At 62.7% G+C, this 57,671-nt stretch carries 47 protein-coding genes (1 of these 47 running past the window's edge); 11 read left to right on the top strand and 36 right to left on the bottom strand.

Annotation, left to right across the window (positions count from 1 at the left end; translation table 11 throughout):
• The 11 genes from hemE to H6X51_RS06380 form a co-directional block, all read right to left on the bottom strand.
• On the bottom strand, positions 1–162 hold the beginning of the coding sequence (hemE, locus tag H6X51_RS06430; RefSeq protein ID WP_185266700.1) for a uroporphyrinogen decarboxylase. 927 nt of this gene lie to the left of the window's left edge; only the first 162 of its 1,089 coding nucleotides appear in the window; its start codon is at positions 160–162; its stop codon lies off the left edge, out of view.
• 302 nt (positions 163–464) lie between these two features.
• Positions 465–1,883 carry an FAD-dependent oxidoreductase gene (locus H6X51_RS06425; RefSeq protein ID WP_185266699.1) on the bottom strand — a complete coding sequence of 473 codons (1,419 nt, stop codon included), beginning with the start codon at positions 1,881–1,883 and terminating at the stop codon, positions 465–467.
• A 120-nt stretch (positions 1,884–2,003) separates the two neighbouring features.
• Positions 2,004–6,452: a glutamate synthase large subunit gene (gene gltB / locus H6X51_RS06420; RefSeq protein WP_185266698.1), complete on the bottom strand. Its 4,449-nt coding sequence runs from the start codon at positions 6,450–6,452 to the stop codon at positions 2,004–2,006.
• A 395-nt stretch (positions 6,453–6,847) separates the two neighbouring features.
• Positions 6,848–8,419 (bottom strand): AAA family ATPase, encoded by a 1,572-nt coding sequence (locus H6X51_RS06415; protein WP_185266697.1) that lies wholly within the window; start codon positions 8,417–8,419, stop codon positions 6,848–6,850.
• The gene (gene aroB, locus H6X51_RS06410) at positions 8,416–9,495 is read right to left on the bottom strand and encodes a 3-dehydroquinate synthase (protein ID WP_185266696.1); all 1,080 of its coding nucleotides are present in this window, start codon (positions 9,493–9,495) and stop codon (positions 8,416–8,418) included. The genes H6X51_RS06415 and aroB overlap by 4 nt, the downstream gene beginning before the upstream one ends.
• 55 nt (positions 9,496–9,550) lie before the next feature.
• Positions 9,551–10,066, bottom strand: coding sequence for a shikimate kinase AroK (gene aroK / locus H6X51_RS06405; protein WP_185266695.1), 516 nt, complete (start codon positions 10,064–10,066; stop codon positions 9,551–9,553).
• A gap of 5 nt (positions 10,067–10,071) precedes the next feature.
• Positions 10,072–12,258 carry a type IV pilus secretin PilQ gene (gene pilQ / locus H6X51_RS06400; RefSeq protein ID WP_185266694.1) on the bottom strand — a complete coding sequence of 729 codons (2,187 nt, stop codon included), beginning with the start codon at positions 12,256–12,258 and terminating at the stop codon, positions 10,072–10,074.
• A gap of 57 nt (positions 12,259–12,315) precedes the next feature.
• A complete protein-coding gene (gene pilP / locus H6X51_RS06395) occupies positions 12,316–12,813 on the bottom strand; it encodes a type 4a pilus biogenesis lipoprotein PilP (protein ID WP_407925953.1) in 498 nt (165 codons plus the stop codon).
• A gap of 32 nt (positions 12,814–12,845) precedes the next feature.
• Entirely contained in the window at positions 12,846–13,469 is a 624-nt protein-coding gene (locus tag H6X51_RS06390) for a type IV pilus inner membrane component PilO (RefSeq protein WP_185266692.1), read from the bottom strand.
• Positions 13,466–14,044: a PilN domain-containing protein gene (locus tag H6X51_RS06385; protein WP_185266691.1), complete on the bottom strand. Its 579-nt coding sequence runs from the start codon at positions 14,042–14,044 to the stop codon at positions 13,466–13,468. The genes H6X51_RS06390 and H6X51_RS06385 overlap by 4 nt, the downstream gene beginning before the upstream one ends.
• Complete coding sequence (locus tag H6X51_RS06380; protein ID WP_185266690.1) at positions 14,044–15,108, bottom strand: pilus assembly protein PilM; 1,065 nt, start codon at positions 15,106–15,108, stop codon at positions 14,044–14,046. The genes H6X51_RS06385 and H6X51_RS06380 overlap by 1 nt, the downstream gene beginning before the upstream one ends.
• Positions 15,109–15,293: 185 nt before the next feature.
• Between H6X51_RS06380 and H6X51_RS06375 the strand changes: the two genes are divergently transcribed.
• The 3 genes from H6X51_RS06375 to H6X51_RS06365 all read left to right on the top strand — a co-directional run bounded on the left by H6X51_RS06375 (position 15,294) and on the right by H6X51_RS06365 (position 23,147).
• Positions 15,294–17,693 (top strand): penicillin-binding protein 1A, encoded by a 2,400-nt coding sequence (locus tag H6X51_RS06375; protein WP_185266689.1) that lies wholly within the window; start codon positions 15,294–15,296, stop codon positions 17,691–17,693.
• A gap of 478 nt (positions 17,694–18,171) precedes the next feature.
• Positions 18,172–19,863 carry an AMP-binding protein gene (locus H6X51_RS06370; protein ID WP_185266688.1) on the top strand — a complete coding sequence of 564 codons (1,692 nt, stop codon included), beginning with the start codon at positions 18,172–18,174 and terminating at the stop codon, positions 19,861–19,863.
• Positions 19,863–23,147 carry a carboxyl transferase domain-containing protein gene (locus H6X51_RS06365; RefSeq protein WP_185266687.1) on the top strand — a complete coding sequence of 1,095 codons (3,285 nt, stop codon included), beginning with the start codon at positions 19,863–19,865 and terminating at the stop codon, positions 23,145–23,147. The genes H6X51_RS06370 and H6X51_RS06365 overlap by 1 nt, the downstream gene beginning before the upstream one ends.
• A 341-nt stretch (positions 23,148–23,488) precedes the next feature.
• On the opposite strand, the gene cydC is transcribed toward H6X51_RS06365, so the two are convergent.
• From cydC to H6X51_RS06335, 6 genes are all read right to left on the bottom strand, one after another.
• A complete protein-coding gene (gene cydC / locus H6X51_RS06360) occupies positions 23,489–25,141 on the bottom strand; it encodes a thiol reductant ABC exporter subunit CydC (protein WP_185266686.1) in 1,653 nt (550 codons plus the stop codon).
• Positions 25,134–26,747, bottom strand: a complete 1,614-nt coding sequence (cydD, locus tag H6X51_RS06355; RefSeq protein ID WP_221627252.1) for a thiol reductant ABC exporter subunit CydD — start codon at positions 26,745–26,747, stop codon at positions 25,134–25,136. Before cydD ends, cydC begins: the two co-directional genes overlap by 8 nt.
• 52 nt (positions 26,748–26,799) lie before the next feature.
• Entirely contained in the window at positions 26,800–27,801 is a 1,002-nt protein-coding gene (gene cydB / locus H6X51_RS06350; RefSeq protein WP_105645917.1) for a cytochrome d ubiquinol oxidase subunit II, read from the bottom strand.
• Between the two features lies 1 nt (position 27,802).
• Complete coding sequence (locus tag H6X51_RS06345) at positions 27,803–29,200, bottom strand: cytochrome ubiquinol oxidase subunit I (RefSeq protein ID WP_185266685.1); 1,398 nt, start codon at positions 29,198–29,200, stop codon at positions 27,803–27,805.
• A 176-nt stretch (positions 29,201–29,376) separates the two neighbouring features.
• Positions 29,377–30,099 carry an LrgB family protein gene (locus H6X51_RS06340; protein WP_185266684.1) on the bottom strand — a complete coding sequence of 241 codons (723 nt, stop codon included), beginning with the start codon at positions 30,097–30,099 and terminating at the stop codon, positions 29,377–29,379.
• Positions 30,096–30,455, bottom strand: a complete 360-nt coding sequence (locus H6X51_RS06335) for a CidA/LrgA family protein (RefSeq protein ID WP_185266683.1) — start codon at positions 30,453–30,455, stop codon at positions 30,096–30,098. Before H6X51_RS06335 ends, H6X51_RS06340 begins: the two co-directional genes overlap by 4 nt.
• Before the next feature lie 187 nt (positions 30,456–30,642).
• On the opposite strand from H6X51_RS06335, the gene H6X51_RS06330 reads away from it, so the two are divergent.
• Both H6X51_RS06330 and H6X51_RS06325 read left to right on the top strand, forming a co-directional pair.
• The gene (locus H6X51_RS06330) at positions 30,643–31,035 is read left to right on the top strand and encodes a globin (RefSeq protein ID WP_185266682.1); all 393 of its coding nucleotides are present in this window, start codon (positions 30,643–30,645) and stop codon (positions 31,033–31,035) included.
• 73 nt (positions 31,036–31,108) lie between these two features.
• Entirely contained in the window at positions 31,109–31,882 is a 774-nt protein-coding gene (locus tag H6X51_RS06325) for an outer membrane protein OmpK (RefSeq protein ID WP_185266681.1), read from the top strand.
• Positions 31,883–31,919: 37 nt separating this feature from the next.
• Here H6X51_RS06325 and H6X51_RS06320 read toward each other — a convergent pair whose 3' ends face one another.
• Positions 31,920–32,096 (bottom strand): hypothetical protein, encoded by a 177-nt coding sequence (locus H6X51_RS06320; RefSeq protein WP_185266801.1) that lies wholly within the window; start codon positions 32,094–32,096, stop codon positions 31,920–31,922.
• 109 nt (positions 32,097–32,205) lie between these two features.
• Complete coding sequence (locus H6X51_RS06315) at positions 32,206–33,621, bottom strand: YdgA family protein (protein WP_185266680.1); 1,416 nt, start codon at positions 33,619–33,621, stop codon at positions 32,206–32,208.
• A gap of 155 nt (positions 33,622–33,776) precedes the next feature.
• Here H6X51_RS06315 and H6X51_RS06310 point away from each other — a divergent pair, with 155 nt between their 5' ends.
• Complete coding sequence (locus H6X51_RS06310) at positions 33,777–34,667, top strand: carboxylate/amino acid/amine transporter (RefSeq protein ID WP_185266679.1); 891 nt, start codon at positions 33,777–33,779, stop codon at positions 34,665–34,667.
• On the opposite strand, the gene H6X51_RS20470 is transcribed toward H6X51_RS06310, so the two are convergent.
• Positions 34,639–34,725 (bottom strand): small membrane protein YohP, encoded by an 87-nt coding sequence (locus tag H6X51_RS20470; protein ID WP_105645923.1) that lies wholly within the window; start codon positions 34,723–34,725, stop codon positions 34,639–34,641. The genes H6X51_RS06310 and H6X51_RS20470 overlap by 29 nt on opposite strands.
• Positions 34,726–34,905: 180 nt before the next feature.
• Here H6X51_RS20470 and H6X51_RS06305 point away from each other — a divergent pair, with 180 nt between their 5' ends.
• The gene (locus tag H6X51_RS06305; RefSeq protein ID WP_185266678.1) at positions 34,906–35,760 is read left to right on the top strand and encodes an acyl-CoA thioesterase family protein; all 855 of its coding nucleotides are present in this window, start codon (positions 34,906–34,908) and stop codon (positions 35,758–35,760) included.
• Between the two features lie 38 nt (positions 35,761–35,798).
• On the opposite strand, the gene benD is transcribed toward H6X51_RS06305, so the two are convergent.
• The 7 genes from benD to H6X51_RS06270 all read right to left on the bottom strand — a co-directional run bounded on the left by benD (position 35,799) and on the right by H6X51_RS06270 (position 42,066).
• On the bottom strand, positions 35,799–36,578 hold the full coding sequence (gene benD, locus H6X51_RS06300; protein WP_185266677.1) for a benzoate diol dehydrogenase BenD: 780 nt from the start codon (positions 36,576–36,578) through the stop codon (positions 35,799–35,801).
• The gene (gene benC / locus H6X51_RS06295) at positions 36,575–37,597 is read right to left on the bottom strand and encodes a benzoate 1,2-dioxygenase electron transfer component BenC (RefSeq protein ID WP_185266676.1); all 1,023 of its coding nucleotides are present in this window, start codon (positions 37,595–37,597) and stop codon (positions 36,575–36,577) included. The genes benD and benC overlap by 4 nt, the downstream gene beginning before the upstream one ends.
• Before the next feature lie 19 nt (positions 37,598–37,616).
• A complete protein-coding gene (gene benB, locus H6X51_RS06290; protein ID WP_185266675.1) occupies positions 37,617–38,108 on the bottom strand; it encodes a benzoate 1,2-dioxygenase small subunit in 492 nt (163 codons plus the stop codon).
• Positions 38,105–39,481: a Rieske 2Fe-2S domain-containing protein gene (locus H6X51_RS06285; protein WP_185266674.1), complete on the bottom strand. Its 1,377-nt coding sequence runs from the start codon at positions 39,479–39,481 to the stop codon at positions 38,105–38,107. The genes benB and H6X51_RS06285 overlap by 4 nt, the downstream gene beginning before the upstream one ends.
• A 105-nt stretch (positions 39,482–39,586) precedes the next feature.
• Positions 39,587–40,531, bottom strand: a complete 945-nt coding sequence (gene catA / locus H6X51_RS06280) for a catechol 1,2-dioxygenase (protein ID WP_185266673.1) — start codon at positions 40,529–40,531, stop codon at positions 39,587–39,589.
• A gap of 111 nt (positions 40,532–40,642) precedes the next feature.
• On the bottom strand, positions 40,643–40,933 hold the full coding sequence (gene catC, locus H6X51_RS06275; protein ID WP_185266672.1) for a muconolactone Delta-isomerase: 291 nt from the start codon (positions 40,931–40,933) through the stop codon (positions 40,643–40,645).
• Positions 40,934–40,947: 14 nt separating this feature from the next.
• Positions 40,948–42,066 carry a muconate/chloromuconate family cycloisomerase gene (locus H6X51_RS06270; RefSeq protein ID WP_185266671.1) on the bottom strand — a complete coding sequence of 373 codons (1,119 nt, stop codon included), beginning with the start codon at positions 42,064–42,066 and terminating at the stop codon, positions 40,948–40,950.
• Positions 42,067–42,171: 105 nt separating this feature from the next.
• Here H6X51_RS06270 and H6X51_RS06265 point away from each other — a divergent pair, with 105 nt between their 5' ends.
• Both H6X51_RS06265 and H6X51_RS06260 read left to right on the top strand, forming a co-directional pair.
• Entirely contained in the window at positions 42,172–43,074 is a 903-nt protein-coding gene (locus H6X51_RS06265) for a LysR family transcriptional regulator (protein ID WP_185266670.1), read from the top strand.
• Between the two features lie 220 nt (positions 43,075–43,294).
• Complete coding sequence (locus H6X51_RS06260; protein ID WP_185266669.1) at positions 43,295–44,086, top strand: alpha/beta fold hydrolase; 792 nt, start codon at positions 43,295–43,297, stop codon at positions 44,084–44,086.
• Between the two features lie 166 nt (positions 44,087–44,252).
• On the opposite strand, the gene H6X51_RS06255 is transcribed toward H6X51_RS06260, so the two are convergent.
• From H6X51_RS06255 to H6X51_RS06215, 9 genes are all read right to left on the bottom strand, one after another.
• Positions 44,253–47,498, bottom strand: coding sequence for a DUF3427 domain-containing protein (locus H6X51_RS06255; RefSeq protein ID WP_185266668.1), 3,246 nt, complete (start codon positions 47,496–47,498; stop codon positions 44,253–44,255).
• Positions 47,495–48,079, bottom strand: a complete 585-nt coding sequence (locus tag H6X51_RS06250) for a class I SAM-dependent methyltransferase (RefSeq protein WP_185266667.1) — start codon at positions 48,077–48,079, stop codon at positions 47,495–47,497. Before H6X51_RS06250 ends, H6X51_RS06255 begins: the two co-directional genes overlap by 4 nt.
• A 585-nt stretch (positions 48,080–48,664) precedes the next feature.
• Positions 48,665–49,138, bottom strand: coding sequence for an RES family NAD+ phosphorylase (locus H6X51_RS06245; protein ID WP_185266666.1), 474 nt, complete (start codon positions 49,136–49,138; stop codon positions 48,665–48,667).
• Positions 49,138–49,605: a type II RES/Xre toxin-antitoxin system antitoxin gene (gene parS / locus H6X51_RS06240; RefSeq protein ID WP_185266665.1), complete on the bottom strand. Its 468-nt coding sequence runs from the start codon at positions 49,603–49,605 to the stop codon at positions 49,138–49,140. The genes H6X51_RS06245 and parS overlap by 1 nt, the downstream gene beginning before the upstream one ends.
• Before the next feature lie 41 nt (positions 49,606–49,646).
• Positions 49,647–50,828 (bottom strand): Fic family protein, encoded by a 1,182-nt coding sequence (locus H6X51_RS06235; protein ID WP_328795628.1) that lies wholly within the window; start codon positions 50,826–50,828, stop codon positions 49,647–49,649.
• A gap of 49 nt (positions 50,829–50,877) precedes the next feature.
• Positions 50,878–51,147, bottom strand: coding sequence for a helix-turn-helix domain-containing protein (locus H6X51_RS06230; RefSeq protein ID WP_185266664.1), 270 nt, complete (start codon positions 51,145–51,147; stop codon positions 50,878–50,880).
• 272 nt (positions 51,148–51,419) lie between these two features.
• Positions 51,420–52,622, bottom strand: coding sequence for a 3-oxoadipyl-CoA thiolase (pcaF, locus tag H6X51_RS06225; RefSeq protein WP_185266663.1), 1,203 nt, complete (start codon positions 52,620–52,622; stop codon positions 51,420–51,422).
• 9 nt (positions 52,623–52,631) lie between these two features.
• A complete protein-coding gene (locus tag H6X51_RS06220) occupies positions 52,632–53,405 on the bottom strand; it encodes a CoA-transferase subunit beta (protein WP_185266662.1) in 774 nt (257 codons plus the stop codon).
• A gap of 1 nt (position 53,406) precedes the next feature.
• A complete protein-coding gene (locus H6X51_RS06215) occupies positions 53,407–54,222 on the bottom strand; it encodes a CoA transferase subunit A (protein ID WP_185266661.1) in 816 nt (271 codons plus the stop codon).
• Between the two features lie 146 nt (positions 54,223–54,368).
• On the opposite strand from H6X51_RS06215, the gene H6X51_RS06210 reads away from it, so the two are divergent.
• Positions 54,369–55,196: an IclR family transcriptional regulator domain-containing protein gene (locus H6X51_RS06210; RefSeq protein ID WP_185266660.1), complete on the top strand. Its 828-nt coding sequence runs from the start codon at positions 54,369–54,371 to the stop codon at positions 55,194–55,196.
• Positions 55,197–55,352: 156 nt separating this feature from the next.
• Complete coding sequence (gene nhaA / locus H6X51_RS06205; RefSeq protein WP_185266659.1) at positions 55,353–56,741, top strand: Na+/H+ antiporter NhaA; 1,389 nt, start codon at positions 55,353–55,355, stop codon at positions 56,739–56,741.
• Positions 56,742–57,671 lie beyond the last annotated feature (930 nt).

The raw sequence follows: 57,671 nt of genomic DNA, 5'->3' as shown, positions 1-57,671 counted from the left end.
CTCCGGGTTCATGCACAACCCCATGAAGTCACCGGCACGAGCGCGGGAGGCGCGATATTCAGGCAGATAGCGGCCGGCTTGGCGCATCATCCATACCGGAGTGACATCAACAGGCTGGCGCAACAGCGCACGCAGAAAACGGTCATTCTTCAATTCAGACATGAAATCGGCATCCAGTGGCGTAAATGGCAACCATTGTAACCGTTATCGCCAGGAAGATAAGGGGCGGTGCGGCAAAGGGGCGCGGGCTATATTTGAGGATGGGAGAGAGTGCAAGGACTGTAGTTCCCGAGTCGGGTACGCTCGACACGCCGTGAACCCATCCCTGGGGGCTCGTTGATGCCATCCCTGGCATCAAACGGTCGAGCGTACCCGACTCGGGAACCACTGCCACCATCTCCGTGCAGGATCAGAGTCTGTAAGACCGAAAACCAGACGCCGGAACAACAAATCCAGCCAACAACTCACACTTCCAGATAATCCAGAATCCCCTCGGCCGCCTGCCGTCCTTCCCAGATCGCCGTCACCACCAGGTCCGAGCCGCGCACCATATCGCCGCCGGCAAATACCTTGGGGTTGCTGGTCTGGAACTTGTACTTCGCCTGTTCAGGAGCGACCACCCGGCCCTGGCCGTCGACCTCCACCTGCACATCGGCGAACCAGGGCGCCGGGCTGGGGCGGAAACCGAAGGCGATGATCACCGCATCTGCGGGCAGCACCTGCTCCGACCCCGGCACCGGCTCGGGACTGCGCCGACCCTTGGCATCCGGCTCGCCCAGGCGGGTCTCGATCACCTTCACGCCCTCCACCTTGCCGTCACCGACAATGGCGATTGGCTGGCGGTTGAACAGGAACTTCACACCCTCGTCCTTGGCGTTCTTCACTTCCTTGCGCGAGCCCGGCATGTTCTGCGCATCGCGGCGGTAGGCACAGGTGACCGCTTCGGCCCCCTGGCGGATCGAGGTGCGGTTGCAGTCCATGGCGGTGTCACCACCACCGAGCACCACCACTTTCTTGCCCTTCATGTCGACGAAGTCCTCGGGCGACTTCTCGAAGCCCAGGTTGCGGTTGACGTTGGCCACCAGGAAATCCAGCGCATCATGCACACCGGGCAGTTCCTCACCGGGGAAGCCACCTTTCATGTAGGTATAGGTGCCCATGCCCATGAACACAGCATCGTATTCGTCCAGCAATTGTTCGATGGTCACGTCGCGACCGATCTCGGTATTCAGGCGGAACTCCACGCCCATGCCGGTGAACACCTCGCGACGGCGCGACATCACGGTCTTTTCCAGCTTGAACTCGGGGATACCGAAGGTCAGCAGCCCGCCGATCTCGGGGTTGCGGTCGAACACCACCGGCGTGACCCCGGCGCGCACCAGCACATCGGCGCAGCCCAGGCCGGCAGGCCCGGCACCGATCACCGCCACGCGCTTGCCGGTCGGCACCACCTGCGACATGTCCGGGCGCCAGCCCATGGCGAAGGCGGTATCGGTGATGTACTTCTCCACCGAGCCGATGGTGACCGCACCGAAGTCGTCATTCAGCGTACATGCACCTTCACACAGGCGATCCTGCGGGCACACCCGGCCGCAGACCTCCGGCAGGGTATTGGTCTGGTGCGACAGTTCCGCCGCCTCGATGATGTTGCCCTCGGAGACCAGCTTCAGCCAGTTGGGAATGTAGTTGTGCACCGGGCACTTCCATTCGCAATAGGGGTTGCCGCACTCCAGGCAACGGTGCGCCTGCTCTGCCGCCTCCTGCGGTTTGAACAGTTCATTGATCTCGATAAAGCGGGTCTTGCGCTGACGCAGGGGCCGCTTCTTCGGTTCCTGACGACCCACTTCGACAAACTGGAAGTCGTTGTTCAGACGCTCTGCCATGTTCTACCTCTCAAATATATTCGTGTCCCTGCTCCGCGGCGTAGCGCCCCGGTCCGCATTCGGGCGCGACGCCCGCTGCGGCTGAAACCTGTCGTCGAGCAGGTGCTCGGCAACCCGGGTTTATTGCGGGTTCGCCAGCGTGGTCTTGAGCAGGGCGCGCAGGCTCGCGGCCTTGGGTTTGACCAGCCAGAAGCGGCGGATGTAATTGTCCAGATCCTCCAGCACCTCGGCGCCCCAGGCACTGCCGGTTTCCGCGACGTACTCGGTCAGCACCTGGATCAGGTGGCTGCGATAGGCTTCCATCGACTCGCCGCTGATGCGCTGCAGCTCCACCAGTTCGTGGTTGAGCTTGTCGAAGAAGCTGTTGTCCTGATCCAGCACATAGGCGAAGCCGCCAGTCATCCCGGCGCCGAAGTTGTAGCCGGTCTTGCCCAGCACGCAGACCATGCCGCCGGTCATGTACTCGCAGCAGTGGTCACCGGCACCCTCGATCACCGCATGGCAACCGGAGTTGCGCACCGCGAAACGCTCACCGGCCACCCCGGCGGCGAACAGCTTGCCGCCGGTGGCGCCATACAGGCAGGTATTGCCGATGATCGAGGTCCGCTCGGAGCGGAACGGGCTGCCCGCCGGCGGCACTATCACCAGTTTGCCGCCGGTCATGCCCTTGCCGACATAGTCGTTGGCATCACCCTGCAGATACATATTCAGGCCAGCCACGTTCCATACGCCGAAGCTCTGTCCGGCGGTACCGCTGAAGCGGAAGGTGATCGGCGCCTCGCTCATGCCCTGGTTGCCATGGCGACGGGCGATCTCACCGGATACCCGGGCACCGATCGAACGGTCGCAGTTGGTCAGCGGCATCTCGAACTCACCACCGGCCAGCCCTTCGATGGCCGGCAGCGCCAGGCTGACCATGCGCTCGGCGGTCAGGCCCTGGTCGAATGGCGGGTTGCGGTCGACCTGGCAGTACTGCGGCTTGTCCGCCGGTACCGCATCGCTGAACAGCAGTGGGCGCAAGTCCAGGCCCTGCTGCTTGCTGGTAGTGCCGGGCAGGATCTCCAGCAGGTCGGTGCGGCCGATCAGGTCCTCCAGGCGGCGCACGCCCAGTTTGGCCATCCACTCGCGGGTCTCGCTGGCGACATAGGTGAAGAAGTTCATCACCATCTGCACGGTGCCGATGTAGTGCTGGTCGCGCAACTGCCGGTTCTGCGTGGCTACGCCGGTGGCGCAGTTGTTCAGGTGGCAGATGCGCAGGTACTTGCAGCCCAACGCGATCATCGGCGCGGTACCGAAGCCGAAGCTCTCGGCGCCGAGGATCGCCGCCTTGATCACATCCAGGCCGGTCTTCAGGCCGCCATCGGTCTGCACCCGCACCTTGCCGCGCAGATCGTTGCCGCGCAGGGTCTGGTGCGCCTCGGACAGGCCCAGCTCCCAGGGTGAACCGGCATACTTGATCGAGGTCAGCGGCGAGGCGCCGGTGCCACCGTCATAGCCGGAGATGGTGATCAGGTCAGCATAGGCCTTGGCCACGCCGGCGGCGATGGTACCGACGCCCGGCTCGGCCACCAGCTTGACCGAGACCAGCGCCTGCGGATTGACCTGCTTGAGGTCGAAGATCAGCTGCGCCAGGTCCTCGATCGAATAGATGTCATGGTGCGGCGGCGGTGAAATCAGCGTCACCCCCGGCACCGCATAGCGCAGCCGGGCGATCAGCTCGTTGACCTTGCCACCGGGCAACTGCCCGCCTTCACCGGGCTTGGCGCCCTGGGCCAGCTTGATCTGCAGCACCTCGGCGTTGACCAGGTACTCCGCGGTGACACCGAAGCGGCCCGAGGCCACCTGCTTGATCTTCGAGGTGCGGATGCTGCCGTAGCGCGCCGGGTCCTCGCCGCCCTCCCCGGAGTTGGAGCGGGCACCCAGGCGGTTCATCGCCTCGGCGATGGCCTCGTGGGCTTCCGGTGACAGCGCACCCAGCGAAATCCCGGCCGAGTCGAAGCGCTTGAACAGCGACTCCAGCGGCTCCACTTCCTCCAGCGCGATAGGTGTCAGGTCCTGGCGCAGTTGCAGCAGATCGCGCAGGGTCGCCACCGGGCGCTGGTTGACCAGCGCCGCGTACTCCAGATACTTGTCGTAGCTGTCACCCTGCACCGCGTCCTGCAACGCGCGGACGATGTCCGGGTTGTAGGCGTGGTACTCACCGCCATGCACATACTTGAGCAGACCACCCTGCTGGATGGTCTTGCGCGGGCTCCAGGCCTCGGCGGCCAGCAGTGCCTGCTCGGCCTGCAGATCGGCAAAACCCGCACCCTGGATACGGCTGGGCACGCCGCGGAAACACCGCTCGACCACCTCGTCGGCCAGGCCGATGGCTTCGAACAGCTGAGCGCCGCGGTAGGAGGCCACGGTGGAGATTCCCATCTTCGACAGTATCTTCAGCAGGCCCTTGGATATGCCCTTGCGGTAGCTCTTGAATACCTCGTACAGGTCACCGATCACCTCGCCGGTACGCACCAGGTCGGCCAGCACTTCGTAGGCCAGGTAAGGGTATACCGCCGACGCACCGAAACCGATCAGCACCGCAAAGTGGTGGGGGTCGCGGGCGCTCGCGGTGTCCACCAGGATGTTGCAGTCGCAACGCAGACCGCAGGCAATCAGATGATGATGCACCGCCCCCACCGCCAGCGCCGCATGCACCGGCAGCTTGCCCTTGGCAATCGCCCGGTCGCTGAGTACCAGCAGGGTCTTGCCGGCGCGTACCGCGGTCTCGGCCTGCTCGACGATGCCAGCCACGGCCGCGGCCAGCGGCACCTGCTGGTCAACGTTGAGGTCGATCACCTGGTGCTCGAAGCCGGGACGCTGCAGGTTCATCAGCGTGCGCCACTTGGCCGGGGAAATGATCGGGCTGCTGAGGATCGCCCGGTTGGCGTGGTCCGGGGTTTCCTCGAAGACATTGCGCTCAGCGCCGAGGCAGGTTTCCAGCGACATGACCACCGCCTCGCGCAGCGGGTCGATCGCCGGGTTGGTCACCTGGGCGAACTGCTGGCGGAAGTAGTCGTAGACCGTGCGTACCCGGCTGGACAGCACCGCCATGGGGGTATCGTCACCCATGGAGCCGACCGCTTCCTGGCCGTTCTCGCCGAGCGGGCGCAGCACCTGGTCACGCTCCTCGAAGCTGACCTGGAACATCTTCATGTACTGCTGCAGTGCCTCGGGTGTGAGGAACTCGTCGCGCTGGTCGCGATCGTCCAGCGTGCCCTGGATACGCAGGGCATGCTGCTTGAGCCACTTGCGGTACGGATGGCGCGACTTCAGGCGGCCTTCCACCTCGTCGGTGTGCAATACCTCGCCGGTGCGGGTATCCACCGCCAGGATCTGGCCGGGCCCGACCCGGCCCTTGCTGATCACATCCTCGGGGCGGTAGTTCCACACACCGATTTCCGAGGCCAGGGTGATATAGCCGTTGGCGGTAATCACGTAGCGCGCCGGGCGCAGGCCATTGCGGTCCAGCAGGCAGACCGCATAGCGGCCTTCGGTCAGCACGATGCCGGCCGGACCATCCCAGGCCTCCATGTGCATGGAGTTGAATTCATAGAAGGCGCGCAGGTCGGCATCCATGGTTTCCATGTTCTGCCAGGCCGGCGGTACCACCATGCGCACCGCGCGGAACAGGTCCATGCCGCCGGCCAGCAGCAGTTCCAGCATGTTGTCCATGCTGGAGGAGTCCGAACCGGTGACATTCACCAGCGGTGCCAGGCTGTCCAGCTCCGGCAGCAGCTCGTTGACGAACTTGTTGCGCCGCGCATGCGCCCAGTTGCGGTTGGCGGTGATGGTATTGATCTCGCCGTTGTGCGCCAGCAGGCGGAACGGCTGGGCCAGCGGCCAGCGCGGCAGGGTATTGGTGGAGAAGCGCTGGTGGAACACGCTGATCGCGGTTTCCATGCGCGCATCTCCCAGCTCCGGGAAGAAGCTGTCCAGGTCCGCCGGCATCATCAGGCCCTTGTAGGAAATCACCTTGGCCGACAGGCTGCAGACATAGAAGTCCGCATCGGCCTGCATGGCCAGTTCCACCTTGCGCCGAACGTAGAACAGCTTGATGGCGAACTGCTGCTCATCCAGGCCCTGCCCGGAAATGAACAGCTGCTCGATGTTCGGTTGGCAACTCAGGGCCAATGGTCCCAGCACACTGCTGTCCACCGGTACCTTGCGCCATCCCAGCAGGCCCAGCTGCTGATCGGCCAGCGCTGTTTCGAACGCCTGGCGAGCGCGGGCCTGCGCTGCCGGCTCAACCCCGGTGAAAACCATCCCCACCGCATATTGCTCCGGCAGATCGAGGGCCAGTTCCTCCTTGCCGACCGCCCGCATGAAACGATCGGGCATCTGCAGCAACAAGCCGCAACCATCGCCGGTCTTGCCATCGGCATTGATGCCGCCACGATGGGTCATGCAGGTCAGCGCCTCGATGGCGGTTTTCAGCAGATGATGACTGGCCTCGCCCTGCATATGGGCAATCAAACCGAAGCCACAGTTATCCCTGAACTGATCAGGCTGATACAGACCTGCTTTCATAGGCACGCTCTCAATTTATTTCCATGTATTTCAGTTACTTACAGTCAATAAACGGACCAGATCGGACCAGGTATCAGCTGCGGAAGAGGACCTGATTGTACACAGCACGCCATGCAGCCACAATTATTTTTGCCGCAAAAACATATATAAATGTCGTAACAAGGAAAGCATTTTTTTAAAATGACTATATTTTTTGAACCAAAGCAGTGCACTAAAGAAAATCATGCACCATGAAAGTGCAGAAATAACTATAGAACAGTGACAGTGCCGTAGCGGCGGACAGGACACGCTGCAGCCACGGCCAAAGGACATGGCCGCTCAGGGGAAGGGGTTGGAGAAGGAAGCTGCGGCTCCGCATTCCCGGGGAATATCGGAGCCGCAGAAGAGCGACAGGATCAGCGCAACGACTGCTGGATGCTGCCCATGCTGCGCGGCCAGGGTTGCAGCTTGCGCAGCGATTCAGGCAACTGGCCAGCGCCTTGCTGGGCCTGGGCACGCCCGGCATAACGCCCCTGGGTGACGACGAACCAGGGCTGGCCTTCATGCTGGGTTTCGAAATACCCCAGGTCCGCCACTCCGGACTGGGCATTGATGAAGTCCAGTGCCGCCTGGCGTGAGCGGGTACCCAGCAATTGCAGGGCATACTCGCTGGCAGCCCGCTGGCGGTACCAGTCGGCCTGCCGATACGCGGCATTCGCGCCGGATGCGGCGGGTCGAGCGCTTGCCGTGCTCGGTGTCGCAGGCGCGGCCTGCGGCGCTGCCGTCGGCGGCTGCGGTACCGCCGACGGTGCAGGGGTGTCCGCCACTATCGGCTCCGGCGCGGCAACCACTGGCGGCGCCTCGATCCGAACCGGTTCGGGCATGGCGACAGGCTCGGGCAACTGACCATTATCACCATCCGCTGCGGGCGCCCGGCGCTCACGCGCGACCTCGGTCGCCACCAGCGGCTCGGCGTCCGGCTCCTCGGCAATACGCTCCAGGGTACCGCTCGTCTCGCTGGGCATCTGCAGCATGGGGCCATCCGTCGCGTCCCCTGTCACATCCACGCTGGCGACCTGATCAGGCAGGCTGATGACCGTCCGCGTCGGCTCCGGCTCATCGCCTCCCATCATCCAGGCAATGGTCACGCCGATCCCCACCAGCACCAGTGCCACCAGCGAGCGCATCGGCAAGGCCACCGCCTGCCGCTGACGTACCGGACGCACCGGTTCCTCGATTTCCTCCATCATTACCTGCCTGGCTACCCGATTGATCGCACCGGGCCAACCACCACTGTCCTGGTGAATCCGACCGACCTGCGCATCGTCCAGCAACTCGATGCCCTGCCCCGCCGCTTCCAGACGCTGGGCCAGGTAGTCGCGGGTTTCCTCCAGGTTGAAGGGAGCCAGCTCCAGCAGTTGCAGCCACACCCGGGCGGCCGGCATGTCCACCGCCTCCAGGGCTTCGCCGATGGACTCTTCGGCAAACAGGAAGACCCGTGGCGCCGCCCGGCTGTCGGCCTGGCTGAGATCGGCCAGCAACTGGATGGCCTCGGGCTCCAGACAGTGGGCGTCGTCCACCACCAGGTACAGCTGCATGCCGGTGGCATGCAGCTGCTCGGCACGCTCCAGCAGGGCCCGGGTATCGGCAACATTCAATGCCTGGCACAGCAGCCTGGTCAGCGCGCCGACATCCGCCTGCTCGCGCCCCGAGGTGACGACGCACTGCACCTTGTCCTTGTTGCAGCTGGCAACCATCGCCTGGCGCAGCAGGGTCTTGCCGGCACCCGGGGGGCCGACCACTACCTGCAACTGCTCGGAAAAGTGCGCCATGTGATGCAACTGCGCCAGCACCGGCTTGCGCTTTGGCGTGAAGAAACGAAAGCCCGGCGCACGCGCCATGAATGGATCATGGCGCAGCTGATAGTGTATGAGATAGTCCTCGGTGCTGCTCAAGTCGCCCATATCCACTTCCCGTTGCTCGCTCATCGCCCGGCCACCGCCAACATCGAATGCAGCGCCTGGCCGTCAAAATCAGCCGTCACCACCGCCTCCCCCATCTGCTTGAGCAGCACCAGACGCAACTGGCCGTCGAGTACCTTCTTGTCCACCGCCATCAGGCGCTTGAAGTCCTCGCCCAACATGCCGCGTGGCGGTGTCACCGGTAAGCCGGCAGCGGCGATCAGCGTCACGCCGCGCTGTTGCTCGGCCTCGCTCAGCCAGCCCAGGCGCTGCGACAACTCCAGGGCCATGGCCATCCCCGCGCCCACTGCCTCGCCATGCAGCCAGTTGCCATAGCCCTGGTGCGCCTCGATCGCATGGCCGAAGGTATGTCCCAGGTTGAGGATGGCGCGCACGCCCCCCTCGCGCTCGTCTGCTGCCACCACCTCGGCCTTGATCGCGCAGGAGCGGGCGATCGCCTCGGTGATCAGCGCCGGCTCCAGTTCACGCAGGGCTGGCATGTGCTGCTCCAGCCAGTCGAGGAACTGGCGATCACGGATCAGCCCGTACTTGATGATTTCCGCCAGCCCGGCGCTGACCTCCCGCGCGGGCAGGGTGCGCAGACTGTCGGTATCGATCAGTACCGCCTTGGGTTGGTAGAAGGCACCGATCATGTTCTTGCCGGCCGGATGGTTGATGCCGGTCTTGCCGCCCACCGAGGAGTCGACCTGGGACAGCAGGGTGGTGGGAATCTGGATGAAGTCGACGCCCCGCTGATAGCAGGCGGCGGCAAAGCCGGTCATGTCACCGATGACGCCCCCACCCAGCGCGATCAGCGTGGTACGGCGATCATGCCGTGCCGCGAGCAGGGCATCGAAGATCTGCTGCAGGGTCGACCAGTTCTTGAAGGCTTCCCCGGTAGGCAACACCACCGGTACTACCGCGTAATCCGCCAGGGTCTGGCACAGCCGCTGCAGATACAGCGGAGCGACGGTATCATCGGTCACGATGCATACCTGCCGGCCGGCAATATGCGGCGCCAGCAGTTCTACCTGCCCGAGCAGGCCGCTGCCAATGTGGATGGGGTAACTGCGATCATCGAGATTAACGGTCAATTGCTGCATGGAACTCTCCCTGGGAACCCGGCAAGGATACATCAGTCCCGCGCTTTCCGGGTCTTCAGTTCGGCTCTTGCGTCAGCTGGGCGACGATGGTGCTGACCACCACCTTGGGCCCGCGCTGGTCGGTATCGATGATCAGGTGGGCGATCTCCCGATACAGCGGGTCACGCCGCGCCATCAACTCGCGCAAGACCTTTTCCGGGTCCGCGGTCTGCAGCAGTGGCCGCTGGCGATCCTTGGCGGTACGCTGCAACTGCTGCTCGACGCTGGTCCGCAGGTAGACCACCAGGCCGTTATCGGCCAGCGCCCGACGGTTGGCCTCGCGCATCACCACGCCGCCACCGGTGGCAAGCACTATGCCCTGCTCCTGCACCAGTTCGGCAATCATGGCTTCTTCGCGCTGACGAAAGCCTTCCTCCCCCTCCACATCGAAGATCCAGGGGATATCGGCTCCGGTTCTGGCTTCGATTTCCCGGTCTGAATCCTTGAATGGGTATCTGAGCTCTTTTGCCAGCAGGCGCCCGATGGTACTTTTCCCTGCCCCCATCGGGCCTACCAGAAAGACATTACGCAACGCGATTACCTGGCAAGACTGATAGCTCCATTATTGATGATGCGAGGAGTCAGGAACACCAGCAGCTCGGTCTTGCTCTCGAAACTGATGTCACGCCGGAAGGCTCTGCCGACCACCGGCAGGTCACCCAGGAAGGGCACCTTTTCCTGACTCTTCTGCGATTCACTGGAGAATACACCACCAATCACGATGGTTTCACCATCAGCTACCAGAATCTTCGCGGTAACTTCGTTTTTACGGATCATTGGCACGCCGTTGACCTCACGGCTGAAGTCCGGCTCGTCCTTGGTGACGACCACTTCCATGATTACCTGGCTGTCGGGGGTGATCTGCGGTGTCACTTCCAGCGACAGCACCGCCTCGGCGAAGGCCGTGGTGGTGGCACCGCTGGAGCTGGCTTCCTGATAGGGAATTTCCGCGCCCTTGAGGATACGAGCCGTTTCCTTGTCCGAGGTCACCACCTTGGGCTGGGAGATGATCTCGCCATTGCCGGTGCTTTCCATCGCCGACAGCTGCAGGTCGAGGATGGTGTTGTCGGTGATGAAGCCGATGCCGATGCCCGAGGTGGCGCCCAGTACACCCATGTCGACGAACGGAGTGTTGAACGGAATGGTCGGGTTGCCGAAGATGCCGCCGGGATTACGGTAGTTCTCCACATCGTATTCGCCGGTGACCGGGTTCTGGCTCATGATCGGGTCATCGGTGATGCCGATGTTGTCGTCCTTGCCATAGGCATTGAAGCGTCTGCCCAGGTTGACGTTACCACCCCAGCGCACGCCCAGCGCCTTGTCGAAACCGACGTTGGCCTCGACGATACGCGCCTCGATCATCACCTGGCGCACCGGGATGTCCAGCTGGGTGACGATGCGTCGCAATTCGTCGAGCTTGGCCTGGGTTTCCAGGGCGATAATGCTGTTGGTGCGGTCATCCACGGTGATCGAGCCGCGCTGCTCGCCATCGCCGGAGGTAACCGAAGCGAACAGGGTGGCGATGTCCGATGCCTTGGCGTAGTTGACCTGGATCAGCTCGCGGCGCAGCGGGGCCAGTTCGGCGATCTGCTTCTGCGATTCCAGCTCCTGGCGTTCACGGGCGGCGATCTCGTCAGCCGGCGCCACCAGCAGCACGTTGCCGATCTGGCGCTTGTCCAGCCCCTTGGTCTTGAGCACCAGGTCCAGCGCCTGGTCCCAGGGCACGTTCTGCAGACGCAGGGTGATGCTGCCCTGTACGGTATCGCTGGCCACCAGGTTGAGGTCGGTGAAGTCGGCGATCAGCTGCAGTACCGAGCGCACCTCGATGTCCTGGAAATTCAGCGACAATTTCTCGCCGGAGTAGGAGAACTCGTCAGCCCGCCGCTGCTCGATCTCGGTACGGGTCATGGGCTTGAAGCTGACGGTCAGGCGGCTGTCGGCCTGGTAGACCAGGTGCTCGTAGAAACCGGTCGGCTCGATGCTGATGCTGGCGTCCTGGCCGGAGCTGCTGGCACTGATGAAGTTGACCGGGGTGGCGAAATCCTTGACGTCCAGACGCACGCGCAACTCATCGGGCAGGCTGGTGCCGGGGAAGGTCAGGCGTACCCGCCCTCCCTGCTCCTGCACATCCACCCGAATGGTCGGATCGGACAGGTCGATGATGACATTGCCTTCACCCTGTTCGCCGCGCTGGAAGTCCAGGCTGCGAATGGCACGTCCCCCACCTGCGGCCATCGGGCTGCTGGCGGCGGGCTGGGTGTTGCTGCGCCCGTCGCTGCCGCTGGCCTGGACCGGGGTGTTGGCCGCAGCGGCAGGCGCCGGAGCCGTTGCATAGCCTGGCGCACTGTTGGCACCGACCATGATGAACAGGTTGTTGCCCTCCACACGCGTGGTGTACGGAGCCAGGTCAGCCAGGTTGATGATCAGGCGAGTACGATCGTTGGCCTCGACCACGGTCAGGCTGCGCGCATTGCCCAGCCCCAGTTCGCGGGAACGCTCACCCAGGCGGTTCTTGACGCCCGGCAGATCGATGGCGATACGCGCTGGCTGATCGATGGTATAGCCTTTCGGCGTTGCGGCCACCGGCTCGTCGAAGGTCAGTTTGAGTTCCACCCGCTCACCGGGCAGCGACGCCACATCGAGGCGCTGGAGATCGGCGGCAAAGGCCAGCGGGCTGAGCAGCGCAAGCATGGCTGCGAATGAAAACTTCCTGGTTAGAGGCATTTGATTGCGTTCCACGCGCGACTGTTTACAGTTCATGTTATCTCTCCCTGGTTGACCTTATCCGCGCTCAGGCAAGCTGAGGGTACGCGGTCGCTCCAACCAACCACCTTCACCGTCCGGGACTATCTCGACCACATCGATACGGCCTTCCTCGATGCTGGTGATCCGGCCGTGATTGCGGCCCAGGTAGTCGCCGATCTTGACTCTATGCACGCTGCCGGCGCCACGGATGAGCGCCTGCATGCCCTGCTGGTTGCTGAGGATACCGACCATATCGAAGCCTTCGATGTTGAAGCCTTCGAGGAACTGCCGGACGCGGTTCTCATCCGGCCGGATATCCTGCGAGCCTTTCTGCCGCTGCGTCAGGTCGATACGAATCGGCGGCTGGAAGGGGCTGCGCAGGGAGGTCGCGCTGTAGGTGAAAGCCTCGTATGGCTTGAACCGGGGCAATGGCTCGATCTTCCCCGCCGGGCGTGCCCGGGTTTCTTCCATGAATACCTGCAGGTCGCTGAAGTCACTGCCGCCACAACCGCTCAGCACCAGTGCAGCCAGCATCACCAGGCCACCGGCAACGGGTCTGTACATGTTCATTGCTGGCCTCCCGCATCATGATAACGGTAGGTCTTGGCCAGGATGTTCATCTTCAGCAGGTTGGGATTGCCCTCGCTGATCGGCACGATATCGAAGTCGTGCAAGGTCACGATACGCGGCAGGCTGGCCACGCTGCTGACGAAGGTGGCGATGTCGTGATAGTTGCCCTGCACCACGATGCGGATCGGCAACTCGATGTAGAACTGCTGCGCCACTTCCGGCTGCAGGGTGATGGACTCGAACTCCAGGCCGCTGTTCAGGCCCATCTGGGTGATGTCCTCGAGCAGACCGGGTACCTCGGTATCGCTGGGCAGTTGCTTGAGCAGCGTGCCGAAGCGATCTTCGATCTCGACCAGTTGCTCCTTGTAGGCCTCCAGGTTGGCGGCCTTGAAGGACTTGTCGGCAAACTCCTTGCGCAGGGTCACTTCCTGGCCTTCTGTGCGCTCGAGCTGGCTCTGCAGATCCTTGAGATGGAAGTGGTAGCCCAGGAACAGCAGGACGGCGAACACCAGGATGCCGACGATGACCTTGAGCGCCCCTGGCCAGGAACCGATGTTGTTGAAGTCGAGGTCGTTGAGATCGACCTTCTTCAGACTCTCCATGGATTGAGCAAAACTCATTGCTGCTGTTCTCCCTCAGCGGCTGGCGTACCCGGCTCGGTCTGGCGGACCGACATCTCGAATACGTTGGCCTGATCCAATGCTCCCTGGGTAACGGCCTTGACGGCGGTCAGGTTCGGCGTGGTGAGCCAGTCGGAAGCGTCCATCTGGCGCATCAGGTTGGATACCCGGCTGTTCGATTCGGCGCCGCCCTTGATGGCGATCACCGGCCCCTTCATGCCGACCGAGGTGAAATACACACCGTCGGGCAGGGTGCGGGCCAGCTCGTCGAACACCCGCACGATGATCGGCCGGTTGCCCTGCAGGTCCTGGATGATCTTCATCCGCTCGAGCAGCTGCGTGCGCTGCGCCTGCAACTGTTCGATTTCCTTGATGCGCCCATCCAGCAGGCGGATTTCCTTGCGCAGGAATTCATTACGGGCATTCTGATGATCGATCTTGCCGTTCAGGTTGCGGTCGCCGAGAAAGACCAGCAGACCGGCAGCCAGCACGATCAGTACCAGGATGGTGAGAAACTGCTTCTTGCGCTCTTCCCTGAGCTGCTCGCGCCAGGGCAACAGGTTAATGCGAGCCATCAGTCGAAACTCCTCATTGCCAGACCACAGGCGATCATCAGCGCCGGTGCGTCATTGCTGAGCGCCACCGCATTCACCTTGTTCGACAGGGTCATGTTTGCAAAGGGGTTGGCCACCAGCGTGGCGGTCCCGAGCTTCTGCTGAATCAGTTGATCCAGTCCCGGGATCGATGCCGTTCCGCCAGCCAGCAGGATGTAGTCGACATCATTGTACTGGCCCCCGGCGAAGAAGAACTGCAGCGACCGGGACACCTGCTGTACCACGGCGTCCTTGAACGGGCCCAGCACTTCGCTTTCGTAATCGTCAGGCAGCCCGCCCTGCTTCTTCGCCAGGCCGGCCTCATCCTGGGCCAGGCCATAGCGACGCTGGATCTCGTCGGTCAGCTGCTTGCCGCCGAACAGCTGCTCGCGGGTATAGATGGTGCGCCCCTGGCTCAATACGCTGAGCGTCATCATGGTGGCGCCGATGTCGATCACCGCGATGGTCAGGTCGCCGTGGTCACCGCTGAGCTGGTCGACCACCAGTTCGCAGGCACGCTCCATGGCGTAGGCTTCCACCTCGACCACCTTGGTGTCGATCCCGGCCAGCGCCAGTGCGGCCTCGCGGATATCGACGTTCTCCCGGCGACAGGCGGCCAGCAGCACCTCGACCCGATCCGGATTGCGCGGCGACACACCCTGCACCTCGAAGTCGATGGAGACTTCGTCGAGCGGATAGGGAATGTACTGGTCGGCTTCGAGCTTGATCTGCTCTTCCATCTCGTCGTCATCGAGGCCGCCGTCCATCTCGATGATCTTGGTGATCACCGCAGACCCGGCCACCGCCACCGCCGCCTGTTTCAGCGAGGTACGCGAACGCGCCAGAACCTTTTCCAGGGTCTGGCCCACACCTTCGAGTTCGACGATATTCTTTTCCGCCACGGCACCGGCGGGTAGTGGTTCAACCGCGTAGGCTTCAACCTTGTAGCGGTTCCCTGATCGGCTGAGTTCCAGCAGTTTCACCGTGGTGGAACTGATATCGATACCCAGCAGCGTGTTCGTTTTTTTCCTGAGGAGCCCTAGCACAGCCAATTTCCTATCAGCATCCACCACTTACGGGTGGTTTATATTTGACCACATTAAATAACAGTCCTTGTTCCAGCGCAAATGGCTAAAGGGAAAAAAATACGCTTATAATGCGGACTGTTAACCCGTTCTCAACACCATCTCCCATCAACTGCTTTATTCAACCGGGAAATGATCAATCCCTCATGCGTTTTCTAATCGTTCTGTTCTGGTTGCTGGTCGCCGCAGCAAGTGGTCCGCTGCTCATCCTCAGTGGCGTAGCCCTGTATCTCAGCCCGGCGCTACCCGATGTAGATACACTGCGTGATGTCAAATTGCAAACTCCTTTGCGCGTTTACAGCAAAGATCACAAGCTGATCGCCGAGTTCGGCGAAATGCGGCGCCTGCCGATCGCTTTCGAACAGATCCCGCAGGGCTTCATCGATGCCATTCTCGCGGCTGAGGATGACAACTTCCTGCATCATCACGGCGTGGACCCCAAGAGCCTGTTGCGCGCCACCAGCGAGCTGCTCAGTACCGGGCAGATCCAGACCGGCGGCAGCACCATCACCATGCAGGTGGCAAAAAACTACTTCCTGACCAGCGACCGGGTGTTCTCGCGCAAGCTCAACGAAATCCTGCTGGCGCTGCAGATCGAGCGCAACCTCAGCAAGCGGGAAATCTTCGAGCTGTATGTCAACAAGATCTACCTCGGCAACCGCGCCTATGGCATCGAGGCCGCGGCGCACGTGTACTATGGCAAGCCGATCGCCGAACTGCCGCTGGCCGAGCTGGCGATGATCGCCGGCCTGCCCAAGGCCCCGTCCGCCTATAACCCGGTCGCCAACCCCGAGCGTGCGCGCATCCGCCGGGACTGGATCCTGCAGCGCATGCTGTACCTGGGCAGCATCGACCAGGCCGCCTACGACGAGGCCGTCGCCAGTCCGGTGACCGCCCGCAACCATGGCGCCAACCCCGAACTGGAAGCACCCTACGTGGCCGAGATGGCGCGCCTGGAAATGCTCGAGCGCTTCGGCACCGCCGCCTATACCGACGGGTACCACGTGTACACCACGGTGGACAGTCGCCTGCAGGCACTGGCTAACCAGGCTCTGCGCGACGGCCTGATGGCATACGACCAGCGCCACGGCTACCGCGGCCCCGAGGCGCGGCATGCCGATGCCGACCCCGCGCGGCTGGCCGAACTGCTTGGCAGCTACCGCAGCATGGGCGGACTGCGCCCGGCGATTGTCAGCCAGGTGGACGCCGACGGCGTCAGCATCCTGCTACGCAATGGTGACAGCGGCAGCATTGCCTGGGAGGCCATGCGCTGGGCACGTCCCTACCTGAGCGCCAACAGCATGGGCCCGAACCCGCGCAGGCCGGCGGACGTACTGCAGCGTGGCGACATCATCCGCGTCCAGCCGCTGGAGCAGCCGGGCACCTATAAACTGTCGCAGTTGCCCCAGGCGCAGAGCGCGCTGGTCAGCCTGTCGCCCCAGGATGGCAGCATCCAGGCGCTGACCGGCGGCTTCTCCTTCGTCCAGAGCAACTACAACCGCGTCACCCAGGCCCGTCGCCAGCCCGGCTCGGCATTCAAGCCGTTCCTCTACAGCGCCGCACTGGATCACGGCTATACCCCGGCCAGCCTGACCAACGACGCCCCGCTGGTGTTCAATGATGGCCATCAGAGCGAGGACTGGCGTCCACGCAACTCCGGTGGCGACTTCCTCGGCCCGATTCGCCTGCGCGAAGCGCTGTACCGTTCGCGCAACCTGGTCTCGATTCGCCTGATGATGGATATCGGTGTGGATGAGGCCCTGACCTACATCGAGCGGTTCGGTTTCAGTCGCAGTGACCTGCCACGCCACCTGTCCGCCTCGCTGGGTACCCCGGAGCTGACACCACTGCAGATGGCCACCGCCTATGCGGTCATTGCCAATGGCGGGCATGCGGTCAAGCCCTGGCTGATCGAGCGTATCGAAAACAGCGAACACCAGGTGATCGACTTCAACCGCCCGGCAGTCACCCCCGAGGCCCTGGCCGACCAGCAGCAGCGTATCGACGCCTACGCCGGCCTGAAGCCCGGCCAGCCCACGCCTCAGGTCGAAACCGCCGAACAGATCATAGATCCGCGCACCACCTATCAATTGAACAGCATGCTGCAGGATGTCATCACCCGCGGCACCGCATCGCGCGCCCGCGAACTCGGGCGCAAGGACCTGGCCGGCAAGACCGGCACCACCAACGACCAGAAGGATGGCTGGTTCGCCGGCTACAATGGCGATTACGTCACCACCGTGTGGGTCGGCTTCGACCAGCCGGCGCCACTGGGACGGCGTGAGTATGGCAGCACCACGGCGCTGCCGATCTGGACCCAATTCATGGCCGCCGCGCTGGAAGGCCACCCCGATCACAGCCAGCCGCAGCCCGAAGGACTGGTAACCACCCGCATCGATCCCCAGACCGGACGCAGCGCCCGACCAGGTACACCCGGCGCCTTCCTGGAAATATTCAAGGAAGAAGATATGCCGCCGCCCTACAGCGAGTTGGAGTCCGGTGGCTACAGCAGCGATGATGCGTTGACACCGCTGGAGTTGTTCTAGCGGCTATCGCGTTTTTTGGCTGTTGTCAGAGTCTGCAAGGAGCAGGTTGGCCGGCAGGGCCGTGCCGACACGCCGTAAATACGTCCCTGTAGGCTCGCTGCCGCCATCCCTGGCGGCAGACGGTCGGCCCAACCCTGCCGGCCAACCTGCTCCGGGGCGCTCCATACTGCTGATGGTTTTAAACCCTCAGCATCACCAATGCTTGCACCTTTGCGCCGGGAGCGGTCAACCTGCGACCGTTTGATGCCAGGGATGGCATCAACGAGCCCCCAGGGATGGGTTCACGGCGTGTCGCAGGTTGACCGCTCCCGGTGCAAAGGTAACTTCGACCCCGAAGCGAACAACACGCGCCTCCAAAGTAACCGCCCCCATAAGCACCGGTACTGCCCAGCCATTCGCCGCGGCAAGCTTGCTGCTTTTCCTGGCGAACCGCTCTACCCTGACCCTGCTACCGACAATAACAATGCAGGTGCCAATCATGTACGAGCGTGACTATCTCGAGCAGCTCCGCGAGTTACAGCGTCAGGCCTGGCCTACCGGCCATGCCAGCGAACCGCAGTATCCGCTGGGCCAGCGCCCACTGACCAGTTATCTGCAGCACTGGGCGCAGGTATCACCGGACAAACCGGCAGTGCGCTATTACGGCCACGACCTGAGCTACGCCGAGCTGGATGAGCTGAGTGACCGCTGCGCCGCGCTGCTGCTGGACCAGGGCGTGCAAACCGGCGACCGGGTCGCGGTGTTCATGCCCAATTGTCCGCAACTGCATATCGTCTTCTATGGCATTCTCAAGGCCGGCGCTGTACATGCCCCGGTCAGCCCGATGGCCATGCCCATGGAGCTGGCCTATCAGCTCAACGACTGCGGCGCCAGCGTCATGGTCTGCTTCGACCAACTGCTGCCGGTGGTACGCGAGATCGCCGGCCAGAGCCAACTGCGGGTGCTGATCAGCACCAGCCTGTCCGAACTCTGCCCTGCCGAGCCACCGTTCGCCGTGCCGGACCTGCTGCGGGCACCCAAATTGCCGGTCAGCGACAGCATCGACCTGCTGCCGGCCCTGGCGGTGACCGAGCCCCGGGCAACTCTGCCGGAACCGGCACTGGATGCCATCGCCGCGCTCAACTACACCGGCGGTACCACCGGCCTGCCCAAGGGCTGCATCCACACCCACGGCGACATGCTCTATACCTGCGCCAGTTTCGTACCGGCCGCCCTGGGGCTGGACAGCAACCGCATCAGCCTGAACTTCATGCCCGAATTCTGGATCGCCGGGGAGAATGCCGGGCTGCTGTTCCCGGTGTTCAGCGGCACCACCCTGGTACTGCTGGCCCGCTGGGATGCCCTGGCGTTCATGGGTGCGGTGCAGCATTACCGGGTCCAGCACTGCGGCCTGCTGGTCGACAGCGCCGCCGAGATCCTCGATCACCCGCAACGCGATAGCTTCGACCTCAGCTCGCTGGAGGTCACCAGTTGCGTGTCCTTCATCAAGAAGCTGACCCCGGAATACCGCCGCCGCTGGCGCGAGCTGACCGGTTGCACGCTGTTCGAGACCAGCTTCGGCATGACCGAGACCCACACCTGCGACACCTTCACCGCCGGGCTGCAGGAGGATGATTTCGACCTCAAGTCGGCACCCACCTTCGTCGGCCTGCCGGTGCCCGGCACCGAGTTCAAGGTCTGCGATTTCGATACCGGCGAGCTGCTGCCGCTGGGCAGCGAGGGCGAGCTGTGCGTGCGCTCGCCATCCCTGCTCAAGGGCTACTGGAACAAACCCGAGGCCAGTGCCGAGGCCCTGCGCGATGGCTGGCTGCACACCGGCGACAGCGGCGTGATTACCGAGCAGGGCTTCATCCGCTACCTCGGGCGGCGCAAGGAAATGCTCAAGGTCAATGGCATGAGCGTGTTCCCTGCGGAGCTGGAAGCCATGCTCGGCCAGCATCCTGACCTCCTCGCATCGGCGGTGATCGGTCGACCGGACGAGCGGCGCGGTGAGCAGCCGGTGGCCTTCGTCATCGCCAAGCCCGGCAGCGAGCTGACGGCCGACAGCCTGACCGACTGGTGCCGCCAGTCCATGGCCGTATACAAGGTGCCGGAGGTACGGCTGGTCGAGTCACTGCCGATGACCGCCACCGGCAAGGTGAAGAAGAACGAACTCAAGGAATGGATCTGATGCCCTTCAAACGACTGCTGATCGCCAACCGCGGCGAAATCGCCATCCGCCTGGCCCGGGCCGCCGCAGAGCTGGATATCCCCAGCCTGGCGGTGTATTCCGAGGATGACGCCGAGTCACTGCACCGGCGCAAGGCCGATGCCGCGGTCGCCCTGCGCGGGCGTGGCGCGCCAGCCTATCTGGATGCGGCGCAACTGATCGGCATTGCCCGGGAGCACGGCTGCGACGCCATCCACCCGGGTTACGGGTTCCTCAGCGAGAACGCCGAGTTCGCCCGCCAATGCGCCGCCGAGGGCATCACCTTCATCGGCCCGGATGCCAGGGTACTGGCATTGTTCGGCGACAAGGCCAGCGCCCGGCGACTGGCCATGCAGCACCATGTACCGCTGGTGCAGGGCACCAATCAGCCGACCAGCCTGCAGCAGGCCCGCGAGTTCATGGCCGGGCTGCCTGCAGGCACGCCGGTCATGCTCAAGGCGCTGGCCGGCGGCGGTGGGCGTGGCATGCGCGTGGTGCAGGGGCCGGAGGAACTGGAACAGGCCTTCGCCCGCTGCAGCTCCGAGGCCCAGGCCGCGTTCGGCAATGGCGACCTGTATATCGAACGATTGATCCGCCGCGCCCGGCATATCGAGGTACAGGTCATCGGCGACGGAGACAACGTCAGCCACCTGTGGGAGCGCGACTGCACCCTGCAGCGCAGGCATCAGAAATTGCTCGAAGTGGCGCCCGCCCCCGGTCTCGATCCGCAATTGCGCGAGCGCCTGCTGGCGGCAGCACTGACCCTGACCGGCGCGGTCGGCTATCGCGGCCTGTGCACTGTGGAGTTTCTGCTCGACGCCGACAGCGGCGAATTCGTGTTCATGGAAGCCAACCCGCGCATCCAGGTCGAACACACCGTCACCGAGGCGGTCATCGGGCTGGACCTTGCGCAATTGCAGATTCGCCTGGCCGCCGGCGCCAGCCTCGATGAATTGGGGCTGGAGCAGGCTCGTATTCCGGCGCCCAGGGGCTTTGCGGTACAACTGCGCATCAACCTGGAGGCCATGCAGGCCGACGGCAGCGCCCGCCCCAGCGGCGGCACCCTGAACGCCTATGAGGCCCCCGGCGGACACGGCGTGCGGGTCGATGGCTACGGCTACAGCGGCTATACCACCAACCCGGCCTTCGACTCGCTGCTGGCCAAGCTGATCGTGCACGCCGATGCCGATTACCCGGCGGTGCTGCGCCGCGCCTACCGGGCGCTGTGCGAGTTCCGCCTGGAGGGCGTGACCAGCAACCTGCATTTCCTGCAGAACCTGCTGCAGCACCCGGATGTGCAGGCCAATGCCGTCACCACCGGCTTCATCGAAACCCATGCCGCTGACCTGGCCGGTGCCAGCGGCCAGGCGCATCCGCACCTGTATGCCCAGGGCAGCGCTACTGCGCAGCAGCACACCCAGGCCCAGCAGTTGGCACCCGCCGGCAGCCAGCCGCTGAATACCCCAGTGCAGGGAGTGCTGGTCAGCCTCGACGTACAACCCGGTGACAATGTGGTCGCCGGCCAGCAGGTCGCGGTGCTGGAAGCCATGAAGATGGAATTCGTGGTCAAGGCCGACTGCAGCGGCGTTATCCGCACCCTGGCCGCCAGCCCCGGTGACAACCTGTTCGAAGGCAGCCCGCTGCTGTTCATCGAGCCGACCGGTGAGTCTGGCACCGAGCAGCTCAGTGAAGAGCAGATCGACCTGGAGCATATCCGCGCCGACCTGCGCGAGGTACTCGATCGCCAGGCCCAGTTGACCGATGCGCAGCGCCCGGACGCCGTCGCCCGGCGCCGCAAGACCGGCCAGCGTACCGCCCGCGAAAACCTGGCCGAGCTGCTGGATGAGGGCAGCTTCATGGAATATGGCGGCTTCGCCCTGGCTGCCCAGCGCACCCGCCGCAGCCATGAGGAACTGCTGAAAATGAGCCCGGCGGACGGGCTGATTGCCGGCATCGGCACGGTCAACGCCGGTCTGTTCGGCGCCGAAGCCGCACGCTGCATGGCCATGAGCTACGACTACACGGTATTCGCCGGCACCCAGGGCGTGATGAACCACAAGAAGACCGACCGCATGCTGGAGCTGGCCGAGCAATGGCGCCTGCCGCTGGTGTTCTTCACCGAAGGCGGTGGCGGCCGTCCCGGTGATGTGGACAAGGTCGGCGTCGCCGGACTGGACTGCACCACCTTCATGCGCATGGCCCGACTCAGCGGCCAGGTACCCCTGGTCGGCGTGGTCTCGGGACGCTGCTTTGCCGGCAACGCCGCACTGCTCGGCTGCTGCGATGTGATCATCGCTACCCGCAATGCCAGCATCGGCATGGCCGGCCCGGCGATGATCGAGGGTGGCGGGCTGGGTCGCTATACCCCGGAAGAAGTCGGGCCGACCAGCATGCAGGGGCCCAACGGGGTAATCGACGTACTGGTGGAGGATGAGGCTGAAGCCACCCGCGTGGCCAAGCAGTACCTGTCCTACTTCCAGGGCGACCTGCCCGGCGGCGATTGTGCCGACCAGCGCCTGCTGCGCCACCTGATCCCGGAGAATCGCCTGCGGGTGTATGACATCCGCGAGGTCATCGACACCCTGGCCGACACCGGCTCGGTACTGGAGCTGCGGCGCCAGTTCGCCCCCGGCCTGATCACCGCACTGGTACGCATCGGCGGCAAACCCTTCGGCCTGATCGCCAACAACCCCATGCACCTGGGCGGCGCCATCGACGCCGTGGCCGGCGACAAGGCCGCGCGCTTCATGCAGCTGTGCCAGGCCCACGGCCTGCCGATGGTGTCACTGTGCGATACCCCCGGCTTCATGGTCGGCCCCGAGTCCGAGCAACAGGCCACGGTGCGCCATGTGTCACGCATGTTCGTCACCGCCGCCAGCCTGAGCATCCCGTTCTTCACCGTGGTGCTGCGCAAGGGCTACGGCCTCGGCGCCCAGGCCATGGCCGCCGGCAGCTTCCACGCACCTATGTTCACCATCGGCTGGCCGAGCAGCGAGTTCGGCGCCATGGGGCTGGAAGGGGCGGTGCGCCTGGGCTTTGCCAAGGAACTGGCGGCGCTGGACGACCCGCAGGAGCAGCAGGCGCTGTTCGACAAGCTGGTGGGCGAGCTGTATGCGCGGGGCAAGGGCCTGAGCATGGCCAGCTTCCTGGAGATCGACGCGGTGATCGACCCGTTGGAAACCCGTGACTGGTTGCTGCGCGGGCTGAGCTCGGCGCCGCCGGAGTCACTGCAGCGGGGGATGCGGCCGTTTGTTGATACCTGGTGATCTGCAACGCCGGGATCCCCCCTCTCCCCCGGCCCCTCTCCCGCAAGGGGCGAGGGGTGACTCGCGCCTGGGACATCATGTTTATCCTGTAAACATCTGCAAATGCAAAGTGTGCTCTCCTTGGTTTTTTATAGAAAGCCAGGGAGCATTCCGGCTGAGATTATTTGCGGTAACGATAGCCGATGGAAATGATAATAAGGCCTTCTGTGGTGCAAGCTGACAGTAGAAGGTTTGTTCATCACTGATACGTGCCGGTTAAACACAATATCCCAGGCGCGAGTCACCCCTCGCCCCTTGCGGGAGAGGGGCCGGGGGAGAGGGGGAAAGCGGCCTCCCGCCGTTCACTGCAACTGCCTCCAATACACCACCCGGTCAGCCGCCGGCAGCAATAACGGGGCATGGCCCAGCAGCAACACCGTGCGCCCCCGCAGATAGGGCTCGATGCCCTGCCTTACCCGCTCCCGGGTCGCCTGGTCCAGCCCGCTGAAGGGCTCGTCGAGAATCACCAGCGGTGCTCCCTTCAGCAGCACCCGGGCCAGCGCCAGCCGTCGGCCTTCGCCACCCGACAGTTGCCGCCCCGACTCACCGACCCAGTGATCCAGCCCCCGGGGCAGCGACTCGACCAGATCCGCCAGGCCGACCGCTTCCAGTACCTGCCACAGTTCGGCATCGCTGGCATCGGCCTTGCCCAGCAGCAGGTTGGCGGCGACGCTGTCATGCAGCAGCGCGGCCTGCTGGGTCAGGTAGGCGATGCGCGCATGCCAATCGGCCAGTGCCAGTTCGGTCAGCGTCACGCCGGCGACCCGCACCTCACCGGCATCGGGGTCGAGCTGGCGTGCCAGCAGCGCCGCCAGGGTCGACTTGCCGCAGCCGGAACGGCCGATCAGCGCCAGCCGGGTACCGGCCTCCAATTGCAGATCCAGCCCGGCGATGCCGGCATGCCGCACCGATACCTGCTGCCAATGGATATCCAGCCGGTCCGGTACGTCACGGGGCCGGGCAGGCTCGGCCAGGCGGCTGCCCAGGGCAACCTGCTCGTTCAAGCGCCGCGCCGCCGCCAGGGTGGCGCCGAAGCGGGCGAAGGCCGCCGGCAGCACCGTCAGCCCCTCACCCAGGGCCAGCAATGCCAGTGCCAGCATCACCGCCACCGGCCCGCTCAGCAGACCCGCCTGCTGCCACTGCAGCGCCATCCACAGCGCCGCCAGCACACTCGCCATCAGCAACAAGCCGGTCAGCGCTTGGGCCAGCGCCACCCGCCGCTGCAGGGTCAGTTGTTCATCGAGCATCTGCTCGCTGCTCGCCAGCAGCCGCTGCTGGTGCCCGCCCAGGGTGCCGGCGGCGCGCAGCTCCGCCAGCCCCTGCAATTGCTCGATACTGCGCAGGCGCAGTTCATCCAGCTGGCCGACCTGACCGGCACTGAGCCGTTGGCACCAGCGCCCCATGCCCCAGGTCAGCCCTGCGAGCAGCACCAGCAGGGCGGCAGCCAGCGCCGCAGCCAACGGCAGATGGAAGATGCCGACCAGCGCACAGACCACCAGCACCCCGGCCAGTGCCACGACCGGGGGTGCCAACAGGCGCAGGTAGAGGCTGTCGAGGGTATCGATATCGGCGGTGAGCCGGTTGAGCCATTGGGCGGCGCGCAGCCGGCCCAGGGTCGCCGCGTCCAGCCGTGCCAGCCCGGCGAAGTGGCGGCTGCGCAGTGTCGCCAGCAGCCGCAGCACGGTGTCATGGTTGACCACCCGCTCGGCATAGCGCGAGAGTGTGCGGCTCAGAGCGAAGAAGCGGATACCACCGCCCGGCACGTAGACATCGAACATCACCCGCTGGCCAGCCGCCCACGCCAGCGCGGTCAGGCCGGTGGCGGTGATGAACCAGCCGGACAGGCCGAGCAGACCCACCGCGCTGAGCAGGGTGAAGGCCATGAGCAGGGCGCCCAGCAACAGGCGCCGGCGCTGCTCATCGAGCAGCTTCAGCCAGGGCAGCAGCTCACGCATCGACCAGCCTGCCGTTGTGCAGTGCCACCCGACGCCCGGCCAGCGCCATCAGCGCCGGCTGGTGGGTGGCCATGATCAGCGTACGACCGCTGGCCGCCAGCCGGGCCAGCGCGGCCACCACCTCGGCCTCGCTGTCGGGGTCGAGGCTGGCGGTCGGCTCGTCCAGCAGCACCAGGGGCGCCTCCGACAGCCACACCCGCGCCAGCGCCAGGCGCTGCGCCTGACCACCGGACAGGCCGCGGCCGCCCTCGCCCAGCGGCGTGTCCAGCCCCTGCGACTGCTGTGCCAGCAGCTCACCCAGGCCCACCTGCTGCAGCGCCGCCCGCATCGCAGTGGCATCCGCCTGGGGCGCGGTAAGCCGCAGGTTATCGGCCCAGCTGCCCTGGATCAGAAATGGCCGCTGGCCCAGCCAGGCCACCGGCAGCGCGCCGGGCGGCTGGCCGAACAGGCTGATCTGGCCGGCATCGACGTCGATAAAACCGGCCAGGCAATGCAGCAGCGACGACTTGCCCGACCCGGACGCTCCGATCAGCGCCAGCACCTCACCCCGGCGCACCTGCAACTGCACCTCGTGCAATACCCGGCCACGACCGGGATAGCCAAGGCTGACGCCGTGCAGGCTGACCACCTCGGCCGCGCCACTGGGCGGGGTCGCCACCGGGCCGGCCGCTGGCACCAGCTCGCCACACCGCGACAGCACCGCCGCCGCCCCCAGCGCCGCCGCCCGGTCGTGGTAATGTTGGGCCAGACTGCGCAGCGGCTGGAAGAACTCCGGTGCCAGCAGCAGGATGAACAGCCCGCTGAACAGCGTCAGCTCGGCGGAGGGACCGTAACTGATATAACCCAGCAGGCCGAAGCCGATATACATGGCGACCACCGCGATCGCCACCGAGGCGAAGAACTCCAGCACCGCAGAGGACAAGAAGGCAATGCGCAGGGTACGCATGTTGACCACCCGATAACGCTCGGCCGCCTGGGCCACCGAGTCGATCGCAGCCGGCACCTGGCCGAACAGCTGCAGGGTGGTCAGGTGGCGCACCCGGTCGAGGAAATGCCCGGCCAGCCGCCCCGCCTCCAGTACGTGCTGCTGGCTGATCCTTTCCGCACGCATGCCGATCAGGGCCATGAACAAGGGGATCAGCGGCGCTGAGATCAACAGGAACAGCGCCGCCAGCCAGTCCAGCCAGAATACCGCCAACAGAAACAGTACCGGCACCAGTAGCGCCAGCCATTGCTGCGGCAGGTAACGGGCAAAGTAGCCATCCAGCGCTTCAACCTGCTCCACCCACTGGTTCGCCAGGCTGGCGCTGGAATGGCCGGCCAGCCGTACCGGTCCCTGCCGCTCCCAGTAACCCAGCAACTGCCGGCGCACCCGCTGGCGCACCCGGCTGCCGGCGAGCTGGGCCAGGCTGTCGCGGGCGTACTGGGCCACGGCCCGCACCCCGGCAGCCGCCAGCAGGGCCAGCAGCAGCGGCAGCAGCTCAGCCATCGGGCGCGCCAGCACCAGGGCGCTGTGAATCAACCAGGCCAGCAGCCCCATCTGCACCAGCAGGGCCAGCCCTTCCACCACCCCGGCCGCTACCGCCGCGTACAACCAGGGCTGCACCTGGCGCTGCTGCTGCGCCAGCCAGGCGCGACTGCGCTGGTTACGCTCGCGCTCAGTGATAGCCTTCCCCCACCCTGACCTTGCCGCGGAATACCCAGTAGGTCCAGGCGGTGTAGGCCAGGATCACCGGAATGACGAACAGCATGCCGATCAGCAGGAACAGTTGCGAACCAGGGGCCGAGGCGGCGTCCCACAGGGTGTGGTTGGGCGGCACCACGTACGGCCACTTGGTCACCAGCAGCCCCAGGTAGGTAAAGGCGAACATGCCCATGGTGGCGATGAAGGGGCGCGCCGCCATCCGCCGGCGCAAGCCGCGCAACACCTGCCAGGCGCAGAACAGCGCAAGCACTGGCAGGATCCAGATCAGCCGGATCACCGAGAACCAGCGCTCGAAGGCCGATGGATCGACCCAGGGCGTCCAGACGCTGACGATACCGAATACCACCAGCACCACGGCCAGCAACCAGGGTGCCAGCCGATAGGCCCAATCCTGGATATGGCCTTCGGTCTTGAGAATCAGCCAGGTACTGCCCAACAGTGCATAGCCGGCCAGCAAACCGACACCGGTGAGCATCGAGAAGGGGGTTATCCAGTCGAAAGGACCGCCGACATAGACCCGGCCAACCGTATTGAAACCTTCAATATAGGCCCCCACCACCGCGCCCTGGGCGAAGGCCGCCACCATCGAACCGCCGGCAAAGGACCAGTTCCACAGATAGCGCGAGGTGTTGGCCTTGAAACGAAACTCGAAGGCCACGCCGCGGAAGATCAGCCCCGCCAGCAGCAGGAACACGCCGATGTACAACGCCGGCATCAATACCGAATAGACCAGCGGGAAGGCCGCCAGCAGGCCGGCACCGCCGAGGATCAGCCAGGTCTCGTTGCCATCCCAGACCGGCGCTACCGAGTTCATCATCACGTCCCGCGCGTCCTCGTCCGGCGCGAACGGAAACAGGATGCCCACACCCAGGTCGAAGCCGTCCATCAGCACGTACATCATGATGCCGAAGGCGATGATGCCCGCCCAGATGATACTCAGGTCGATGCCGTGCATATCAGTGCCCTCCCTCTTCGATACTGACGTGGCTGGCCGACAGCGGACGCTTGGGCCGCTCGACGTCGTGGGTTTCCTCATGGTCGATGCTTTCGATACCGGCACGCAGCACCAGCATCAGGTAGTACAGCCCGGCGCTGAAGATCACCGCGTACACTGTGATGTAGCCCAGCAGGGTGAACAGCACCATGGGGCCGGTCAACGAAGGTGTCAGCCCCTCGATATGACTCATCTGGCCATACACCAGCCAGGGGAAACGCCCAACCTCGGTGACGATCCAACCGCACAGCACGGCGGCGAAGGGTGCGAAGGTCATCAGCCGCATGGCGTTGAGAAACAGTGGCTGGCGCCAATAGCGCCCGCCCGCGCGCAGAAACAGGCCGGCCAGGGCACAGCCGATCATCAGCAGGCCGATACCGACCATGATGCGGAACGACCAGAACACTATCCATACCGGTGGCCGCTCCTCAGCCGCCACCTCCTTGAGCCCGGGAACCTCGCCGTTCAGGTCGTGGGTCAGGATCAGGCTGCCGAGTTTGGGAATGCCAATCTCGAAACGGTTGGTCTCGGCCTGCTGGTCGGGAATGGCGAACAGCAACAACGGCATGCCGCGCATGGTCTCCCAGTTGCCCTCGATGGCCGCGACCTTGATCGGCTGGTGCTCCAGGGTGTTGAGGCCGTGGTAGTCACCGACCACCGCCTGGGTCGGCGCGGCGAACAGGATCAGCCACAGGCACATGGACAATGCCTGGCGGTTGGCCTCCACCTCGCGCCCGACCAGCAGATACCAGGCACTGACCCCGGCGACCACGAAGGAGCCGGTCAGGAAAGAAGCCAGCAGCATGTGTGCAAAACGGTACGGGAAGGACGGATTGAAGATCGCCTGGCCCCAACTGGTGACGCCGAATACGCCATCCGCCAGCTCGGTGCCCATGGGCGTGTGCATCCAGCTGTTGGCCGCCAGGATCCAGAACGCGGAAATGAAGGTACCCAGCGCCACCATGCAGGCGGCGAACAGATGCATGCCCTGCGGCACTTTATCCCGACCGAACAGCAGCACACCCAGGAAGGCCGCTTCAAGGAAGAAGGCCGTCACCACCTCGTAGCTGAGCATCGGCCCGATGAAATTCGCCGCCGCATAGGAAAAATTGCTCCAGTTGGTACCGAACTGAAAGGACATGACGATGCCGGACACCACGCCCATGGCGAAGGCCACGCCGAATACCTGGATCCAGAAGCGCGACAGGCGCGTCCAGGCTGGGTTGCCGGTCTTGAAGGCAAGCATTTCCAGAAAGGCGATAAAGGTCGCCAGACCAATGGTGAACACCGGGAAGATGGCATGGAAGCACACTACAAAAGCGAATTGCAGACGGGATAGCAACAGCGGATCGAGTTCCATCTGTGCAGCTCCTTGACTGGTGGAAGTGAAGCCGGCAGGGCTGGATCGTTCCACAGGTATAGCAGAGATGCAATGCGGCTGCCGGACGCAGCCAGGCCTCAGACCCTAAGGCGCGTACACTTGTGACCGGGGCCAGGCGGGGGTGTTCCCGGTATCTGTACCGGGAACCCGGGCGTCTACAGCAGCAGCCAGAGAGTAACGCACAGTGGCAGCAGCAGCGCCGTGCCAATGCCCATCAGGCTCATGGCCAGGGCGGCGAAGGCACCGGCCTCGTCATTCTCCTCCAGTGCCCGCGAGGTGCCCACGGCATGTGCCGCCAGCCCCAGCGCCATGCCGCGCGCGGCCGGCAGGGTCACCCCGGAAACATTCAGCAGCCACGGCCCCATCAGCGCGCCCAGCACCGCGGTGTACATGACGAAGGCCGCCGCCATGGCCGCCACCCCGCCCATCTGCTCGGCCACCATCATGGCGATCGGCGTGGTCAGGGACTTGGGCGCCAGGGTCATCAGCATGGCGAAGTCGGCACCCAGCAGCCAGGCCAGCAGTATGGTCACCGCGGTAACGAACACCCCGGCCACCAGCAGGGTGATCAGCACCGGCCAGAAGAACTGCCGGATGCGCCGCAGGTTATGGTACAGCGGTATAGCCAACGCCACCGTGGCCGGCGCCAGCAGCAGGGTCAGCGGCAGGACCGCGTCGCGATAGGCTTCATACTCCAGACCCAGCAGCCACAGCGCGCCGATCAGCAGCACGATCGAGACGATCAGCGGGTGCAGCAGGGCCATGCGGGTGCGCTCGTAGAGCCCCAGTCCCAGTTGATAGACACCCAGGGTCAGGCCCAGCAGGAACAGCGGATGGCTCAGTACCGCATTCCAGGCCAGCAGCAGCGAAGCGTTCATGCATCCTCCTTGCGCGCCTGGCGGGCCACCAGATACTGCATCAGATGCCCGGCCAGCGGCACCACCAGGATGAATGACAAGGTCAGGCTGACCAGGATCGCCGCCGCATCCGCGGCCACCTCGTTGCCATACATCATCACCCCGGCCGCCGGTGGCGTCAGCAGCAGCGGCAGAAAGCGCAGCAGTCCGCTCGACGCCGTCTCCAGCGAGGCACTGACCCGGCCACGCAGGCGCAGGAACACCACCAGCAACAGCATGCCGATGATGGGGCTGGGCAAAAAGGGTAGAAACAGTACATTCAATGCCGTGCCGATCAACTGAAACAGGATCAGCCAGGTCAATCCGCGTAACAACATCCGATCATTCCCAATCGAAACGACGGTAGCCGACAGGGCCACCGTACGATGCCAGCGGCCGGAGTTTGCTGTATCCTGCCGCCGCTCAGCCGAAACAATACCATTGATGCCGTATTCAACGGCAGCCTGTTCCACACAAAGCACGCCCCGCGCCGGCAAGGATGCAGGGGTCAAGGTGACCCGCGACATGACTGATGAGGATCTGGTCTTCCAGAGCTATGGCCGCTGCTGCAAGAGCACAGCGTTCTTCGACGATTTCTATGCCCGCTTCCTGGCCAGTTCCGCCGAAGTGCGCGACAAGTTCAGCAATACCGACATGAGCGCACAGAAGCATCTGCTGCGCGCCGGCATCCTCAATCTGGTGCTGTATGCCCGCGGCCTGCCGCCGACCAAGCTCAAGGCGCTCGGCGAGTCGCACTCGCGCCAGCGGCTGGATATCCAGCCGCACCTGTACGACTACTGGCTCAAGGCGTTGCTGGATACCATTGGTGCGCACGACGACGAACTGGATGTCCGTACCCTGGCCGCCTGGGGCAAGGTGCTCAGGCAGGGTATCGAGGTGATCAGGGCGGCGTATTGAATACGGTTTTCTTTTTTGGCAAACCCTTTAATATTGCGCCCTCTCTCCACCCCAGCAGCCGGACCCACCCCCAATGCGCACACTGATCAAAGGCGCCGCCGTCACCAGCCTGGCGATTGCCAGCGGCCTGGCCGCCGCCTCTCCCCTGCAATGGCAGGACAACAGCCTGACCTACCTCTACGGCAACGACTTCGAGGTCGATCCCAAGACCCAGCAGGCGGTGACCTTCGAACACGTGAGCGGCTGGAGCGTCGGCGACCTGTTCCTGTTCGTTGACAGCATCCATTACAACGGCGCCACCGATGCCAACGGCAATAACAGTACCTGGTATGGCGAGATCGCACCGCGGCTGTCGCTCGGCAAACTGACTGGCCGGGAATGGCATCTCGGCCCGATCCGCGACCTGCTGCTGGCCGGTACCTATGAGTTCGGGCGGGGCGATATCAAGAACTACCTGCTCGGCCCGGGCGTGGACCTGGCCGTGCCGGGTTTCGACTACCTGCAACTGAATACCTATTACCGCCACTCCGATACCCCGGAAGGGGTACGTGGCGCCTGGCAGATCACCCCGGTATGGGCCATCACCCTGCCGCTGGGCCGCTCGGATGTATTGATCGACGGCTATATCGACTGGATCGTGGACAATGACGGCCCGGGCAAGCACGCCAACCTGCACTTCAACCCACAGATCAAGTACGACCTGGGCAAGGCACTGGGCTGGAGAGCCAGGCAGTTGTATACCGGCATCGAATACAGCTACTGGAAGGACAAGTACGGTATCGAGAATACCGCCGCCTTCGACACCAACCAGAGCGTTACCAACCTGCTGGTCAAGGTGCACTTCTGAAATACTTGCCGCTGGCGGGCAGCCGCCAGCGGTCCTGCTACAGCGAGACCGCCTCGATGATGCGCGCCGCGATGGTGATCAAGAGTATCGCGGCACCGCCCAGCATCAGCGCCACCCCCCAGCCCTTGTCACGAAAACTGAAGCCCGTACCCAGTATCAGAAAGCCAAGCACCAGCAGGCCCAGCATCACGTGCACTTCATCAATGGCAGTCATCTATCCCCTTCTCTGGCTATCGCTCCGCGACTGCCTGTCGCGGATTGTTGAGGCCCATGTTACTTGCCCGGCATGACAGTGCCAAGGCGCACAACAGTCCTGCGGCGCTCTATTGCGCCTGTTGCAACCCGACCAGCAAGCCGACGAAGTCCTCCACCGGGATGCGCTGCCCATTGAGTTCGATCATGCCATCAGCATAGTGCAGGCTGGAAAGAATGTTGTCGCCCTCCACCCTGCCCAGTTGCATCATCTCGGCCATGCCACCGGCCATTTCCACCATCAGCGCCGCCTCCTGCTCCAGCGCCGCCGCATCGCTCTGTGGCTGGAACAGCGCCTGGTACCTGAACACATCCATCATCATCGGCTTGGATAGCACCAGGTTGGCTTCCAGGCTGCCGATCAGTTGCCGCGCCAGCAGCTCGGCTGGCTGCTCCAATGAGCCGGGGTTCCCCAGCTCCATGTCGAGACTGAAGCGACTTTCGCCATTGGCGGTCCTGATCGCGAAGTTGTTCAGCGCCAGCCGTGGCTGGCGCTGGAGCAACTGCAGCAGCGCTCCCTTGAACTGCTCACCCAGGGCCTCCGGGTCATCCGCCTCGCTGCCCAGCGCCAGGCTGTTGTACAGACCGGTAAGCAGCGCCGTGGCCTCTGGATCGAGCCGGCTCAGGCTCCAGCTCATGTTCATCGAGCCCAGCGGCTTGCCGTCGTAACTGAGCGAACCCACCTGGTAATTCAGTTCGGCGGTGATGCCGTCGGCGTCCAGGCGGGTATGGTCGGTCTGCAGCACATCGCTCATCACCAGCGCCGGCTGCCCATCCAGCTGTACCGCCAGTTGATCCAGCTCCACCCGGCCGCTGCCCAGGTACAGGCCGGAGGCGTCCTGGCGGCGGTCCAGCGTGAACTCGATGCCGACCAGGCCGATACGCCCGGGCGCTTCCAGCTCCAGCGAGTCGACTCGCCCGCTGACGACGAAGCGCTCGCCGGCGGTATCGGTACGATACAGCGCGGATAGCCCGGAAAACGCTCCCTCGACCTCAGCCCCGGCCCAGCTCAGCGGCGCCACCCGCAGCTCGCCGCTGATGCCCTGGCCATAACCGATGCTGCTGACCAGGGTAACCGGAGGCTGCCCGCCACTGGCCGCGAACAATTCGCTCAGCTCCGCGGTCGGCTCCAGCTGCGCGTGGCTGACCGCCATCACCGGCAGCCACTTGAACGAGCGCAGGCGCGACAGCGGCATGGGGCCATGCTCGATGCGATCATTGATGAACAGGTCGATGGCCGGCTGGTCATCCCGGGCAGCCCTCAACAGCAGGCGATAGCGCGCCTGGCTGGAGAACAGGCCGCGCTGGAACGCCACCAACTCCAGCGCCACATCGGTGCCGGGAAGCTGGTTGGCCAACTGCTGGTTGCCCTGCTCGATGGATTGCTGCAATACCCCTTCCAGCCGGGTGCCGGTATACCAGGCCCCGGCCGTGCCAGCGCCGATGAGTACCACCAATGCACTGATCGCTATCCCTGCTTTACTCATGCTTGCTTCCTTCTGAATAGTCGGCGGTTGATTGCCGCAACGTGGCGGCGCTCAAATCTGCCATAGCTGCCGGCAAATTGCATCCAGCCGATGAAGCCGATTATCATCGCCCGCCGTCCCTGCCATTCGCAGCAGCCGCTTCACCAAGGACTCCCATGTTTTATCTGATTGCCGTCACCCTGCTGTGGGCCGTTTCCTTCAGTCTTATCGGGGAATATCTGGCCGGCCAGGTGGACAGCTACTTCGCCGTACTGACCCGCATCCTGCTGGCCTGCGTGCTGTTCCTGCCACTGTTGCGCCCACGCCGCTTGCCCCGGGGCATGGCGCCCGGCCTGCTGGCGGTCGGTGCCCTGCAATTCGGGCTGACCTACACCTGCCTGTACCTGTCCTTCGAGCTGCTGACGGTGCCCGAGGTGCTGCTGTTCACCATCTTCACGCCGCTGTACGTGGCGCTGGTGGACAACGCCCTGCGCCGCCGCTTCAGCGCCGGACCGGTGGTGGCCACGCTGGTCGCCGTACTCGGCGCGGCGATCATTCGCTATGACGGCATCAGCGATGCCTATGTGAAGGGCTTTCTGCTGCTGCAACTGGCCAACCTGGCGTTCGCCCTGGGCCAGGTCGGTTACGCCCACCTGGTACGCCGCTGCGGGGCCGATGTGCGCCAGCAGTGGGCCGGTTTCGGCTTCTTCTTCATCGGTGCCCTGCTGCTGGTGGTGCCGGCCTGGTTGCTGCTCGGCGATCACAGCCGGCTGCCGCAGACCCCGCTGCACTGGGGCGTGCTGGCCTGGCTGGGGCTGGTCGCCTCCGGGCTGGGATTCTTCTTCTGGAACCGTGGCGCCACCCAGGTGGATGCCGGCACCCTGGGCATCATGAACAACGCGTTGATTCCCGCCGGGCTGGTGGTCAACCTGCTGATCTGGAACCAGCAGGCCGACCTGACCCGCCTGCTGCTCGGCGGTGCGGTGATCGGCCTGTCGCTGTGGCTGAATCTGCGCTGGGACAGCTGGCGGGAGCGGATCAGAAAATCAGCATCAGCAGGCCGATGATGACCACCAGGCCGACCATGAAGATGATACCTACGGTGCTGGCTAGGAATTTGAGCATGATGAACCTCTCGATTGCGGGTATGTAAGGCGTTCGACCCTGACGGCAGCCGGACAGTTCAGCCTTTTGCGCTTGCCTCTGTTGGCAATGCACCTGCATTTATGCGGTTGATTGCATTTGCTTCTGTGCGCTGAAAACCGGATGCTCGGGGGAAACAGACACTCCCGGATTCGCCGAGCCATGACCGACAGCAAAAACCACAATGCCACCCTGAGCTTCACCTTTACGCCGCGCTACACCGACCTGGATACCTGGCGTCACGTCAACAACTCACGCCTCTACCAGCTGCATCAGGAAGCCCGCATACGCGCGCATATCCAGCGCTTCGGCAAGGATGCCTGGTTCTCTGACGATGTACGCCTGCGCCCGCTGCGCAGCCTGACCCAGTACCGTCAGGTCACCTGGTACGACAGCGATATCGAAGCACAGATCAGTGTGACCGATTGCACCGATGACAGCTTCCAGATGCACAGCGAGCTGTACCAGAACGGTGTGCTGGTCGGCATCCAGGAGTGCGAGATGGCCGCCTTCGAGCATGGCCACCGAGTGCTGTTGCCATCAGCCATCCAGCGCGAGCTGAGCGCGGTGACCACTGGCAATGCCATAGCGCTACCGGCAGCCGAGTACCGCGAGCAGCTGGCCCACGCGCACAATTTTCCGGTACGCCAGCAGTTGACCCCGCGCTACGCCGACCTGGACGCCGACAGCCAGCGCAGCGAAGCCGCGCTGGCGCGGTATATGGAACAGGCGCGCTCGGGTGCCATACGGCAGCTGGATTTCGCTGGGCTTGGTGTGCTGGTGGCTGCGGTGGATATCAGCTTCGCGCATTTCCATGCGGGCTGGACGCCGGTGGAACTGGCCGCCGGCATCAGCCGTATCGGCAACAGCTCCTTCCTGTTCACTGGCTGCGCGCTGCACAAGGATGAGGTACAGGCTGCCGCCAGCAGCGTGATGGTGGTGATCGATCCGGCCACCAACCGGCCGGTGCACATACCGCCGGCGCTGCGCGAACAGCTGGAGGCTTGGCGGATCTGAACGGAGTGTAGCGCGGGCGCGCTACACTCCAGGGCCAGTCAGCCCTGGTCGCCGCCGGCGACCGGCAGTATGGTGCCGGTGATATAACTGGCCGCATCCGAGGCCAGGAACAGGATGGGTTCTGCCTGCTCATCCAGCGTGCCGTAGCGGTGCATGAAGCTGCTGGCGTTGGTCTGCTCGATCAGCGTCTGGTACCACTGTTGTTCGCGCTCGCCCTGCGCTTCGGTATTGCGCGGCGTCAGCCGTGGCGGCGCCTCGGTGCCGCCGGGGGCGGTGGCGTTGACGCGGATGCCATGCTCGGCGTACTCGAAGGCCAGGTTCACCGTCAGCCCGTTGACCCCGGCCTTGGCCGCGCCGTAGGGCACCCGCATCAGGCCGCGGGTGGCTACCGATGAGACGTTGACGATGGCGCCACCGCGCTGCTCCAGCATGTACGGCAGTACCGCACGGCAGCACCACAGGGTCGGGAACAGCGAGCGCTGGATTTCCTTCTGGATCTGTTCAGGCTGGTAATGCTCGTAGGGTTGCGCCCAGATGGTGCCCCCGACATTGTTGATCAGCACATCGATGCGACCGTATTCCTGGTGGGCGCGAGCCATGACGCTCTCGGCACCTTCCCAGGTCTCCAGGTCGGCCTGCACCGCCAGCGCGGCGACGCCCTGCTCACGCAGCTCGGCCGCCACGCCCTGGACATAGTCAGCGATATCCACCAGCAGCAGCCGTGCGCCCTCGGCGCCGGCCAGTTCGGCAACCCGCTTGCCGATGCCCTGGGCGGCGCCGGTGATCACCAGCACCTTGTCAGTGAAGCGGGCGCTCATGCGGCCTCCTCGGCAGCCACGCTGGGCGTGAAGCGCTCGTAGTGGAAGGACGCCGGCTCGATGCTCTGCTCGCGGAAGTACCCCAGCACCGCATCGACCATGGGCGGCGGACCACACAGGTAGACATCCACATCACCGTCATTGATCGGCGCGTCTTCCATATGGTTGGTCACATAGCCGGTGCGCGGATGGCCGCTGTCCGGGTTGGCGATCACCGTCTTGAAGGTGAAGTTGTCCACGGTCGCCGCGAAGGCTTCCAGCTCCTTCACCGAGACCAGGTCTTCGTTGTTGGTCACCCCGTAGATCAGGTGCACCGGCTGGCTGCTGCCGCTGGCCTTGAGGTGCTCGAGCATCGACAGGAAGGGTGCCAGACCGGTACCGCCGGCCAGCATCAGCACCGGACGACCCACCGGGCGCAGGTAGAAGATACCCATGGGGCCGTTCAGGGTGACCTTGTCACCGGTCTTGGCCTGGCCGACCAGCCAGGAGCTCATCAGGCCACCGGGTACGTTGCGGATCAGGAAGCTCAACTCGCGGCTGCCCGGCCGCGAGCTGAAGGAGTAGGCGCGGCTTTCGCTGCTGCCCGGCACCTGGATATTCACATACTGCCCCGGCAGGAAGGCAATATCCTCATCCGCGGTGACCTTCAGCTCGATGGCCGTGGCCGACACCAGGTTCACTTCGGCAACCGTACCCGTGGTCTGCAGGTTGCCGGTCTTGCACAACGTGGAAGCCGCCGGGATATTCACTACGCAATCGCTGGACGGCACCATCTGGCAGGTCAGTACCATGCCCTGCCCGGCTTCGTCGTCGGTCAGTGCATCCTCGATGTACTCGTCACCCAGGTCGTAGTCGCCCTGCTGGCAGCTGCCCTTGCAGGTGCCGCAGACGCCATCGGAGCAATCCATCGGCAGGTTGATCTGGTTGCGATAGGCCGCATCCAGAACCGTTTCGCCTTCGTTGCAGTTGATGAAGCGGGTCACGCCGTCTTCAAAGTTGAGTGCGATGTTGTAACTCATGTCGGTGGCTCCCGATCAATCACAGGTGGTAGATATCAATCACCTGATTGATGTAGTCGTTGTTCAGAATGACCTTCTTCTCGGTGATCAGCGGCTGCTCGCCGGTGATATCCAGGGTGCAGAAGGCGGTGCCGAAGAACATCTGCGTGCTGTGGTAGCGATGGCTGTTGGTCTGCCAGTTGAAGCGCAGCTTAACCTGCCCCTCACTACGCTCCAGGATCTCCAGATTGGTGCGCAGGTGCGTGGTGCGCGGCTCCGGCATCGAGCTGGCCCCGGAACGCTCGGTCTTGATCCGGTAGATGCGATCCTCCAGGCCGCAACGGCTGGGGTAGTAGATCAGCGACAGCTCGGTCTGCGGGTCTTCGGTGAGGGTGTCCTCGTCATCCCAGCAGGGCATCCAGTACACCACCTCTTTGTGATAGCAGGTCAGCCACTCGTCCCACTGGCGATCGTCGAGCAGGCGTGCTTCGCGGTGGATGAAGGCCTGGATCTGTTCAAAATTCATGCTCATGCCGAGGTCTCCTGTGCGCTGAGGGCGACGAAGCGGGCCCGCTCGGTTTCCACCGCGCGCAGCATTTCCTCGACCCAGTGTTGATGGTGGGTTACATACAGCCCCTCGTCCTCAGGCTTGGCGCCACTGAGGATGGGCTTCATGTCGATGCGCTGGGCACCCTCGTCGGCCCCTTCGATCCAGTGTGCGGCACCACGGCTCATGTCGTTCCACTTCAGTCCTTCGGCGGTGTAGCCCTGCTGGCAGGCGCGGAACTCTTCCAGGTCGTCCGGAGTACCCATGCCGCTGACGTTGAAGAAGTCCTCGTACTGGCGAATGCGCTTGGCGCGCTCGTCTGCCGGCTCGTTCTTCGGTGCCCAGCAGTAGATGGTGATCTCGGTCTTGTTCACCGAGATCGGGCGCAGCACGCGGATCTGCGTGGAGAACTGATCCATCAGGTAGACGTTGGGGTACAGGCACAGGTTCTTGGTGGTGTTGACGATGGCATCGGCACGGGCTTCCCCGAAACGCGCCTGCAACTGCTCAAGATGCTTGTACACCGGGCGCACCTGCGGGTTGGTCAGGCGGGTCCAGAGCATCATGTGGCCGTTGTCGAAGGAGTAGAAACCGCCATCGCTGGACCAGCTCTTGGCGTCCACTGCCTCGGTGCCGCCGTTTTCGTAGTTGCGCTGGCCCATGGTCGACAGGTAGTTCCAGTGCACGGTGCCAACGTGGTAGCCGTCAGCGCCGTTCTCGGCGGTCAGCTTCCAGTTGCCCTCGTAGGTATAGGTAGAGGTGCCGCGCAGCACTTCCAGTCCGTCCTCGGCCTGATCGACGATGTTGTCGATGACCTTGGTGGTCTCGCCCAGGTACTGTTCGAGCGGCATGACATCGGCATTCAGGCTACCGAACAGGAAACCACGGTAGTTCTCGAAGCGCGGCAGGCGCTTGAGGTCATGCGAACCATCGGTATTGAAGCTGTCCGGGTAGCCACCCTTCTTCTGATCGCGGGCCTTGAGCAGCTTGCCATCGTTCTTGAAGGTCCAACCGTGGAACGGGCAGGTGAAGGAGGCCTTGTTGCCACGCTTCTTGCGGCACAGGGTGGCGCCACGATGCGAGCAGGTATTGAGCAGCGCCTGCAGTTCCCCTTCCTTGGTGCGGGTGATGACCACCGGCTGGCGACCCAGGGTCAGGGTGAAGTAGTCACCGGGGTTCTGCACCTGGCTTTCATGGGCCAGGAACACCCAGTTGCCTTCGAAGATGTGCTTCATCTCCAGGTCGAACAGCTGCTGGTCGGTAAAGATACTGCGGTCGCACCGGTACTGCCCGGTAACCGGGTCGGCTTCCACCGCACCGCGGATTTTCTTCTCAAGTTGGTCGAGTTGGCGAGTCATGTTCGTCACTCCATCTTGTTGTGGTGATGCATTACCGGGCGCACAGGGCCCCCTAAGCAGCCCGTTTTCAGGCTGCCGGCTCACTACAACGGGCTAAAGGGGGCTTCAGGCGGCGGCAGCGTCTTCCAGTGCGCGCTTGCGCTCGTGGCGCGCCTGCAGTTCGGCCTTGTCGGTGGATACCAGCTGGAAGTTGAACTCCACCTCGGTGACCGGGCCGCTCACGCCATGCTGCTCACCCTCGACAGACCGCTCGACCGGGCGCGCCTCGACCACCAGCTCGTCACGGGTGGCGAAGGCGAAGTCGTCGTAGGTGTATTCGTCACCAGCCAGGTTGATCTGGGTGGTCAGGTGCTTGTGACCGGGCGCCGAGATGAAGAAGTGGATATGCGCGGGACGCTGACCATGCCGGCCCAGCTGGTTCAGCAGCGCCTGGGTGGAACCCTCGGGCGGGCAGCCGTAGCCGGAGGGAATGATCGAGCGGGCAACATAGCGGCCGTTCTCATCGGTCTTGATCCGGCGGCGCAGGTTGTATTCGCTCTGCGACTGGTCGAAGTAGGAGTAGTTGCCCTTGGAGTCGGCGTGCCAGACATCGACGATGGCATTGGCCAGCGGCTTGCCATCCTCGTCGGTGACCTGCCCCTTGAGCAGCATCACTTCGGCGCTCTGGTCGGTACCATCGTCCAGGCGCGCGAAGCCGTCGGCCATGGGCGCACCGGCAACGTACAGCGGGCCTTCGATAGTGCGCGGAGTGCCACCGGCCAGGCCAGCGGCCTCATCCTCGGCATCCATGCGGATATCCAGGTACTTGTCCATGCCCAGTCCCGGAGCCAGCAGCGATGCTTCGCCATTCTTGCCCAGGTCACCGACATAGTAGACGGCGGTCCAGAACTCCTCCGGGGTGACGTCGAAATCCTCGATCAGCTGGAACACGTCGCTCATGAAGCGGTGAACGATCTTCTTCACCCGCTCGTTACCCGCTTCCACATGGAAGCCGGCGACCTTGTTCAGCAGTTCCTGTACTTCGGCAGTATGGGTAGTCTTGATTGTCATGGTTGTTACTCCTCACTCATTATTCTTGTTGCCGGATCACGTTCTGTAAGTTGGCAATGTTGTTCACGAGCGCCTGTTTGCCTGACGGCGCCTGGTTCTGCAGCTTGCTGCTCAGCGGTCGTCCTCATGGATCGAGGACGGGTGGCGGCACAGCGGCGCCACGGTGATATCCATATAGGGGAACAGCGGCAGGTTGCTGATCAGATCCTGCAGCTCGGCGTTGTCCTGCACATCGAAGATGCTGACGTTGGCGTAGCTGCCGGCTACCCGCCACAGGTGCCGCCACTTGCCCTGGCGCTGCAGCTCATGGGAGTAAGCCTTCTCCCGCGCCTTGATTTCGTTGGCCACTTCCACCGGCATGTCGTGGGGAATGTTGACCTTCATCTCGACCTTGAACAGCATGTTCTTCTCCTCGGTTATTTGCGGCGGTATTCGGCCAGCTTGTCTTCGTCGATCTCGACACCCAGACCCGGACCACGGGGCAGATCCACACCGTTGTCATGGAAGTTGAGCGGCCGGACCACGATGTCATCCTTCATCAGCAACGGGCCGAACATTTCGCTGCCCCAGTGCAGCGTGTCCAGCGTCGACCAGGCGTGCAACGAAGCAGCGGTGCCGATGGTGCCTTCGAGCATGGTGCCGCCATACAGGCCGATGCCGGCGGCCTTGGCCACCACTGCCTGCTCCAGCACCCGCAGTGGGCCACCGGCCTTGGCGATCTTCATCGCCACCGCGCCGGAAAAGCCTGCGGCAGCCAGGTGGAACATGTCGCTGGCATCGGCCACCGCCTCGTCGGCCAGAATCGGGATATGGAACTTGGCGGACAACCGCGCCAATGCGGCGAGATTGTTCTTCGGCGTCGGCTGCTCGACCAGGTCGATACCGGCCGCCTGCAACTCGGCCATCCCCTTGGCGGCGGTGGCCTCGTCCCAGGCCTGGTTGACATCGACCCGCACACTGGCCTGCTCACCCACCGCTTCCTTGATCGCCGCCACGTGGCGCACGTCATCCATCACCGGGCGCGAGCCGATCTTCAGTTTGAAGTCACAATGGCGGCGAGCGGCGATCAGGGTCTTGGCCTCGTCGATATCCTTGGCGGTATCACCACTGGCCAGAGTCCAGAGCACCGGGATGTGCTGGTGAATGGCGCCCCCGAGCAGGTCCGACAGCGGGCGGTTCAGGCGCTTGCCGAGCAGGTCCAGCAGGGCAGTCTCGATCGCCGATTTAGCCAGGTTGTTGCCCGGGCTAGAGCGGTCGAGCATTACCCTCAGGGTATTGATGTCGCCAGCCGGCTGATTCAGCAGCTGTGGCGCGAAATAGGCGTCGATGGTAAGTTTGACGCTCTCGGGGCTCATCAGGCCGTAGGCCAGGCCGCCGATGGTGGTCGCTTCGCCCAGCCCTTCGAGGCCGTCCGAGTCCTTGATGCGCACGATTACCATGGTCTGTACACCCATGGTGGTCATCGACAGCTTGTGCGGCCGGATGGTCGGGATGTCGACCAGCACGGCGTCAATGGACTGAATAGTAGCGGACATGTGTTCTCCGAATCCGAGGCAAAAAGGCTGTGATTCGAACAGTACGAAGTTTCATCCGTATGAACCAATATTGAATAAGTAATCAGCAATACCCTGGAGGTATGGATGGAGCTAAGACACCTGCGTTACTTCGTCGCAGTCGCGGAACAGCGCAATTTCACCCGCGCCGCCGAGAAGCTGTTCATCGCCCAGCCACCGCTGACCAGGGCGATAAAACAGCTGGAAGAGGAAATCGGCGTGGAATTGTTCATCCGCAAGGCCAGGGGCCTGGAGCTGACCTCGGCTGGCATCTACTTTCTGGCCCACGCTCAGCAGATACTCGACAAGGTGGAAGCAACCGTCGCCGACACCCGGCGCATCGCTTCGCACCGCAAGACCATTTTCTCGATCGGCTTCGTGCCCTCGGTGTTCTATGGTCAGCTACCACTGATGGTGCGCCGCCTGCGGCAGAACCGGAACCTGGAGATCGTCCTGCACGAACTCAAGACCCGGGAGCAGGTTGAAGCCCTCAAGGCCGGCAAGATCGACATCGGCTTCGGCCGCATCAGCATCGAAGACCCCGACGTGGAACAGGAAAAACTGTTTGACGAACCTCTGATCGCCGCCCTGCCCAGCTCCCACCCACTGACAGACAAGCCACCCAGCATGCAGGAGCTAGCCGAGGTCCCGTTGATCGCCTTCCCTGCCAGCACTGGCCCCAACTTCGCCGACCTGACCATGGGCCTGTTTCGCCGGCGCGGACTCAAGATCAATATCGTCCAGCAGGTCAACGACCTGCAGACCGCCCTGTCACTGGTCGCCTCGGACATGGGCTTCACCCTGGTGCCAGAGCAGGTGCGCCGTCTGCAACGCGACGCGGTCACCTTCATGCCGCTGGCCGACGACAACATCACCATCCCGGTAATCGCCTCCCGCCGCCGCGGCGAAAACCCCAACGCCATCATGCGCCTGACCAACACCATCCTCGCCGAATTGGTGGAAAACCGACTGACCGGGCGCTATCCCTGATCACTCAAAAAGCCGGCATCCCACACCGCCAGTGACACCACGCACCGCCACGCCTGCTCAAGCGTCCTTGCGAGCCCGCAGGGCGCGGCAATCCACAGACTCGGAGCATCAGGCGTTTTGCACTTGACGAAACAAATCCAATCGCCGCAAGATGTTCGCATTGAAAACATAAGTTCGCACTGCGAACTTCGGCACACTATTTAATCGGACGGGAGTTCTCATGGCGTTCTGCACACACAATGGCCGTACCATCAGCTATCGCCTGCTGGGCCAGGCCAACAAGCCACTGCTGGTGCTGGCGCACCCGCTGGGCATGACCCAGGCCATCTGGGATGACATGTTGCCGGCATTGCTGACCCAGTTTCGCGTGCTCACCTGGGACCTGCCCGGCCACGGCGCCAGCAGCGCCTGGCCACAGGCCAGCGCCGCCATCGAAGCCGAGGACCTGGCCCAGGAAGCATTGATGCTGGCCAAGCTGGCCGGTGCCGAGCAATTCCACTTCGCCGGCACCTCCATCGGCGGCGTAGTCGGCCAGCAACTGCTCAGCCAGCATGCCGACAAGCTGCTGTCCGCCACCCTGACCAATACCGGACCGGTGATCGGCACTGCCGACGGCTGGCAGCAACGCTCGGCCATGATCATGGACAAGGGCCTGGAAGCCATGGCCGTGGATATCGTCCCACGCTGGTTCGGCCCGACTGCCTGCGAGCAACAACCAGCTCTGGTAGAAGGCTGGCGCGTGCAACTGGGCCGCACCGACAAGCGCAGCTACGCGCTGCTGTGCGAGATGCTCGGGCGTTGCAACTTCACAGAAGCCTTCAAGGGTAAGATCCTGCCCAAGGTGCAGGTCATTGCCGGCACTGACGACGTGGCCACCCCGCCCAGCTCACTGGAAGCCCTGTCCAGCGCGCTGGGCGTGGCTGCACCGCTGGTGTGGGAGAATGTCGGGCATGTGCCGGCGGTGGAGTGTCCGGAGCGATTGGTGGAAGTGTTTAAATCGCTGGCTAAATAACAGCCAACATAGCAGCAGCCCACCACCCGAGCTGCTGCAACAAGCTACACCCAGACACACGGCTCACCTCTCAGCTCACGTCACGCCCCGCCCCGCCCACCCCATCCTGCTCCCCGCTCATTTTGTGGGAGCGGCGCCCACGCCGCGTGGGTGTTGGTGAGCTCAGCTAAATATCGAGTAGTTCGAAGTCAATACTCATCGGCAGGCTACCGGTGTGTTTCAGGTAACGCACTCGGCCGTAATAGGTGAATGGCGCAGCCTTACCTTGCTCCAGCTTGTGATCTCTAACAAATAGGTGGATAGGCAAGCCGTTTTTTTCGTGCTCAATAATGGCCTTGCCCCGACTGCTATTTGGCGAAGTTTGGTTCTGCGTTTGCCAGTGAAAATGCCGCTCATCTACCCAGCGATTTAGGTAACGGAGATCCACTGCTTTTCCCTGCTGATTGAGCGTCACTAGCAGAACATGCACCTCCGGATCGCGCAGTACAATATGGCCACTATTCCAGCTGCCTGGGTTAAATTCCTGACCAAATAACGGCGGAATATCTTCACGCATAAAGCGCTGCCCCACCATCATTGCTAGAGGGTCCAGCACGCGCTTTAACCGCGCAAATGTTCGTAGCTGCGCCCGTAACTCATCTGTTACCATCAGGTCCGCATAATCTGGGTTATTGGCGCGCAAGGTGTATTGGCCTGTGGCATCCTTCAGAACTTTGCGCAGTAGATATTGGTTATCCCCTGCTTCGTCTTGTCGCTCAATTGCCAAAATCTCACCAGTGAGCTTGCCTGCACTCGCCGCGCTAATAAGCTCACACAACAGGTAATCCCCATCCCGAATGGGCGACTTACCGCCGTCCATCGAACGTCCAGATGCCCGAGCAATAAAATGCTTATCCGGCGCCAGCTGCCCCAACTCCTTCGGGACAAGCTTATATTCAGGAGTACCTGCATCGGCGGTTCTAAAGTGACCGCAGGCAATTTTCAAACTGGGGAAATAAGGTAACTCGACCTTGTTCGCGCCACTTTGGATAGACGTCACCGATGCAGGCACCACCCCGGGGCGGGCGACATAAGTAGCCAGACGATAATCCACCAGCTCTTGAACCATCTCGGAGAACTCGATCGCTTCTGCTTCGGCGATGTTGACGCTGGCAATAAACAGCCCTTGCTCCAGGTGGAAGAACTTACCCTTCGTCCAGGCATCCACTGGGTTCTTTTTCCAGTAGGCGCGCCAATCAGCAGGTTCTTCCGTTATGCCTTGATAATTTTCGGGTAAATCTGATTGGAGAGCACGCCGTCGCTGTAATACCTGCCATGAACGTGAAGCCAGCGCCGCCAGACCCGGTGCCTGGTGCCAACCGCCCAGCTCCAAAAACGCCTCCAGTAAAACCGCCTTGTAACTCTTAGTCATGGCGGTCACTTCGACTTCCCGAAGAAAGTCAGCGTATCGGGTAGCCAGATCCGTTTGGACAGGTGTCATTTCCTGCTCCACTGCGCGGAGCAAATCGAACCAACTGCCGTACTGCCTACGCATATCGGCCATACTGGCACCAGAGTGATAAAACTCAGTCAAGGTGGGCGGCCGCCCTAACGAGTCACGTAACGCTTGGTAATCAGTCTGGACGCTGCCGCTGTCCAGAGACTTGAGGAAGTCGATAAATTGCAGATCGTAATTAACGTAGCAGCCTTCCGGCAGCTCCAGCTGTTGCGCTTCAGCGGCTCGGGCAAAGTTGGCTAACTCACGGTGGTTCATGGCCTCATTCATCAGCGCCATGGGCTTGTGCAGAAAGCTTTTGTGGTTGGCAACAAAGTCCAGCACCACCAGTTTTTCCTTGTTATCCGAGCAGCGTAATCCTCTACCCAGTTGCTGAAGAAACAAGATTTTCGATTCCGTTGGGCGCAGCATCATCACCGTATCAATAGCCGGCAAATCTACTCCTTCGTTGAATAGATCAACGGAAAAAAGCACCTGTAGCTCACCGCTGGCTAACTGCTCCAGCGCTTCGCCCCTGGACAGTTTGGAGTCGGCATATACCGCCGCCGCTTTTATATCCTGCTGGATAAAATACTGCGCCATGAAATCCGCATGGCGGGTGGATATGCAAAACGCCAGGGTTTTCGTCTGCGCCTTGAGTCGCCAGGTTGTCAGTGCATGACGTGCCCGCCCTTGCGTTGCTAACTTGTTAGCCAGCAGCTCGGGATCGAACCGCCCGTTACGCCATGGAATGCTCTGGTAATCGACGTCATCATCGAAGATGCCGAAGTAGTGGAAAGGCACCAACAGCTTGGCGGTGATGCCAGCAAACAGGTTCCGCTCGAATACCAGATTGCCATCGCACAGTGCGAGGATATTGGCGCTATCGGTTCGGTCGGGGGTAGCCGTCAACCCCAACAGAAAGGCAGGGGCAAAATAGTTCAACAAGCGGTGGTAGGTAGGTGCAGCCGCATGGTGAAACTCATCAATAACGATGTAATCAAAGTGCTGCGGTTTAAAGCGCTCCAGGTGCTCAATCTTGCCCAGGGTCTGAACGGATGCACAAAGGATGTCTACCTGAGCATCCCGCTGTTGTCCTCGATAAAACCCGATGCGCGCCGAAGGTTTGATTCTGGCGAAGGTACTCGCCGCTTGGTTGAGTATTTCCTCCCGGTGGGCGATAAACAGTACCCGCCGCGCGCCCATTTGCACCGCATCAAAAGCCGCCAGCCAGGTCTTGCCTAACCCCGTTGCTAACACCACCAAACCCCGGACGTAACCTTGCTGCCGGGTGTCCATCAGCGCCTGTAGAGCTTGTTGCTGAATCGGGCTAGGTTCGGGTGGTGGATCAGCTTCATTGCTACCGGCTTCAAACGGCTGCAGAGGCTTGATCCGACGGCTCTGATAATCATCAATCCAGGAATCAGTCAGGACAACTGCTCCGGGATGGTTGAACAGTTGCTCAAATCGTTGGCGCGCCTCCAGATAACCATCATCGCCGGGGTGGTCGACGCGGTAATTCCATTCCAAGCCATGCTGAAGCGCTTGTCGGCTGATATTGCTTGAACCTATAAACGCCCTACCCCACTGCTGACCGTCCGCACTGGAGCCGGCAAACAGATAGGCTTTCATATGAAAGCTGCTATCGGCGGCCTCATATACCTTTACCTCGGCACCCTGCTCCTGCAATAGCACCAGCAGGCGCAGCGCTTCCGGATCGGTCACGTCCAGGTAATCACTGGTGATAAGACGCATGCGCACTGGCCGCATATCATCAGAACGCCGCAACGCTTGGAGCAAGTCGGGCATCAGCAGACGTAGACCGGTGCTCTTGATAAAAGCCACCGCCATCTCAACTTCGTCTGCCTGGTGAATAGATGCGCAAAGATGGGGCAAGAACGGATCGTCGTCACCGCCTACAACGAGCTTTTTGCTCATACACCTGCCTTGAATAACAATGCGTTCAACCACTGCTCCGTGCGCTCCGGACGCCGGTCTTCAGTGATCCAATATATCGACTGGGATAGAGCTGGAAGATCGCCTGTCCATTGCCCAAAGCGCGCTTCGTTAGCATCGGTAAAATGGCGCCCATCCTTACAGCGCTCCGAATCACCATATTTGAAGCTGCAGTAGAGTACGCCACCCGCCAGCAACGCCTGCCAGAGCTTGGAAAATGCATCAGGCAAATCAGTTTCGGCTACATGCAACAGGCTGGCACACGCCCAAATACCGGCGTATTCAGTTCCGCCTGCAAACTCCTGAAAGCGCTGAACCTCAACCGGTTGACCGAGCAGGTCGCTCGCCTTGGCAGCAAGAGCCGTGCTGGCATCGAACGCATGAACGGGATAACCAAGTCGCTTGAAGGCCAGAGCATCACGCCCCGAACCACAACCTGCATCAAGAATAGGCTGCCCCTGGGGTACATACTGTAAAAAGCGCTCGTACAAAGGCTGCATATCGACCGCAACCGTTTCCTGGAAAAAGGGCTCCGCCTGCTCCTCGTAAAAACATCCGCCCATCAAACTTCCACCACCAGGCACATAGCATCACACTCGGCTGGCTGGCGCGGTTTCGGCGTGTGGTAGCTGATGACATCCATTGCTCCTCCCGGATAAATCTTGTTTCCGTACTGCAGGCGACCCCATTATGCATGGAAGAGGTAAACAATAAAGCCATCTGACATCAGCCGATGGTTGACTTGCTCGACCGCGCTGGGCAGACGAGTAAGAGGCTGCCACTTAGCCTACAAATACCTGTTCCCTGTGGTATTGCATCAGCTGCGGATCGGGGTTGAACCGCTCAGGCAACTCTATCTTCCGGCCCTCAACTGAATGGAAGTGCTTTTGTAGTGGTGGTTCGGGCTTTTTCAGCGTTGTTGACAGTATCACGCGCCAGTCTTCATTCAGGGTAACCAGTCCTTGGTCAAAAGCACGGTCATACAGTGCAGTTCGGCGAAAGAATGCTTGGCCTATGCGTTGCTGAACAACCTGGGCACGGGTTTGGCCGGTGTCCAATCCGGTCTTGCCATTGTTAGTCCTTTTTCCCCGCCGATACGAATGTCTGCATGTGATCGCAGCTCGGTGGCGGTTACGTCTATCCAACCATCACTTGAGCAGACGCTGGTCCAGCTCAAACGGTGCAGGCTTGACTGATCCCAAGCAACCCTTGAACGCCGGATGGCTCACGTTGAGGATCACATTTCTCTCGATGGGTATGATTGTGCTGGGAATGACCAGAGCAACGCCGTCACCCGAATCTATCCAGCCCTTTCCCAGCCTCATTGTGCTCAACGGGGGCGGGTCGTCTCTCCAGTCGCTGGGTAGATCCTTCTCGGCCAGATAGCGAACCTCAGCTACTGGCACATCGATGGTGAGCAGGATGAATGTCGGCAACGGCCCGGTAGCCTGCAGGTGAACCAGCGTCTCCAGCGTGGCAAGCGAAGCACTACCGGCCGCGTATACGCAGGGCACGCCCTTGGGATTCCACCGACCACCGAACTTCATTGAGCCGTCGCCTGAGAAGGCATCATCCACATACTGCCTTTTTACAATTCGATAGTAGGTAGCAACCTCGCTCATCAGGTGATGATTCCGTGCTCAATTCGCCCAATAAGATCCAGCACTGCGTTCGTACCGACACTGGTTGATATCAAGTCGCTGGGGCGCTCTCCTCCCAGTGCCTTCGCCGGTGTTTCGAGCCAGAGAATTGCCGCCGCCCTATCACCCTCGAACAAGGATTCAGCCGCAATCAGCACCTTCGCGTACCGTACAATTCGGTCACTTTCTTCGGTGCTGAACCGCCCCCCCTTAGCTCGCCTGTCCAGTGTGGCGGGCGGGATGTGCAGGATGGCTGAGAGCTGTTTCTTGTTGTGACTGACGATGTCCATCAACTTCTGGAAGGTGCTCCAGGTCAGGCCCAACTCCACGGCCTGATGCAGCTCCTGGGCGCTGGTGCCCAACCCCAGTTCCGTGAGAATGGCGGTGCTGATGATGCCAGAGCGCTGGATGTCGCTATCGGGTGGCGTAGGTATGTAGCGCTGAGTCATGTTTGCGACCCTCACTATATGGTTTTAAATACACCATATGATTATCGGCCTGCCTTTGCCAAAGCGCAATCTCGGGCATCACCCAACACATAGCTTGTGCTGCGCCCACCCGCATCTGACTTGCGCAGGACACCCCGCGCCAGCAGGTCGTTGATATCACGCAGGGCTGTGTCGGACGAGCACTTGGCAATGACCGCCCACTTGCTGCTGGTGAGTTTGCCTTCAAAGCCGTCGAGCAGCTTGTTCAACACCTTCAGCTGTCGCTCGTTCAGTGGCGTGGTCGCCCAGCGCTGCCAGAATCGCGCCTTGGTCAGCACAGCGTCGAGTATGTGCTGCGCCTGTTCGACGGCGCGATGGAGCGTGTCGAGGAACCAGGCAAGCCACTCGGTGACGTTCATCGTCCCTTTCTGGGTCCGCTCCAGGGTGTCGTAGTAAGCCTTGCGTTCGCGCTGGATCTGCGCCGAAAGGCTGTAGAGGCGTTGTGGGCTGCCATCAGCGCGCGCCAGGAGCAGATCGCCGATGGCCCGTGCAATACGACCATTGCCGTCGTCGAACGGGTGCAGTGTGACGAACCACAGATGGCCTAGCCCCGCCTTGATCAGTAGAGGTTCATCTGACGCACCATTGAACCAGTCAAGAAAGCGGCTGATTTCCGCCTCCAACTGTTCGGCCGGTGGCGCCTCGAAATGAACCTGCTGGCGACCGATGGGGCCGGAGACCGCTTGCATCGGCCCGCTGGCATCGTCGCGCCAGCCGCCAACCTTGATCCTGGAGAGTCCAGAGTAACCGGTGGGAAACAGGGCAGCATGCCATCCGAGCAGACGCTCCCGCGTTACCGGTGTCTGGCAGTTGGCCGTGGCATCCAGCACCATTTCGACCACGCCTTCGACATGTCGATCGATCGGAGCCAGGGTACCGATGTCTACGCCCAGCCTGCAGGCGATGGACGAGCGCACAGATTCAACATTGAGTTGCTCTCCCTCGATCTCGCTGGTCTTGACCACGTCATCGGTGAGTGCGGCGAGGCTCGCCTGATCACGCAGCGCCATACCAACGTCGGCCAGGCGCCCCATCAACAGCCCCTGGGCGCGACTGACCTCTGCCAAAGGCCCAGCCAGTGCTGCCAGGTCGTAGTGCCAGTTCGGCCAATCGTTGGACTGCCAGATGTATTTATAATCACCGCGATTCATGCGGAGATTATGAGGCGCAATCTCCGCATGCACAAGTTATTCGCCGCAGGTATGCGGTGAAAGAGCTCTTCTTCATACTGCCTCAGCGCCGCCGCAACGGCACTACGCCAAGCTGCATGCCAAAGGCGCGCAGTACACTGTTGACGGTTTCCAGGGTGGGGTTGCCGTTGTCCTGCTCCAGTTGCCGCAGTGTGCGCAGGGAGATCTTGCACATCCGGGCGAAGTCGGCCTGGGTCAGGCCGGTGATGCGGGTACGCAATTGGTGTATGGTTTCGCCCAGGCTGATGCTGCGCTCATCCAGCTGACGGTAGATATCGGCAAAGACGTCCGCCCGGTTTTCCAGTTTTTTCATGCCAGCTCCCGGCTCTTGAAGGTCACTGACAGGAAGTTGAGTGGCATCATCGGGACATAGTTGCCGAAGGATATGCTGTTCATTGTCTGCTGCCCTTTCTGGCTCGAGCCGAAAAGGCAATATAATGCTTAAAAAGAACACAGTACAGGCTTATATAGGCATTTTAATACCCAAAACCCAGCAAGGGACCTCCCCAAGTTGCTGCGACAAGTCACTTGTCGTCGAGCAGGGGCTCGACAACCCCTGAGTGCAGGGGTTGCCAGGTAACGGGGTTACACCCGCTCAATCAACATCGCAATCCCCTGCCCAACGCCCACGCACATGGTGCACAGCGCATAACGGCCACCACTGCGCTGCAGCTGGAAAGCAGCGGTCATCAGCAGGCGCGCGCCGGACATGCCCAGCGGGTGGCCCAGGGCGATGGCGCCGCCGTTGGGGTTGACCCGCGGGTCGTCGTCGGCGACGCCCAGCTCGCGCATGACCGCCAGGCCCTGGGCGGCGAAGGCTTCGTTCAGCTCGATGACATCGATCTGTTCGATGCTGATGCCCTGCCTGTCCAGCAACTTGCGCACCGCCGGTACCGGGCCGATGCCCATGATGCGTGGCTCGACGCCGGCGGTGGCCATGCCGATGATCCTGGCGACCGGCTGGAGGCCGTGCTTTTGTACCGCTGCCTGGCTGGCGACCAGCATGGCGGCGGCGCCGTCGTTGACCCCGGAGGCGTTGCCGGCGGTGACCGTGCCGTTGTCACGGAACGGCGCCGGTAGCGCGGCCAGCTTGTCCAGCGTGGAGGCACGCGGGTGTTCATCGGTATCGAAGATCAACGGCTCCTGCTTGCGCCGCGGAATCTGCACGGCGACGATTTCCTCGGCAAAGATACCGTCGGCCTGGGCCCGGGCGGTCTTTTCCTGGGAGCGCAGGGCGAACAGGTCCTGATCCTCGCGGGAGATGTTGAACTGTTCGGCGACGTTTTCCGCGGTTTCCGGCATGGAGTCGATGCCGTACTGCTTCTTCATCTGCGGATTGACGAAGCGCCAGCCGATGGTGGTGTCCTCGATCTTCTGGCCACGGGCGAATGCGCTGTCGGCCTTGCCCATGACATAGGGCGCGCGGGACATGGACTCGACGCCACCGGCCAGCACCAGCTCCATCTCACCGGCACGGATCGCGCGGAAGGCGCTGCCCACCGCATCCATGCCCGAGCCGCACAGGCGGTTGATGGTGGTGCCAGGCACCGAGGCCGGCAGCCCGGCCAGCAGCGCCGACATGCGCGCGACGTTGCGGTTGTCCTCGCCGGCCTGGTTGGCGCAGCCCATGATCACCTCGTCGATGGCGGACGGGTCCAGTTCCGGTGCCTGTTCCAGCACCGCCTTGAACACCTGCGCCGCCAGGTCGTCGGGACGCACGCTGGACAGGGTGCCGCCGAAGCGGCCGATAGCCGAGCGTTTCGGGTGACAGATGAATACGTCAGTCATGTCGCTTCCTCAGTTGCCTGCGTGATGGGCGGCGGTACGCGCCTTGAGTTCGCGCAGCACGGTCAGTTCCTGCTCGGTCGGCGCTGGGGTGGTCTCCAGGGACTCGGCGAAGCGGATCTCCCAGCCGGTAGCCTCGATCACCTGCTCGCGGGTCACGCCCGGATGCAGTGAGGTCACCACCAGCTCCTTGCTCTGCTCATCCGGCTTGAGGATGCACAGGTCAGTGATCACCACGCTCGGGCCACGACCGATATTGGGTACGTTGTCACGAGCCTTGCCAGCACGCCCGAAGCCGACGGTGGTGATGAAGTCCACATCCTTGACGAAGGTGCGCTTGGAGTGCTTGACGGTGATGAACACTTCCCTGGCGTTGGTGGCGATCTCCGGCGCGCCGCCACCACCCGGCAGGCGTACCTGCGGGTCGCGGTAGTCGCCGATCAGCGTGGTGTTGAGGTTGGCATAGCGGTCGATCTGCGCAGTGCCGAGAAAGCCCACGCTGATATGGCCGCCCTGCAGCCAGTAGCGGAACATTTCCGGTACCGACACCGTGGTCAGCGCCGAGGCGCACAGCTCGCCGTCGCCGATCGACAGCGGCAGCACGTCGGGCTTGGTCTGCAGTGTGCCGGATTCGTAGATCAGGGTGATATCCGGAGCGTGGGTCAGGCGCGCCAGGTTGGCCGCCTCACTGGGCAGGCCAATGCCGACGAAGCAGGTCATGTCGTTGTTCAGCGCGCGCGCCGCGGTGACGCTCATCATTTCCGAGGAGGTGAATTCAATAGTCATCTCAGGCCGCTCCGTTCTCGAATACGTTGTCTTTCAGCCAGGCCTGGAACGCCTCACGGTCCCGGGCAATGGCGTCCCATTCCTTGTAGAAGGCGTTGTCGCGCTCGTAGTAGCCCAGCGCGTAGGAAGGCGCGGCGCCCTTCTCGGCCACCGCGATGGCGGTGATCGCCCAGCCGGGAATGACACAGGCGTTGACCGAGGCGCCCAGGTCATCGACGATCTCTTCGACGGTGACGATGCTGCGCTTGGCGGCCAGCACGGCTTCCTTCTGTACGCCGACAATGCCTTCCACCAGCACGTTGCCCTTGCGGTCGGCGCGTTGGGCGTGGATCACCGTCACGTCCGGGCGTACCGACGGCACCGCCGCCAGCCGCTCACCGGTAAAGGGGCACTCGATGAACTTGATCTGCTCATTGACCTTGGGCAGGTCACTGCCGATATAGCCGCGCAACACCGCCAACGGCAGGCCGGCGGCACCGGCCTCATAGGCATTGGCCATGGCCGCATGGCTGTGCTCGATCAGCTCGATACTGCGCGGCCAGCCCTTCTGTACCGCGTCACGCATGCGATGCAATGAACCCACGCCGGGGTTGCCACCCCAGGAAAAGATCAGTTTCTTCACGCAGCCTGCACCAATCATCTGGTCATAGATCAGGTCGGGGGTCATGCGGATCAGGGTCAGGTCGCGTTTTTCCTGACGGATGATTTCATGCCCGGCGGCGAATGGAATCAGGTGGGTGAAGCCTTCCATGGCGACGGTGTCACCATCTTGGATGTGGTTCTTCACCGCATCGCGGAGAGAGAGAAATTCAGCCATCGGATGCCTCCAGTGAGGTAGTTGAGCCTTGTTCGCTATACGAACTTATGTTTTATATGCGAACATAATGGCGCAATTGTTTTTGTCTCGTCAACACCAGCCTTGGTAGAAATCGAAATAACGCTGCAAAGTTCGGCATGCGAACAATGCTAGAATCCGTCTATTCACCATCGGGAGAGACCGCCCTGGACAACAAACTTCAACCCGGCGACCGCGACTATGTCGCCGCCCTGGCCTCCGGCCTGCAGATCCTGACCGCCTTCGATGCCGAGCATCCGCGCATGACGCTGACCGAGATGGCCAGCCGCACGGACATGGATCGGGCCAAGGCCCGCCGCTTCCTGCTGACCCTGGATGCACTGGGGTATGTGCGGCGCAGCGGACGCTATTTCGAACTGACGCCACGGGTGCTGGAGCTGGGCCATGCGTTCCAGACTTCCAATACCTACCGCACGGTGATCCAGCACTATCTGCAGGACATCACCGCCGAGATCGGCGAGTCCTCCTCGCTCAGCGTGCTGGATGGTATCGAGGTGGTCTATGTGGTGCGCTCGGCGGCGCCCCATCGGCTGATGGCCATCACCCTGTCGGTGGGCACACGCCTGCCGGCGGCCTATACCTCCATGGGCCGGGTGCTACTGGCCCAGTTGAGCGATGCCGAGCTGGACCGGCGGCTGGCGCAGATCACCCTGCACGCGCATACCCCCCATTCGCTGACCGATACCCAGGCACTGCGCGCGGAGATCATCCGCACCCGGCAGCAGGGCTACTCCATCGTCGATCAGGAGCTGGACCTGGGGCTGCGCTCAGTGGCAGCCCCAGTGTTCGCTGGCAATGGCGATCTGCTGGGCGCAATCAACATCAGCACCAACGCGGCCCGCGTACCGCTCGAAGTGCTGGAGCAGGACTACCTGCCGCGCCTGCTGCAGCTGGCCGATAGCGTCCGGCGCACCGTACGCTCGGCGGCGGGCTGATAAACCGCCTCCGCTGTCCGATACTGGACTTTGGTCCAATGGGGTTGGACCCGATGCCGGCACCGTCTATACTCGGCAGCCAAGGTGTGTCGCCGCAATATCGCGGGCGGGCAGGTTCATTGCACAGGTCGGGCCGCCTGTGCCGGGAAAATGAACATGACTCGCCATACTTCCGGGCAGGCACTGCCTCGTGTCCAACTTCTGGCCGAACGTGCCCTGGCCACCTTCGAACGCTTCATCCATATCCAGGCCGCCAGCGGCGTGATACTGCTGATCGCCGCCGCAACGGCCCTGATCTGGGCCAACTCCCCATGGGCACCGTCCTACCATGCGTTGTGGCATACGCCACTGTCGATCGGCCTGGGTGAGCTGGCGTTCTCCCAACCATTGCACTTCTGGATCAACGATGCGCTGATGACGGTGTTCTTCCTGGTGGTCGGCATGGAGGTGCGGCGCGAGATCCATGAAGGCTCGCTGCGCAACCTGCGCCAGGCCGGGCTGCCGATCGCTGCGGCGTTCGGCGGGGTCATGCTGCCAGCGATCGTCTATCTGCTGTTCAACGGCGCCGCCCCGCGCCAGGATGGCTGGGCAGTGCCGACCGCCACCGATATCGCCTTCGCCCTCGGCCTGCTGGCCCTGCTGGGCCGCTCGATCCCAGCCAATGTCCGGGTATTCCTGCTGGCGCTGGCGATCATCGATGACATCGTCGCGGTATTGATTATCGCCCTGTTCTACTCCGGCGGGCTGGACTACAGCGGCTTCCTGGTGGCCGGCGCCGGCCTGCTGCTGGTATTGGGTCTGCAGCAGATGGGTATCGGCACCGCCTATGCCTATGTCCTGCCCGGCGCAATACTCTGGGTCGGCCTGTTGATGACCGGCGCCCACCCCACCCTGGCGGGTGTGGCGCTGGGTCTGATGACCCCGGTCATCCCGATCCGCATGCGCGAGCGACCGCTGGACATGCTGGCGCGCCTCGCCGGCGAACTAACCGGGCGTGCTTCGTCGACCAGCAAGGACCTCGAGCACATGAGCGAGCACCTCCGCCAGCTGCGCCTGGCCCAGCGCGAACTGCTGCCGCCGGTAGTCCGGATGCAATCGCTCCTGCATCCCTGGGTCGCGTTCGGCATCATGCCGCTGTTCGCGCTGGCCAATGCCGGCATCAGCCTGGAAGGTATGGATCTGTCGGTCGACGGCGCACTCTGGGTCACCACCGGCATCATGCTGGCGCTGCTGGCCGGCAAACCACTGGGCATCGTGGGCATGAGCTGGCTGGTGGTCCGCCTGGGCTGGTGCACTTTGCCAGCAGGTGTCAGTTGGGCCAGTATCTGGCTGATCGGCCTGTTCGCTGGGGTAGGCTTCACCATGTCGATCTTCATCGCCATGCTCGCCTTCAGCGACCCCAATCTGCTCGGTGCGGCCAAGCTGGGTGTGCTGGCGGGATCGGCGCTGTCGGCCGTGCTCGGCCTGCTATGGGGTGCACTGCTGCTCAGGCGCCGGCGTGCGGCCACTGATACCGTAGCGGCGGTACCTGTACCCTCCAACTGATCGAAGCATGCTTGGCATCCTGGCCAGCCAGGGTGCCGAGCATCACCGACTACGAACCGAGTGTTACCACGCGGCTGTTACCCAGCCGATTGCTACCCGCCTGGCAGCCAGCGGTAACACTTTAACGGGGCAAACGGTAACACTCCCCTTCGCCGCCTTTTCCGCACGATTCCAAATTTTACATAACCTATTGATTCTAAAAGAAATACAAAACATGGCACGACATCTGCTTTGTTATGAGCACAACAAAAATAAAAACCACAGCAAGACCCCATAACAAAAACAAGATTCAGCTCCACACATAACAACAACAAAACGTGCGAGTGCAGCAAACTGATTTTTTTTGGAGAATGGGAAGTACCAGCAATCGGACCAGGTGTTCGGTTGGAGCCGAGAAGAATAAAAGTTGCCCAAGCAACCCACCGGACCCAATGTCATATCCGACTATTGCTGTTTCCTGCGCATCCAAAGCAATCCGCTTGCTTTAGACCACCCAATGGGTTCGTCGAAGACAAGAACAAGAAACAGCTCATAAAACAAAAACAAGAAATATTAAGAGGGAGTGACTCACTCCCTTGAGCTTTCTCCCAAGCAGTACCCCAGCCTTCGCTATCCTCCTACTACTTCCTCTATCAGAGTACGCTGCCCCTACTCTACTGCCGTCAACAGCTCTTGCATGGCAGGAACTTGGCACCTGACGGCATCACATTGACCCGATCCCCTTTTGATCGTCGGCCTGACGCTGGATGCTCATGGAAAATCCATCGCACTCATGATGCCGGCGCGGCAAAAGAGCAAAGCACGGAGTGCACCAGCGAGGAGGGAGGAAGGGAGGGGTAAAAGAAGCGCCTGGAATCGAGTAGGAGGCGGCTTCACAGCCGCCGTCCTCTCACACCACCGTACGTACGGTTCCGTATACGGCGGTTCAGG

This window comes from Halopseudomonas xiamenensis (assembly GCF_014219065.1).
Taxonomy (GTDB): domain Bacteria; phylum Pseudomonadota; class Gammaproteobacteria; order Pseudomonadales; family Pseudomonadaceae; genus Halopseudomonas; species Halopseudomonas xiamenensis.
Note: the sequence above shows the minus strand (reverse complement) of the source record. Positions and strands in the feature narration are given on the sequence as shown.

Coding starts and splice junctions, on each gene's coding strand:
- H6X51_RS06390 (WP_185266692.1), bottom strand. CDS start 13,469: ATGAGTTTTGCTCAATCCATGGAGAGTCTGAAGAAGGTCGATCTCAAC.
- H6X51_RS06220 (WP_185266662.1), bottom strand. CDS start 53,405: ATGACTATTGAATTCACCTCCTCGGAAATGATGAGCGTCACCGCGGCG.
- H6X51_RS06315 (WP_185266680.1), bottom strand. CDS start 33,621: ATGAGTAAAGCAGGGATAGCGATCAGTGCATTGGTGGTACTCATCGGC.
- H6X51_RS06340 (WP_185266684.1), bottom strand. CDS start 30,099: ATGAACGCTTCGCTGCTGCTGGCCTGGAATGCGGTACTGAGCCATCCG.
- gltB (WP_185266698.1), bottom strand. CDS start 6,452: ATGAAAGCAGGTCTGTATCAGCCTGATCAGTTCAGGGATAACTGTGGC.
- H6X51_RS06385 (WP_185266691.1), bottom strand. CDS start 14,044: ATGGCTCGCATTAACCTGTTGCCCTGGCGCGAGCAGCTCAGGGAAGAG.
- catC (WP_185266672.1), bottom strand. CDS start 40,933: ATGCTGTTCAAGGTCGAGATGAAGGTCAACATTCCCCACGACATGCCG.
- H6X51_RS06345 (WP_185266685.1), bottom strand. CDS start 29,200: ATGGAACTCGATCCGCTGTTGCTATCCCGTCTGCAATTCGCTTTTGTA.
- H6X51_RS06230 (WP_185266664.1), bottom strand. CDS start 51,147: ATGAAAAAACTGGAAAACCGGGCGGACGTCTTTGCCGATATCTACCGT.
- H6X51_RS06305 (WP_185266678.1), top strand. CDS start 34,906: ATGACCGACAGCAAAAACCACAATGCCACCCTGAGCTTCACCTTTACG.
- H6X51_RS06250 (WP_185266667.1), bottom strand. CDS start 48,079: ATGGGCGGATGTTTTTACGAGGAGCAGGCGGAGCCCTTTTTCCAGGAA.
- H6X51_RS06310 (WP_185266679.1), top strand. CDS start 33,777: ATGTTTTATCTGATTGCCGTCACCCTGCTGTGGGCCGTTTCCTTCAGT.
- H6X51_RS06330 (WP_185266682.1), top strand. CDS start 30,643: ATGACTGATGAGGATCTGGTCTTCCAGAGCTATGGCCGCTGCTGCAAG.
- H6X51_RS06365 (WP_185266687.1), top strand. CDS start 19,863: ATGCCCTTCAAACGACTGCTGATCGCCAACCGCGGCGAAATCGCCATC.
- H6X51_RS06210 (WP_185266660.1), top strand. CDS start 54,369: ATGCTAGAATCCGTCTATTCACCATCGGGAGAGACCGCCCTGGACAAC.
- H6X51_RS20470 (WP_105645923.1), bottom strand. CDS start 34,725: ATGCTCAAATTCCTAGCCAGCACCGTAGGTATCATCTTCATGGTCGGC.
- pilQ (WP_185266694.1), bottom strand. CDS start 12,258: ATGCCTCTAACCAGGAAGTTTTCATTCGCAGCCATGCTTGCGCTGCTC.
- H6X51_RS06335 (WP_185266683.1), bottom strand. CDS start 30,455: ATGTTGTTACGCGGATTGACCTGGCTGATCCTGTTTCAGTTGATCGGC.
- parS (WP_185266665.1), bottom strand. CDS start 49,605: ATGACTCAGCGCTACATACCTACGCCACCCGATAGCGACATCCAGCGC.
- H6X51_RS06260 (WP_185266669.1), top strand. CDS start 43,295: ATGGCGTTCTGCACACACAATGGCCGTACCATCAGCTATCGCCTGCTG.
- catA (WP_185266673.1), bottom strand. CDS start 40,531: ATGACAATCAAGACTACCCATACTGCCGAAGTACAGGAACTGCTGAAC.
- H6X51_RS06425 (WP_185266699.1), bottom strand. CDS start 1,883: ATGGCAGAGCGTCTGAACAACGACTTCCAGTTTGTCGAAGTGGGTCGT.
- H6X51_RS06265 (WP_185266670.1), top strand. CDS start 42,172: ATGGAGCTAAGACACCTGCGTTACTTCGTCGCAGTCGCGGAACAGCGC.
- H6X51_RS06255 (WP_185266668.1), bottom strand. CDS start 47,498: ATGAGCAAAAAGCTCGTTGTAGGCGGTGACGACGATCCGTTCTTGCCC.
- H6X51_RS06370 (WP_185266688.1), top strand. CDS start 18,172: ATGTACGAGCGTGACTATCTCGAGCAGCTCCGCGAGTTACAGCGTCAG.
- benC (WP_185266676.1), bottom strand. CDS start 37,597: ATGAGTTACAACATCGCACTCAACTTTGAAGACGGCGTGACCCGCTTC.
- H6X51_RS06270 (WP_185266671.1), bottom strand. CDS start 42,066: ATGTCCGCTACTATTCAGTCCATTGACGCCGTGCTGGTCGACATCCCG.
- benB (WP_185266675.1), bottom strand. CDS start 38,108: ATGAGCATGAATTTTGAACAGATCCAGGCCTTCATCCACCGCGAAGCA.
- H6X51_RS06285 (WP_185266674.1), bottom strand. CDS start 39,481: ATGACTCGCCAACTCGACCAACTTGAGAAGAAAATCCGCGGTGCGGTG.
- H6X51_RS06375 (WP_185266689.1), top strand. CDS start 15,294: ATGCGTTTTCTAATCGTTCTGTTCTGGTTGCTGGTCGCCGCAGCAAGT.
- H6X51_RS06245 (WP_185266666.1), bottom strand. CDS start 49,138: ATGAGCGAGGTTGCTACCTACTATCGAATTGTAAAAAGGCAGTATGTG.
- pcaF (WP_185266663.1), bottom strand. CDS start 52,622: ATGACTGACGTATTCATCTGTCACCCGAAACGCTCGGCTATCGGCCGC.
- cydC (WP_185266686.1), bottom strand. CDS start 25,141: ATGCGTGAGCTGCTGCCCTGGCTGAAGCTGCTCGATGAGCAGCGCCGG.
- H6X51_RS06325 (WP_185266681.1), top strand. CDS start 31,109: ATGCGCACACTGATCAAAGGCGCCGCCGTCACCAGCCTGGCGATTGCC.
- H6X51_RS06215 (WP_185266661.1), bottom strand. CDS start 54,222: ATGGCTGAATTTCTCTCTCTCCGCGATGCGGTGAAGAACCACATCCAA.
- H6X51_RS06415 (WP_185266697.1), bottom strand. CDS start 8,419: ATGAGCGAGCAACGGGAAGTGGATATGGGCGACTTGAGCAGCACCGAG.
- H6X51_RS06320 (WP_185266801.1), bottom strand. CDS start 32,096: ATGACTGCCATTGATGAAGTGCACGTGATGCTGGGCCTGCTGGTGCTT.
- aroB (WP_185266696.1), bottom strand. CDS start 9,495: ATGCAGCAATTGACCGTTAATCTCGATGATCGCAGTTACCCCATCCAC.
- pilP (WP_407925953.1), bottom strand. CDS start 12,813: ATGCTGGCTGCACTGGTGCTGAGCGGTTGTGGCGGCAGTGACTTCAGC.
- nhaA (WP_185266659.1), top strand. CDS start 55,353: ATGACTCGCCATACTTCCGGGCAGGCACTGCCTCGTGTCCAACTTCTG.
- benD (WP_185266677.1), bottom strand. CDS start 36,578: ATGAGCGCCCGCTTCACTGACAAGGTGCTGGTGATCACCGGCGCCGCC.
- cydB (WP_105645917.1), bottom strand. CDS start 27,801: ATGCACGGCATCGACCTGAGTATCATCTGGGCGGGCATCATCGCCTTC.